General features: G+C 71.3%; 56 protein-coding genes, 3 tRNA genes and 2 pseudogenes. 23 read left to right on the top strand and 38 right to left on the bottom strand.

Annotation, left to right across the window (positions count from 1 at the left end):
- Positions 1 to 147: 147 nt before the first annotated feature.
- Positions 148 to 327, bottom strand: coding sequence for a hypothetical protein (locus ACTOQ2_RS20985; protein ID WP_355394884.1), 180 nt, complete (start codon positions 325 to 327; stop codon positions 148 to 150).
- Between the two features lie 388 nt (positions 328 to 715).
- On the opposite strand from ACTOQ2_RS20985, the gene ACTOQ2_RS20990 reads away from it, so the two are divergent.
- The gene (locus ACTOQ2_RS20990; protein WP_440101519.1) at positions 716 to 1285 is read left to right on the top strand and encodes a dihydrofolate reductase family protein; all 570 of its coding nucleotides are present in this window, start codon (positions 716 to 718) and stop codon (positions 1283 to 1285) included.
- Between the two features lie 249 nt (positions 1286 to 1534).
- On the opposite strand, the gene ACTOQ2_RS20995 is transcribed toward ACTOQ2_RS20990, so the two are convergent.
- From ACTOQ2_RS20995 to ACTOQ2_RS21015, 5 genes and pseudogenes are all read right to left on the bottom strand, one after another.
- Positions 1535 to 1747: a hypothetical protein gene (locus ACTOQ2_RS20995; protein ID WP_355394890.1), complete on the bottom strand. Its 213-nt coding sequence runs from the start codon at positions 1745 to 1747 to the stop codon at positions 1535 to 1537.
- Entirely contained in the window at positions 1744 to 2226 is a 483-nt protein-coding gene (locus ACTOQ2_RS21000) for a hypothetical protein (RefSeq protein WP_440101522.1), read from the bottom strand. The genes ACTOQ2_RS20995 and ACTOQ2_RS21000 overlap by 4 nt, the downstream gene beginning before the upstream one ends.
- Before the next feature lie 104 nt (positions 2227 to 2330).
- A pseudogene (locus tag ACTOQ2_RS21005) lies at positions 2331 to 2876 on the bottom strand (transposase); the annotation flags it as partial.
- Positions 2877 to 3867: pseudogene (locus ACTOQ2_RS21010) on the bottom strand (IS5 family transposase).
- A 122-nt stretch (positions 3868 to 3989) separates the two neighbouring features.
- Positions 3990 to 4568 (bottom strand): helix-turn-helix domain-containing protein, encoded by a 579-nt coding sequence (locus ACTOQ2_RS21015; RefSeq protein WP_440101524.1) that lies wholly within the window; start codon positions 4566 to 4568, stop codon positions 3990 to 3992.
- A gap of 58 nt (positions 4569 to 4626) precedes the next feature.
- On the opposite strand from ACTOQ2_RS21015, the gene ACTOQ2_RS21020 reads away from it, so the two are divergent.
- Both ACTOQ2_RS21020 and ACTOQ2_RS21025 read left to right on the top strand, forming a co-directional pair.
- Positions 4627 to 5490 carry an EamA family transporter gene (locus ACTOQ2_RS21020; protein WP_440101526.1) on the top strand — a complete coding sequence of 288 codons (864 nt, stop codon included), beginning with the start codon at positions 4627 to 4629 and terminating at the stop codon, positions 5488 to 5490.
- A gap of 59 nt (positions 5491 to 5549) precedes the next feature.
- Positions 5550 to 6488 (top strand): anti-sigma factor RsbA family regulatory protein, encoded by a 939-nt coding sequence (locus ACTOQ2_RS21025; RefSeq protein ID WP_440101528.1) that lies wholly within the window; start codon positions 5550 to 5552, stop codon positions 6486 to 6488.
- A 216-nt stretch (positions 6489 to 6704) separates the two neighbouring features.
- On the opposite strand, the gene ACTOQ2_RS21030 is transcribed toward ACTOQ2_RS21025, so the two are convergent.
- On the bottom strand, positions 6705 to 7301 hold the full coding sequence (locus ACTOQ2_RS21030) for a sigma-70 family RNA polymerase sigma factor (RefSeq protein WP_362693591.1): 597 nt from the start codon (positions 7299 to 7301) through the stop codon (positions 6705 to 6707).
- A 720-nt stretch (positions 7302 to 8021) separates the two neighbouring features.
- A complete protein-coding gene (locus tag ACTOQ2_RS21035; protein ID WP_440101531.1) occupies positions 8022 to 9041 on the bottom strand; it encodes an ABC transporter substrate-binding protein in 1020 nt (339 codons plus the stop codon).
- 101 nt (positions 9042 to 9142) lie between these two features.
- Between ACTOQ2_RS21035 and ACTOQ2_RS21040 the strand changes: the two genes are divergently transcribed.
- Genes ACTOQ2_RS21040 through ACTOQ2_RS21050 form a run of 3 tightly spaced genes read left to right on the top strand, consistent with a single transcriptional unit; the run spans position 9143 to position 12074 of the window.
- Positions 9143 to 10195 (top strand): FecCD family ABC transporter permease, encoded by a 1053-nt coding sequence (locus ACTOQ2_RS21040; RefSeq protein ID WP_440101533.1) that lies wholly within the window; start codon positions 9143 to 9145, stop codon positions 10193 to 10195.
- Complete coding sequence (locus tag ACTOQ2_RS21045) at positions 10192 to 11280, top strand: FecCD family ABC transporter permease (protein ID WP_440101535.1); 1089 nt, start codon at positions 10192 to 10194, stop codon at positions 11278 to 11280. Before ACTOQ2_RS21040 ends, ACTOQ2_RS21045 begins: the two co-directional genes overlap by 4 nt.
- The gene (locus ACTOQ2_RS21050) at positions 11277 to 12074 is read left to right on the top strand and encodes an ABC transporter ATP-binding protein (protein WP_440101537.1); all 798 of its coding nucleotides are present in this window, start codon (positions 11277 to 11279) and stop codon (positions 12072 to 12074) included. The genes ACTOQ2_RS21045 and ACTOQ2_RS21050 overlap by 4 nt, the downstream gene beginning before the upstream one ends.
- A gap of 135 nt (positions 12075 to 12209) precedes the next feature.
- On the opposite strand, the gene ftsY is transcribed toward ACTOQ2_RS21050, so the two are convergent.
- Together ftsY and smc are read right to left on the bottom strand one after the other, a co-directional pair.
- A complete protein-coding gene (ftsY, locus tag ACTOQ2_RS21055; protein ID WP_440101539.1) occupies positions 12210 to 13400 on the bottom strand; it encodes a signal recognition particle-docking protein FtsY in 1191 nt (396 codons plus the stop codon).
- A 228-nt stretch (positions 13401 to 13628) separates the two neighbouring features.
- Entirely contained in the window at positions 13629 to 17324 is a 3696-nt protein-coding gene (gene smc, locus ACTOQ2_RS21060) for a chromosome segregation protein SMC (RefSeq protein ID WP_440101541.1), read from the bottom strand.
- Positions 17325 to 17509: 185 nt separating this feature from the next.
- Between smc and ACTOQ2_RS21065 the strand changes: the two genes are divergently transcribed.
- Positions 17510 to 18313: an alpha/beta hydrolase-fold protein gene (locus ACTOQ2_RS21065; RefSeq protein WP_440069026.1), complete on the top strand. Its 804-nt coding sequence runs from the start codon at positions 17510 to 17512 to the stop codon at positions 18311 to 18313.
- A gap of 88 nt (positions 18314 to 18401) precedes the next feature.
- Here ACTOQ2_RS21065 and ACTOQ2_RS21070 read toward each other — a convergent pair whose 3' ends face one another.
- The 10 genes from ACTOQ2_RS21070 to ACTOQ2_RS21115 all read right to left on the bottom strand — a co-directional run bounded on the left by ACTOQ2_RS21070 (position 18402) and on the right by ACTOQ2_RS21115 (position 27054).
- Positions 18402 to 18596, bottom strand: coding sequence for a hypothetical protein (locus ACTOQ2_RS21070; protein ID WP_344748163.1), 195 nt, complete (start codon positions 18594 to 18596; stop codon positions 18402 to 18404).
- A 191-nt stretch (positions 18597 to 18787) separates the two neighbouring features.
- The gene (locus tag ACTOQ2_RS21075; protein WP_440101543.1) at positions 18788 to 19063 is read right to left on the bottom strand and encodes an acylphosphatase; all 276 of its coding nucleotides are present in this window, start codon (positions 19061 to 19063) and stop codon (positions 18788 to 18790) included.
- A complete protein-coding gene (mutM, locus tag ACTOQ2_RS21080; protein WP_440101545.1) occupies positions 19060 to 19926 on the bottom strand; it encodes a bifunctional DNA-formamidopyrimidine glycosylase/DNA-(apurinic or apyrimidinic site) lyase in 867 nt (288 codons plus the stop codon). Before mutM ends, ACTOQ2_RS21075 begins: the two co-directional genes overlap by 4 nt.
- Positions 19927 to 19966: 40 nt before the next feature.
- The gene (gene rnc, locus ACTOQ2_RS21085) at positions 19967 to 20650 is read right to left on the bottom strand and encodes a ribonuclease III (protein ID WP_440069341.1); all 684 of its coding nucleotides are present in this window, start codon (positions 20648 to 20650) and stop codon (positions 19967 to 19969) included.
- A 264-nt stretch (positions 20651 to 20914) separates the two neighbouring features.
- Positions 20915 to 21094 (bottom strand): 50S ribosomal protein L32, encoded by a 180-nt coding sequence (rpmF, locus tag ACTOQ2_RS21090; RefSeq protein ID WP_012894381.1) that lies wholly within the window; start codon positions 21092 to 21094, stop codon positions 20915 to 20917.
- A 1-nt stretch (position 21095) separates the two neighbouring features.
- Complete coding sequence (locus ACTOQ2_RS21095; protein ID WP_440101547.1) at positions 21096 to 21647, bottom strand: YceD family protein; 552 nt, start codon at positions 21645 to 21647, stop codon at positions 21096 to 21098.
- 66 nt (positions 21648 to 21713) lie between these two features.
- Positions 21714 to 22190 carry a pantetheine-phosphate adenylyltransferase gene (gene coaD, locus ACTOQ2_RS21100; protein ID WP_329085210.1) on the bottom strand — a complete coding sequence of 159 codons (477 nt, stop codon included), beginning with the start codon at positions 22188 to 22190 and terminating at the stop codon, positions 21714 to 21716.
- Positions 22191 to 22205: 15 nt separating this feature from the next.
- Positions 22206 to 22802: a 16S rRNA (guanine(966)-N(2))-methyltransferase RsmD gene (gene rsmD / locus ACTOQ2_RS21105; RefSeq protein ID WP_440101549.1), complete on the bottom strand. Its 597-nt coding sequence runs from the start codon at positions 22800 to 22802 to the stop codon at positions 22206 to 22208.
- A gap of 424 nt (positions 22803 to 23226) precedes the next feature.
- Complete coding sequence (recG, locus tag ACTOQ2_RS21110; protein WP_440101551.1) at positions 23227 to 25398, bottom strand: ATP-dependent DNA helicase RecG; 2172 nt, start codon at positions 25396 to 25398, stop codon at positions 23227 to 23229.
- A gap of 69 nt (positions 25399 to 25467) precedes the next feature.
- Positions 25468 to 27054, bottom strand: a complete 1587-nt coding sequence (locus tag ACTOQ2_RS21115) for a DAK2 domain-containing protein (RefSeq protein ID WP_440101553.1) — start codon at positions 27052 to 27054, stop codon at positions 25468 to 25470.
- 309 nt (positions 27055 to 27363) lie between these two features.
- On the opposite strand from ACTOQ2_RS21115, the gene rpmB reads away from it, so the two are divergent.
- On the top strand, positions 27364 to 27549 hold the full coding sequence (rpmB, locus tag ACTOQ2_RS21120) for a 50S ribosomal protein L28 (protein WP_012894387.1): 186 nt from the start codon (positions 27364 to 27366) through the stop codon (positions 27547 to 27549).
- A gap of 107 nt (positions 27550 to 27656) precedes the next feature.
- On the opposite strand, the gene thiD is transcribed toward rpmB, so the two are convergent.
- The 3 genes from thiD to ACTOQ2_RS21135 all read right to left on the bottom strand — a co-directional run bounded on the left by thiD (position 27657) and on the right by ACTOQ2_RS21135 (position 30723).
- Positions 27657 to 28466 carry a bifunctional hydroxymethylpyrimidine kinase/phosphomethylpyrimidine kinase gene (gene thiD / locus ACTOQ2_RS21125; protein ID WP_440101555.1) on the bottom strand — a complete coding sequence of 270 codons (810 nt, stop codon included), beginning with the start codon at positions 28464 to 28466 and terminating at the stop codon, positions 27657 to 27659.
- A 103-nt stretch (positions 28467 to 28569) separates the two neighbouring features.
- Positions 28570 to 29541: a hypothetical protein gene (locus ACTOQ2_RS21130; RefSeq protein ID WP_440101557.1), complete on the bottom strand. Its 972-nt coding sequence runs from the start codon at positions 29539 to 29541 to the stop codon at positions 28570 to 28572.
- 225 nt (positions 29542 to 29766) lie between these two features.
- Positions 29767 to 30723, bottom strand: coding sequence for a thiamine-phosphate kinase (locus ACTOQ2_RS21135; protein WP_440069040.1), 957 nt, complete (start codon positions 30721 to 30723; stop codon positions 29767 to 29769).
- 51 nt (positions 30724 to 30774) lie between these two features.
- Here ACTOQ2_RS21135 and ACTOQ2_RS21140 point away from each other — a divergent pair, with 51 nt between their 5' ends.
- Both ACTOQ2_RS21140 and ACTOQ2_RS21145 read left to right on the top strand, forming a co-directional pair.
- Positions 30775 to 31008, top strand: a complete 234-nt coding sequence (locus ACTOQ2_RS21140) for an Lrp/AsnC family transcriptional regulator (protein WP_344749082.1) — start codon at positions 30775 to 30777, stop codon at positions 31006 to 31008.
- 83 nt (positions 31009 to 31091) lie between these two features.
- A complete protein-coding gene (locus ACTOQ2_RS21145; RefSeq protein WP_440101559.1) occupies positions 31092 to 31538 on the top strand; it encodes a DUF3515 family protein in 447 nt (148 codons plus the stop codon).
- Here the strand turns inward: ACTOQ2_RS21145 and ACTOQ2_RS21150 are convergent.
- From ACTOQ2_RS21150 to ACTOQ2_RS21165, 4 genes are all read right to left on the bottom strand, one after another.
- A complete protein-coding gene (locus ACTOQ2_RS21150; RefSeq protein WP_440101561.1) occupies positions 31521 to 32630 on the bottom strand; it encodes a D-alanine--D-alanine ligase family protein in 1110 nt (369 codons plus the stop codon). The two genes, ACTOQ2_RS21145 and ACTOQ2_RS21150, sit on opposite strands and share 18 nt — an antisense overlap.
- 50 nt (positions 32631 to 32680) lie before the next feature.
- Positions 32681 to 33895 (bottom strand): trans-sulfuration enzyme family protein, encoded by a 1215-nt coding sequence (locus ACTOQ2_RS21155; RefSeq protein ID WP_440101562.1) that lies wholly within the window; start codon positions 33893 to 33895, stop codon positions 32681 to 32683.
- Between the two features lie 28 nt (positions 33896 to 33923).
- Complete coding sequence (locus tag ACTOQ2_RS21160) at positions 33924 to 34934, bottom strand: NAD(P)H-dependent glycerol-3-phosphate dehydrogenase (protein ID WP_440101564.1); 1011 nt, start codon at positions 34932 to 34934, stop codon at positions 33924 to 33926.
- Positions 34935 to 35211: 277 nt separating this feature from the next.
- Positions 35212 to 35934, bottom strand: coding sequence for a lysophospholipid acyltransferase family protein (locus ACTOQ2_RS21165; protein ID WP_440101566.1), 723 nt, complete (start codon positions 35932 to 35934; stop codon positions 35212 to 35214).
- 79 nt (positions 35935 to 36013) lie between these two features.
- On the opposite strand from ACTOQ2_RS21165, the gene cofC reads away from it, so the two are divergent.
- Complete coding sequence (gene cofC, locus ACTOQ2_RS21170) at positions 36014 to 36718, top strand: 2-phospho-L-lactate guanylyltransferase (protein WP_440101567.1); 705 nt, start codon at positions 36014 to 36016, stop codon at positions 36716 to 36718.
- A gap of 53 nt (positions 36719 to 36771) precedes the next feature.
- Entirely contained in the window at positions 36772 to 36975 is a 204-nt protein-coding gene (locus tag ACTOQ2_RS21175) for a hypothetical protein (protein ID WP_440101569.1), read from the top strand.
- 146 nt (positions 36976 to 37121) lie between these two features.
- On the opposite strand, the gene ACTOQ2_RS21180 is transcribed toward ACTOQ2_RS21175, so the two are convergent.
- The 4 genes from ACTOQ2_RS21180 to leuC form a co-directional block, all read right to left on the bottom strand.
- Positions 37122 to 37421, bottom strand: a complete 300-nt coding sequence (locus tag ACTOQ2_RS21180; RefSeq protein WP_329085236.1) for an HU family DNA-binding protein — start codon at positions 37419 to 37421, stop codon at positions 37122 to 37124.
- Positions 37422 to 37584: 163 nt separating this feature from the next.
- Positions 37585 to 37839: a hypothetical protein gene (locus ACTOQ2_RS21185; protein ID WP_440101570.1), complete on the bottom strand. Its 255-nt coding sequence runs from the start codon at positions 37837 to 37839 to the stop codon at positions 37585 to 37587.
- A complete protein-coding gene (leuD, locus tag ACTOQ2_RS21190; protein WP_440069056.1) occupies positions 37818 to 38405 on the bottom strand; it encodes a 3-isopropylmalate dehydratase small subunit in 588 nt (195 codons plus the stop codon). Before leuD ends, ACTOQ2_RS21185 begins: the two co-directional genes overlap by 22 nt.
- Positions 38406 to 38417: 12 nt before the next feature.
- Positions 38418 to 39794: a 3-isopropylmalate dehydratase large subunit gene (gene leuC / locus ACTOQ2_RS21195; RefSeq protein ID WP_440101572.1), complete on the bottom strand. Its 1377-nt coding sequence runs from the start codon at positions 39792 to 39794 to the stop codon at positions 38418 to 38420.
- A gap of 70 nt (positions 39795 to 39864) precedes the next feature.
- On the opposite strand from leuC, the gene ACTOQ2_RS21200 reads away from it, so the two are divergent.
- On the top strand, positions 39865 to 40581 hold the full coding sequence (locus ACTOQ2_RS21200) for an IclR family transcriptional regulator (RefSeq protein ID WP_350949369.1): 717 nt from the start codon (positions 39865 to 39867) through the stop codon (positions 40579 to 40581).
- Between the two features lie 242 nt (positions 40582 to 40823).
- Entirely contained in the window at positions 40824 to 42563 is a 1740-nt protein-coding gene (locus tag ACTOQ2_RS21205; RefSeq protein ID WP_440101575.1) for a hypothetical protein, read from the top strand.
- Positions 42564 to 42662: 99 nt separating this feature from the next.
- On the opposite strand, the gene ACTOQ2_RS21210 is transcribed toward ACTOQ2_RS21205, so the two are convergent.
- The 4 genes from ACTOQ2_RS21210 to ACTOQ2_RS21225 form a co-directional block, all read right to left on the bottom strand.
- The gene (locus ACTOQ2_RS21210; protein ID WP_440101577.1) at positions 42663 to 43175 is read right to left on the bottom strand and encodes a PaaI family thioesterase; all 513 of its coding nucleotides are present in this window, start codon (positions 43173 to 43175) and stop codon (positions 42663 to 42665) included.
- Between the two features lie 338 nt (positions 43176 to 43513).
- Positions 43514 to 43586, bottom strand: a tRNA-Glu gene (locus ACTOQ2_RS21215).
- Between the two features lie 13 nt (positions 43587 to 43599).
- Positions 43600 to 43675 (bottom strand) — tRNA-Glu (locus ACTOQ2_RS21220).
- A gap of 62 nt (positions 43676 to 43737) precedes the next feature.
- Positions 43738 to 43809: transfer RNA gene (locus ACTOQ2_RS21225), tRNA-Gln, on the bottom strand.
- Between the two features lie 175 nt (positions 43810 to 43984).
- Here ACTOQ2_RS21225 and ACTOQ2_RS21230 point away from each other — a divergent pair.
- On the top strand, positions 43985 to 45973 hold the full coding sequence (locus tag ACTOQ2_RS21230; protein ID WP_440101579.1) for a M3 family metallopeptidase: 1989 nt from the start codon (positions 43985 to 43987) through the stop codon (positions 45971 to 45973).
- A gap of 127 nt (positions 45974 to 46100) precedes the next feature.
- Positions 46101 to 47786, top strand: coding sequence for a carboxylesterase/lipase family protein (locus tag ACTOQ2_RS21235; RefSeq protein WP_440101581.1), 1686 nt, complete (start codon positions 46101 to 46103; stop codon positions 47784 to 47786).
- A 69-nt stretch (positions 47787 to 47855) separates the two neighbouring features.
- Here the strand turns inward: ACTOQ2_RS21235 and gltX are convergent, their stop codons facing one another.
- The gene (gene gltX, locus ACTOQ2_RS21240; RefSeq protein WP_440101807.1) at positions 47856 to 49187 is read right to left on the bottom strand and encodes a glutamate--tRNA ligase; all 1332 of its coding nucleotides are present in this window, start codon (positions 49185 to 49187) and stop codon (positions 47856 to 47858) included.
- Between the two features lie 28 nt (positions 49188 to 49215).
- Positions 49216 to 49992 carry a fumarylacetoacetate hydrolase family protein gene (locus tag ACTOQ2_RS21245; RefSeq protein WP_440101583.1) on the bottom strand — a complete coding sequence of 259 codons (777 nt, stop codon included), beginning with the start codon at positions 49990 to 49992 and terminating at the stop codon, positions 49216 to 49218.
- A 236-nt stretch (positions 49993 to 50228) separates the two neighbouring features.
- Here ACTOQ2_RS21245 and ACTOQ2_RS21250 point away from each other — a divergent pair, with 236 nt between their 5' ends.
- The 7 genes from ACTOQ2_RS21250 to ACTOQ2_RS21280 all read left to right on the top strand — a co-directional run bounded on the left by ACTOQ2_RS21250 (position 50229) and on the right by ACTOQ2_RS21280 (position 54121).
- A complete protein-coding gene (locus ACTOQ2_RS21250) occupies positions 50229 to 50723 on the top strand; it encodes an Asp23/Gls24 family envelope stress response protein (RefSeq protein WP_440069070.1) in 495 nt (164 codons plus the stop codon).
- The gene (locus ACTOQ2_RS21255) at positions 50720 to 51433 is read left to right on the top strand and encodes a hypothetical protein (protein ID WP_440101585.1); all 714 of its coding nucleotides are present in this window, start codon (positions 50720 to 50722) and stop codon (positions 51431 to 51433) included. The genes ACTOQ2_RS21250 and ACTOQ2_RS21255 overlap by 4 nt, the downstream gene beginning before the upstream one ends.
- Positions 51430 to 51618, top strand: a complete 189-nt coding sequence (locus ACTOQ2_RS21260; RefSeq protein ID WP_440069358.1) for a hypothetical protein — start codon at positions 51430 to 51432, stop codon at positions 51616 to 51618. Before ACTOQ2_RS21255 ends, ACTOQ2_RS21260 begins: the two co-directional genes overlap by 4 nt.
- Entirely contained in the window at positions 51615 to 52253 is a 639-nt protein-coding gene (locus ACTOQ2_RS21265) for an Asp23/Gls24 family envelope stress response protein (RefSeq protein WP_440101587.1), read from the top strand. Before ACTOQ2_RS21260 ends, ACTOQ2_RS21265 begins: the two co-directional genes overlap by 4 nt.
- Positions 52253 to 53035, top strand: a complete 783-nt coding sequence (locus ACTOQ2_RS21270) for a DUF6286 domain-containing protein (RefSeq protein ID WP_440101589.1) — start codon at positions 52253 to 52255, stop codon at positions 53033 to 53035. Before ACTOQ2_RS21265 ends, ACTOQ2_RS21270 begins: the two co-directional genes overlap by 1 nt.
- Before the next feature lie 5 nt (positions 53036 to 53040).
- Positions 53041 to 53628, top strand: coding sequence for a hypothetical protein (locus tag ACTOQ2_RS21275; RefSeq protein ID WP_440069077.1), 588 nt, complete (start codon positions 53041 to 53043; stop codon positions 53626 to 53628).
- 61 nt (positions 53629 to 53689) lie between these two features.
- Positions 53690 to 54121, top strand: coding sequence for an antibiotic biosynthesis monooxygenase family protein (locus ACTOQ2_RS21280; RefSeq protein WP_440101591.1), 432 nt, complete (start codon positions 53690 to 53692; stop codon positions 54119 to 54121).
- A gap of 35 nt (positions 54122 to 54156) precedes the next feature.
- Here the strand turns inward: ACTOQ2_RS21280 and ACTOQ2_RS21285 are convergent, their stop codons facing one another.
- Positions 54157 to 54753, bottom strand: coding sequence for an HD domain-containing protein (locus ACTOQ2_RS21285; RefSeq protein WP_440069079.1), 597 nt, complete (start codon positions 54751 to 54753; stop codon positions 54157 to 54159).
- Between the last annotated feature and the right edge of the window lie 176 nt (positions 54754 to 54929).

Genomic DNA, 54929 nt, shown 5'->3' on the forward strand with positions numbered 1-54929 from the left:
CGAACTGGGGAAAGTCAACAAACGACCGAAGTCCCTCACAGCCAAACGCGATCTCAGAGGTTAAACAACAAGCTAAGAGGGTGTTGCTGAACCTCGCCGTCGCTGTTGATCATGCGAGCGATGTGCCACCTGGTGACTCCGACGCGGCTATTCGGCTGAGGACGGCCGGTCCGAGTGCGGTCCCAAGTCGTGCCTGGTGAAGATGGCGATCAGCAGACCGACGGGCAGCCCAGCCTCGTGAAAGTGCTGGTCGAGATGAAGTTCATAGCGGTTGCGCCGACCAACGCGCTCACGTGTGAGAAAGCCCGCCTGCTGCAGGTCGGTCACGATGGCCTGAACCCTGCCTTCGGTGATGCTGGCTGTGTTGGGTTCTTCGGGAGGCGTTTGTCGCTGACTTCGGGAGGCGGTTGGGGGCCGATTCCTTGATCAATGTCGGTGAGTTTTGACGTCACTCCGGGCTGTCTGGGTGGCCGGGCGGTGGCTGTTTGGCGAGGATGTCGTGGGGGGGCAGTAGGTCTCGCAGGGCGCTTCGAGACCCGTTGCGAACCTGAACGCCCCGAGCGCCCGAATCGGTCGCGCGCTCGGTCTGCGGTCTGGTTCGCATCACGACGGTGTTGAGCAGGTGGGATCGGGCGCCGATGAGAAATGGCGCCGACAGTCGTCTAAGTAGACGTCCGGTGAAAACGCGCTGCGCGCATCAAGGGAGAGCAACGAGATGAGACCACTTCGATACTCGATCAACGTCACGCTCGACGGCTGCTGCCATCACGAGGCAGGGCTCCCCCCGGACGAGGAGTCGATGCGTTACTGGACCGCTGAGATGGAGCGAGCCGATGCCCTGCTATTCGGCCGGGTGACCTACGAGATGATGGAGTCGGCGTGGCGGAAGCCGGCCACGGACACGTGGCCTGACTGGATGGATGAGTGGCAGATCCCGTTCGCCGAGACCATCGACCGGGCGAAGAAGTACGTCGTGTCGAGCACGCTGAGCGCGGTCGATTGGAATGCCGATCTGGTGCGAGGCGACTTCGGGCAAGCGGTTCAGCGGCTCAAGCAGGAGTCAGGCGAGGGCCTGTGGGTGGGTGGCGTGACGCTCCCCCTGGCGTTGGCAGATCTGGGACTGATCGACGAGTACGAGTTCCTTGTGCAGCCGGTCCTTGCCGGACACGGACCGACGTTGCTCGCCGGTCTGCGCGAGCGCATCCAGCTCGAGCCCGTGGACCGCCGTGAGTTCCGGTCGGGGGCGGTCGCCCTGCGATACCGGCCCACGCGAGTTACGGCTTGACGTGATTTATCCTGGCACGTTGGCCGCTCCCTCGCGACGGAACGACGGCTCGGAGTCGCGTTGGCCGCGCTGGCCGTGCCCCCGAACGCGCGGACATATCGACGGGGGCATCGCCCCGAGGTGCCGGTAGCGGACAGGGCAAACGTTGCGAATCGCCGTATACAGCTCGACCTTGGTCGCCGATATGCGCATGGGGCCCCCAAACGGGAGAAGCACACCGACTCTCCCACCGCAAGAACCCCACTGCCGTCAAAACTCGGCGACATCACCCCTCACCACACGAAGCCGCCGTCCCTGCCCCAGCAACAAACGCCTCCGCAACTCACGTACATAGCCAGTGATGCCCAGCGTGACAGCGATGTCGCGGATCCGTGCCTCTGGAGCGCGAGCGATCGCGATCAGCACGCGGGCGTGGTGGGTGATGAACGTCCAGGTGCCGCAGCTGTCGTCGGTTGCGTTCACGGGGGTGCGGTCAGGCTTGGTAGCGGCGGGCGGCGGTGTCGGGGGCTGACATCCAGAACGGCAGCGATCTCGTCCCAGGTGGCGCCGGTCGCTCGGTCGGCGGCGACGGCGGCGGCCAGGACGGCGCGGGCCTGGGCGAGCAGGGGCAGGGCGGCGGCGGTGTAGCCGGCGATGGGCCCAAGCTTCCAGCCGGTCTGCTGAGTGGGCGGGGCGAGGTCTTCGGCATGCAGGTCCAGGGCAAGCTTCCCGGCTGCCCGTACGAGGCGTTCGGCCTGGTCGCGGATGTGACGGCGCTGCTTGCGGGTGTCGTCCTGGCGTTGGTGGCGCTGGGTAAGGGGGCGCCAGCGTCTGGCGCGCGTGCGGCCGAAAGCCCACCGGCAGGCGTCGGAGCAGTACTTGCGGGGCTGTCCTCCGCGGCGGTCCGCTGGAGGGGGCAGCGGCGCCTCGCAGTTCAGGCACTGCTCGGTTCGAGATCCCATGAGGACGCTCACCAAAGGGGTTCGTGGTCGCATGGCTGCGGATCAGGCTGTCTCGTTTGCTGGGTTGTGAGACAGGTTGGCCCGCACCGGCGCGGTCACGAAACCCTTCCCCAGGAGGTCCTGGCGCGGGAGCTGCGGGTGAGGCGGCGCGCCATCTGGATGATCGCCGACCAGGTGATCATGATTTCGCTGTGCTGCGGCAGCCGTTCATGGTCGCGGATATTGCGGCGGGCGCGTAGCACCCACGACAGGCTGCGCTCCACCACCCAGCGTTTGGCCAGCACGACAAAGCCCTGGGCGCCGCGCGGCTGGGAAACCACCTTGACGGTGAGGTCCAAGAAGGTGCGCGCCCACTCGATCAGCGATCCCGCGTAGGCGGAGTCGGCCCAGACCAGGGTGATCTCGGGATGGGTCAGGCGCAGCCGGAACAGCAGCTCGCGGGCGCAGTCCCGGTCGGGGGTGTCGGCCGGGGTGACCATCACCATCACCTGAAGCCCATCCGGATCGACCACAAGATGTCGCTTCCTCCCATTGATGCGTTTTGCCGGGTCAAAGCCGCGAGTGGCCTTGCTGACCGTTTCCGATCCCTTCACCGACTGCGAGTCGACGATGAGGGTGACCGCACTAGGGCCTGTTCTTGGTTCGGATCTTTAGGCGGGGTCAAGGCTTCGGATCCGTAAGATGGCGCCTCGCAGGTAGAGTCCGGCGAGGTAGCTTTCCGGCGTCTTATCGAAGCGGAAGGCCAGCCCCCGCCACTCCTTCATCCGGTTGATGCAGCGCTCGGCGGTGTTGCGTTCCTTGTACAGCGCCACATCGTGGCGGATGGGGCGGCCTCCGCGTGAGCCGCGCTTCTTGCGGTTGGCCGCCTGGTCCTTCTTCTCCGGGATGACCGCTCGGATACCGCGCCGACGCAGGTAGAGGCGGTTGGCGCGACAGGAGTAGGCCTTGTCCGCGGCCACCGCGCCGGGCCGGGTGCGGGGCCGGCCGAGCCGGAGGCGGACTTTGATGGCGACTAAAACGGCGATGAAACGAGGACTGTCGGCGGCTTGGCCGGGGGTGAGCAGGAACGACAGCGGACGGCAGTGCCAGTCGGCCGACAGGTGCACCTTGCTGGTCAGTCCACCCCGGGAGCGGCCCAGCTCGGCCGCTTTCAGCCGCACTTGGCGCCGTCGCCGCAGCCTCCGGCGTCCAGCGCGTTCGTCTTCCCCGTCCTCGCCCAGCTTTACGCTTTGGGCTGTTTGCCCCTTCACAGATCCCCTTTTCCTCCTCGGCCGCCTTCTCCAACTCCTGCAGCCGCGCCGGATCGAGAGCCATCCCCGCGGCGTGATGATGAGCGCGAGCCGTCGTGGAGTCCACGCTGACCAGGTCCAGGTCCGCCTGCCCGCGGGCGGCGGCCTCACCGATCATGGCCTCCATCAGGTTCTGCAAGACGCCCGCGACCGCCCACGAACGAAAACGGTCATAGACCGTCGACCATGAGCCGTACTCGGCAGGCAGGTCCCGCCACGGACCACCGACGCGGAAATGCCACATCACGGCGTTGAACTGCCACCGCAGATCCGGGATCGGCCCCCGCTCACCCAGCGGCAGATACGGCTCGACCAAGGCCCACTCATCATCGGTGAGGTCACCACGTGTCATACCCCCTCGCCTATCAGGGCCGGACGGCACCGCGCAGCACAACCTCACGATCTAAACCCAGAACAGGCCCTAAGACAGGGGGACGGTCGCGGGTCGCACGTCCGCTCAGAGGCCTCAGAGCCTCAGGAGCGGTCGGGCGTCTCCCGGGGTTCGGTCACGACCATCATGAACCGTAGCGGCGTGTCCCCCTCGTTGGCGTACCTGTGCGGCCGGTCTGCGCTGAACACGACCGCGTCGCCCGCCTCCACGATGTGGCTCTTGCCGTACACCGAGAGGGTGAGACGCCCCTCGAGGACGGTCAGCATCTCGCGCGTGCCCGGGGGGTGGGCGTCGCCGTCGTGGTGGTCGCCGGGGGCCAGCCGCCAGTCCCACAGCTCCAGGATGGCGGGCGCGTCGGTGCCGACCAGCAGCCGCGCGGTGCTGGACTTTCCGTGCGGGAAGGTGACGACGTCGGCACCGCTGACCACCCGCACCACGGGCGTGTCGGAGACCTCCACCATCCGCGCGACGGTCACCCCGAGCGCGTCGGCGATGCGGGTGAGCGTGCTGATGCTCGGGTTCGTCCTGCCCTGCTCGACCTGGACGAGCATGCCCCGGCTCACTCCCGAGCGCGCGGCGAGCTCGTCGAGGGTCATCTGCCGGTGCGCCCGCTGTGCCCGCACGTTGTTGGCGACCGCGGCGGTGATCGTCTCTGGATCCATGAGTTCAGTCTAGTGAACTCCTTTTGCACTCCATTGCACTTCATATATTGTCCTATCAGTGCAGTCTATTGAACCGAGGTGGAACGTGACGGCTGTGGTGCTGGCGACCGCCTGCGCGCTGGTGTACGGCACCGCGGACTTCCTCGGCGGTCTGGCCACCCGCCGTTCGCGGGTGCTCGCGGTGGTGGTCCTCTCCCAGGGCGCCGGGCTGGCCGTGATCGTCGCGCTGCTGCCGTTCCTGCCGGAGAGACCCACGCCCGCGGCCCTCGCCTGGGGCGCGGTCTCCGGGCTCTGCGGCACGGCGGGGGTCGTGCTGTTCTACCGGGCGCTGGCCACCGGCGTGATGTCGGTGGTCGCGCCGATCACCGCGACCGTCTCGGCGGCACTGCCCGTGCTGTTCGGGCTGGCCGTCGGGGAGCGCCCCGAGCCGGTCGCGCTGGGCGGGGTGGTCCTCGCGCTGCTGGCGGTCCTGCTGGTGAGCCGCGGCTCCTCGGACAGGAAGGCCACCCGGAGGTACGGCCCGATCCTGGTCTCGCTCGCCGCCGGCGCGGGTTTCGGCGGCTTCTTCGTGATCATCGCCCAGGCTCCGGTGGACGGCGGCATGTGGCCGCTGCTCGGAGCGCGCCTGACCTCGGTCGCCATAATCGCCCTGCTGGCCCTGTCCACCGGCCGGGCCCTGCGCCCCGGGCCCGGCACGCTGCGCGTCATCTTCGCGGCCGGGGCGCTCGACATGGCCGCCAATGTGCTTTTCGTGCTCGCCCAGCAGCGCGGCATGCTCAGCCTCGTCGCCGTCCTGGTCTCGCTCTATCCGGCGAGCACCCTGCTGCTCGCCCGCCACTTCCTGGGAGAACGGCTCAACACGGTGCAGGTGGTGGGAATCGGCTTCACTCTCGCCGCGGTCGCGCTGATCGCGTCCGGTTGACACGATGTCGCGAACTGACTCTGTTGTGTTGGGGCCGGACGCTTGTTACGGTCATCCCCGTGCAGCCCGATCGGGCGTTCCTCGACTCCGGCGGGCCGTTCGCGCACACGGCTGTCGCGTACGGTTCCGATTCCGGCTTCCTGCGACTCGTCCAGCCCCTGATCGCCGGCGCCCTCCGCGAGGGCCGGCGGATCCTGGTCGTCGCGGGCGAGCGCGGGCTCGACCTGATCGGTGACGCCTTCGGCGCGGACGCCCGCCTCATCGACCGCCGCCTCGCCGGGAAGTGGTACGCCCACCCGACGCGGACCCTCGCCGCCTTCCATGACTACATCCGGCAGCGGGAACGGCCGCTGGTCCTCGGGGAGCCGGTGTGGTCGGGCTGGACCGAGCGGCAGGCCCGCGAGTGGATCCGCTACGAGTCGGTGCTCAACGCCGCCTTCGCCGGAATCCCGGTCAGCCTGTGGTGCCTGTACGACGAGACGCTGGCGCTCGACCACGTCCTGCACACCCACCCCACGGAGCTGAGCGGCGCCGGCCTGCGGCGGAGCGACCGCTACGTCTCCCCGGAGCGGTTCGCGCTGCCGGGAGACGACCTCCCCCTCCCCAACCCGCCCCCGTCCGCGGTGGTCACCGACTTCACCCTGGAGGAGCTGGGACGGCTGCGCGCGCTCATCACCGACCACGCGCACCGGGTGGGCATGAGGCGCGACCTGGTCGCCTCACTCGTGCTGAGCGTCTCGGAGATGGCGGCCAACAGCGTGGAGCACGGGGCGGGACACGGCCGGGCGACCATGTGGGCGGCCGACGGCGAGATCGTGTGCGAGATCGCCGACTCCGGCGGCGGCGACCTGGACGTCCCGCTGCCCGGCTACCTCCCGCCCGAGCCCGGGTCGCCGCGCGGGTACGGGCTCTGGATCAGCCGCCAGCTCTGCGACCTGGTGCAGGTGCGCGGCGTGGACGGCGAGCTGAGGGTCAGACTCCACATGACGCTGGAGTGACCGTCTCCTCGCCGGGACGGGATGGCCGCCGCTCGCGCGCGTACGGCCCGCGTGAAGCCGTCCCCGTCGGCGAGGAGGCCCTCGGTGCGCGTACGCGTCCCCGTCGGCGGGGAGGCCCCGGATGCGCGTACGGCCCGCACCCGAGGCGGGCGCGGGCCGTACGCGAAGCCGGAAAGACGGGGAGAAACGGGGAAGGAGGCGGGAGAGGGGAGGGGGTCAGGCGGCCTGGACCTCCTCGGACACGCGGAGGCCACCCTCCTCGCGGGCGTAGTCCTCGAGCATGGTGCGGAGCTGGCGCCGGCCCCGGTGGAGGCGGGACATGACCGTGCCGATGGGGGTGCCCATCCGCTCGGCGATCTCCTTGTAGGCGAAGCCCTCGACGTCCGCCAGGTAGACGGCGACCCGGAAGTCCTCGGGCAGGGCGCGCAGGGCGTTCATGACCGCGCTGTCGGGCAGCTGCTCCAGCGCCTCGGTCTCGGCGGACTTGAGACCGCTGGACATGTGGGACTCGGCGGCGGCGAGCTGCCAGTCCTCGATCTCCTCGGTGGCCGAGAGCTTGGGCGAGCGCTGCTTCTTGCGGTAGTCGTTGATGAAGTTGTTGGTCAGGATGCGGTGCAGCCACGCCTTGAGGTTGGTGCCCTCACGGAACTGGTGGTACGAGGTGAAGGCCTTGGTGACGGTCTCCTGGACCAGGTCCTCGGCGTCGGCGGTGTTGCGGGTCAGACGCATCGCTGACGCGTAAAGCTGGCTGGTGACCGGCACGACGTCACGCTCGAACCAGTCCTGGCGCTGCTCTTCCGTCATCGTGATCATTGGACCCCCCTCGTGCTCTTCCCCCCACTACCGCCCGGCAAAGGTACGACGCACCCTTTCTGACGGCGTACTTGATGCTCGCAGGCACCTTGTAAGGGGGCCGTTAAAAGCTCTACGTGGTCAGGGGACTGATCTGTGGCTGTGCCAACGGCGGGTGCGACACGCTCTACAGCCGGACAAGTCTCAGTATCGTAACATCGTTCCCCAGATTCGGTAGAAGGTGTGTCCATCATCACATATGCCCAGGTAGGGGTATCTTTGGGGTTGGGAAAAACGTCGATCGCCACCTCCCCGAAACCCGTTGCCGGATGACCGAAGCCAGCCGCCGGGTCGGGGCCCGCGCCCCGAGAAACTCCGACACCCATCTCCACGTCTCCCCGCTTCCCACGTGTTGGGGACTTAATCTCTTTCTAAGAGACGGGCTGGCACCCCCTTGTGGTTCACCCGGACGCCATCGCCCGGCCTCCTTCCCCCACCGCCCGGTAGACGGCTCCCCGCAGCCTCCCCGCGACCTCCCCACGGGGTCTCGCGGGCCTTCCTACGGGTCTCCCCACGGCCCACCGGACGGCTGGAGCGGTTCGCCGGTCGCGGTCGTCCGGTCTTTCGACGGCGGGCCGCGACAAGCGACGCTTGCCGCGGCTCGCGGACCCGCCGGTGATCACGCGCCGTACGGAAGCGCGAGCAGAGGGTGCCGGGCGGATCGGACGGATCGGGCGGAGGTCAGGCGGCCCTAGCCGGGTCGACCTCGAAGAACTTCGCCAGGTCGTCGAGAATGGAGTGCGCTCCCTGGATGCCGACGGCGGTCATCCAGGTGGTGTCGTTGACGTCGTGCTTGACGCCCTTGAGCCTGCCCCACAGCGGGTTGGCCTCGAACTTCTCCTTGCCCGAGTCGACCGCCGGGTCCTCGTAGGACGAGACGAAGATGTGCTCGGCGTCCAGCTGGGAGATGTTCTCCTGGCTGATCGGGACCATGACGGTGTCGGTCACGGTCGGCTGGTCCTCGGGGCGCGGGAAACCGACGTCCTTCAGCACCAGGCCCGAGTAGGAGTTCTCCACGTACAGGCGGACGGTCGGCTCGCCCGCGAAACGGGCGACGGAGACGGTGGGCAGCTCGCCGTCCTTGGCCTTGATGGACTTGCCGATCTTGGCGGCGCGGTCCTGGTACTCCTTGAGCTTTTGCTCGGCGAGGTCCTCCTTGCCCAGGGCCTCGCCCACGAGCTTGAGGTTGTCCTTCCAGATGGCCCCGGTGGTCTCGCTGAAGACCGTCGGCGCGATCTGCGACAGCTTGTCGTACAGCGCCTCGTGGCGGATCTTGGCGGAGACGATCAGGTCGGGCTTGAGCGCGACGATCCGCTCCAGGCTCGGCTGCTCCAGGGTCCCGACCGACGTGGCCTCCTCGGCGTGGCCGAGGACCGGGGTCAGATACTCGGGAAGCTTGTCCTTCAGCGTCCGGTAACTGGTGAAGCCCACGACGTCGGTCTCCAGGGTCAGCACCGCGTCGACGAAGCTCTGGTCGAGGGCCACGACCCGCTTGGGCTGGGCCGGGATCTCGGTCTCTCCCATGACGTGCTTCACCGTCCGGGGGAACGCCGCAGCGTCGCTCACCGCGGGAGCCGCGGACGCGCCCGCGGTGCCGGAGGTCTCCCCGGCGGTACCGGAGGTGCTCGAACCGCAGGCGGCGAGGCCGCCGGACAGCACCACTCCCGCCACCCCGAGGGCCAGGGCGCGCAACGCTCTCATCTTCATGAATCCTTCCATCAAATTAAGGACAACCTTATTTAGCTTAGCTATACCTAAGCTGACATACTTGCCCCGGGTCCAGTGAGAAAAGAGGAGGTCAGGTGATCAACGCGGTGGTCGTCTCGCGGCCCGCCCCCGGCGCGGGTCTCAGAAAGACCCACCGGCGCCGCCTTTTCGTCCTGGCCGGATTGCTCGCCGTCCTCGTGGTGGCGATCGCGCTGAGCCTCGCGTTCGGCGCCAGACCGGTCCCTCCCGGCGACGTCTGGCACGCGCTCACCGACCCCACCGGCACCGAGAACGACATCGTCGTCCGATCGCTGCGGATCCCCAGGACCGCCATCGGCGTCATGGCCGGGATCGCCCTCGGCGTCGCGGGCGCCCTCATGCAGGGCCACACCCGCAACCCGCTGGCCGACCCGGGCCTGCTCGGCGTCACCCAGGGGGCGGCGTTCGCGATGGTCCTCAGCATCATTGTCCTGGGCGTCACCACCCCGTACGGCTACATCTGGTTCGGTCTCACCGGGGCCCTCCTCGCCAGCGCGGGGGTGTTCGCCCTCGGCATGGCCGGCGGCAGGGGCGGCCCCACCCCGGTGACCCTGGCCCTCGCGGGCACCGCGGTCAGCGCGTTCCTGTACGGACTCACCTCGGCGCTGGTCCTCCTGGACGAGCAGGCCATGGACGTCTTCCGCTTCTGGCAGTCGGGCTCCATCGCGGCCAGGGGCGCGGACGTGGCCTGGCAGGTGCTCCCCTTCATCGCCGTCGGCCTGGTCCTGGCCCTGGTCAACGCGCCCGGCCTGAACGCTCTCTCCCTCGGCGAGGACGTCGCCCGCGCGCTCGGCCAGAACATCACCCTGACCCGCACCGTCGGCATCGCCGCCATCACCCTGCTCAGCGGCGCCTCCGTGGCGGCCTGCGGCGCGCTGGCCTTCATCGGCCTGGTCGTGCCGCACCTGACCCGGCCGCTCTCGGGCCCCGACCACCGCTGGCTGCTGCCGTACTCGGGCCTGGCGGGCGCCGCCGCCCTGCTCCTCGCCGACGTCATCGGCCGCGTGGTGGCCTTCCCCGGTGAGCTGGAGGTGGGCGTGGTCCTCGCCCTCGTCGGGGCGCCGTTCTTCATCATTCTGGTACGACGCAGGAAGCCGGTGCGGCTGTGACCACCTCCACCGCGCCCTCGTCAAGGTCGTCCGCAGAAAGGCGGGCGCTGCGCGTCGGCCCCGCCTCCTGGCCGCTCCGGCCCCGCTCCGCCGTCGCGGCGCTGGTCCTGCTGGTCACCACGGCGCTGTTCATGGCGCTCAACATGCGGCTCGGCGACATCCCGATGAGCGTCCTCGACGTCCTGCGCGCGGTCACCGGCGACGGGCCCGACCATTTCGTGATCATGGAGCTCCGGCTCCCCCGCGCGCTGACCGGCGCCCTCGTCGGCGCGGCGCTCGCCCTGGCCGGGGCGATCACCCAGGCCGTCGCCCGCAACCCGCTGGCCAGCCCCGACATCCTGGGCGTCACCACCGGCGCCAGCGTGACCGTGGTCGCGGTCATCGTGGCGGCGGGAAACACCTGGGGCGGCACCAGCGGCGCCCTCGCCGAGGTGGGCGTCCCCCTCGTGGCCCTGCTGGGCGGCCTGGCCGGCGCGCTCGCCGTCTACCTGCTGGCCTGGCGCAACGGCCTGGACGGCTACCGGCTGGTCCTGGTCGGCATCGGTGTCTCGGCCGTCTGCACCAACCTCAAGTACTGGCTGCTGACCGTCGGCGACGTCAACGACAGCAGCCGGGCCCTGGTCTGGATCAGCGGCTCGCTGCACGGCCGGGGCTGGGAGCACGTGGTTCCGGTCGCGCTCGCGCTCGCCGTCCTCGTCCCGGCGACACTGCTCGGCACCCGCTCGCTGGGCGTGCTGCGCTTCGGCGACGACACCGTGACCGGCCTGGGCGTACGGATGAACCTCGCCAGGGGTGTGCTCATCCTCGCGGCCGTGCTGCTCGCGGCGACGGCGACCGCCTCGGCCGGGCCGATCACGTTCGTCGCCCTGGCCGCCCCGCAGATCGCGCTGCGCCTGGCGGGAGTGGCGCAGCCGCCGCTGGTCGTCTCGGCCCTCACGGGCGCGGCCCTCACCACCGGCGCCGACCTGGTCTCCCGGACCGCGTTCACCCCGATCGAGCTGCCGGTGGGCGTGGTCACCGCGGTCCTCGGCGCCCCGTACCTGATCTATCTCCTCATCCGCGTACGCAGAGAGGCCCGCCAGTGAGACTGCAAGCCGTCGACGTCAGCCTGGGGTACGGGGACCGCGTGGTCGTCGACGGTCTCGACCTCGGGATCGAGGCAGGGACGGTGACCACGATCATCGGGCCGAACGGGTGCGGCAAGTCCACGCTGCTGCGCGCCCTGGGGCGGCTGCTCAAGCCGTCGGGCGGCGAGGTGCTGCTCGACGGCAAGCGCATCGACAGGATGCCCTCCAAGGAGGTCGCCAGGGTCCTGGGCGTGCTGCCGCAGGCCCCGTCGGCACCCGAGGGCCTGACCGTCGCCGACCTGGTCGCCAGGGGACGGCACCCGCACCAGACCTGGTACCGCCAGTGGTCCTCCGACGACGAGTCCGCGGTCGGCGAGGCCCTGGCCATGACCGGCCTGCTCGACCTGGGCGACCGTCCGCTGGACGAGCTGTCCGGCGGGCAACGGCAGCGGGCGTGGATCTCCATGGCCCTCGCCCAGGGCACCGACCTGCTACTCCTCGACGAGCCGACGACCTTCCTCGACCTGGCCCACCAGATCGAGGTGCTGGAGCTGGTGCGCAGGCTCCACGGGGAGCTGAACCGCACCGTGGTGATGGTCCTGCACGACCTCAACCTCGCCGCCCGCTACACCGACCGTCTGGTGGCCATGCGGGACGGCAAGGTCGTCGCCGCGGGTCCTCCGGCCGAGGTGCTCACCGAGGCCCTGCTGGCGGAGGTCTTCGAGCTGGACGCGAAGGTCATCGAGGACCCGGTGGCCGGTACCCCGCTGGTCATCCCCATCGGCACCCTGTCCCAGCAGCCCTCGCGCTGACCCGTCCCACATCCGTCCGGAGGCGTCCGCCGGGGCGGGACCCATCCGTACCGCCCGCGAGCCCGCGCGTCCGCCCGCGCCGCCCCGAGCCGATGACGACGGCGGGGCGAGCGGGACGGAGCGGGCGGTGCGGACTCAGTCTCCGAGGAGCGCGTCCACGAAGACCTCGGGGTCGAACGGCGCCAGGTCGTCGGGTCCCTCACCGAGACCCACCAGCTTGACCGGGACGCCCAGCTCGCGCTGGACGGAGATGATGATGCCGCCCTTGGCGGTGCCGTCGAGCTTGGTCAGGGCGATACCGGTGATGTTGACGACCTCGGCGAACACCTGGGCCTGGCGCATCCCGTTCTGGCCGGTGGTGGCGTCGAGGACGAGCAGGACCTCGTCGACCGTGGCCTTCTTCTCGATGACACGCTTGACCTTGCCGAGCTCGTCCATCAGACCGGTCTTGGTGTGCAGCCGCCCCGCGGTGTCGACGATCACCACGTCGGCCTTCTCGCTGATGCCCTCGGCCACGGCGTCGAAGGCCACCGAGGCGGGGTCGCCGCCCTCGGGGCCGCGTACGACCGCGGCCCCGACACGGTCTCCCCAGGTCTGCAGCTGGTCGGCGGCGGCGGCGCGGAAGGTGTCGGCGGCGCCCAGCACGACCTTGCCGCCGTCACCGATGAGGACGCGTGCCAGCTTGCCTGTGGTGGTGGTCTTGCCGGTGCCGTTGACGCCGACCACGAGGACCACCGCGGGACGCTCGCCGTGCGGCGTGACGTGCAGCGTACGGTCCATGTCGACGCCGATCTGGACGAGCAGCTGCTCCCTGAGCAGGGCGCGCGCCTCCTCGGGCGTCCGGCTGCCCAGCACCTTCACCCGGGTGCGCAGCTCCTCGACCATCGCCCTGGTCGGCGTGACGCCGACGTCGGCGGTGATCAGGGTCTCCTCGATCTCGTCCCAGGCGTCGTCGTCCAGACGGTCGCGGGAGAGCAGCTCCAGGAGCCCCTTGCCCAGCGTGCTCTGTGACCGGGCCAGGCGGGCGCGGAGCCGCACCATCCGTCCGGCGGACGGCGGCGGAACCTCGATCACCGGGGCGACGACGGTGACCTCCGCCGGCTCCACCGGCTTGGCCGGCGGCGGCACGGTGGTCGTCGACGCGTCGTCGTCGACGACCGTGCCCCGGCCCGGGGCCTGCGCCTCCTTGGGGATCGACGGCGCCTGTGGCGGTTCGACCCGCGGCGGCGCGGTCTTGCCCCCCGACCTGAACAGCAGGAGCATGCCGCCCGCCGTCAACAGGGCGATGACGACGATGATCGCGATTATGCCGAGATAGGCTTCCACAAGAGCACAGTTTTCCAGACGCCCCGGGATGCTCCGACACCCCGGTGCTCCGGACCGGCTCGCGGTCTTTCACCAGCGGGCACCATTCGGCCTCGCGAAGCGGCGCCCCCCGAAGAACCGCCCCTTCGCGAACCCGCGAACTCCCGCTCCCCCGAAGATCCGCCTCCCCCGGAAAGCGTCACGGATACCGAACCCCCGAGGCCCCCGGCCCCCGGCCCCCTCGACGGCTCAGACGGACTCGTGTTCCCTCAGGCGTTGGCTGATGACCTGGGTGACGCCGTCCCCGCGCATCGACACGCCGTACAGCGCGTCGGCGATCTCCATGGTGCGCTTCTGGTGGGTGATGATGATGATCTGCGAGGTCTGCCGGAGCTCCTCGAAGAGGGTGAGCAGGCGCTGGGTGTTGGTGTCGTCCAGCGCGGCCTCGACCTCGTCCATCACGTAGAACGGCGAGGGGCGAGCCTTGAAGATGGACACGAGGAACGCCACCGCGGTCAGCGACCGCTCGCCGCCCGACAGCAGCGACAGGCGCTTGACCTTCTTGCCCGGCGGCCGGGCCTCGACCTCGACGCCGGTGGTCAGCATGTTCTCCGGGTCGGTGAGCAGCAGCCTGCCCTCGCCGCCGGGGAACACCCGCGTGAAGATCGTCTCGAACTCGCGGGCCACGTCCGCGAAGGCGGCGCCGAAGACCTGCTCGACCCGGTCGTCGACCTCCTTGACCACCAGCAGCAGGTCACGACGGGTCTTCTTGAGGTCCTCCAGCTGCGAGGTGAGGAACGAGTGCCGCTCCTCGAGCGCCGCGAACTCCTCGAGCGCGAGCGGGTTGACCTTGCCGAGCTGGGCCATCTGGCGGTCGGCCGCCCTGGCCCGCTTGAGCTGCTCGTCACGGTCGTAGGGGACGGGGTCTCCGTCGGCCGTCGGGATCGGCTCGCCGGGGCCGTACTCGGCGATGAGGGTGTCGGCCTCGACGCCGTACTCCTCCACCGCCCGGCCCTCCAGCTGCTCCAGCCGGAGCCGCTGCTCGGTACGGGCCACCTCGCTGCCGTGCGCCCGGTTGACCAGCTTGTCCAGCTCGCCGGAGAGTTCCCGGACACGGATCCTGACGGCCTTGAGAGAGGCGTCGATCTGCCCGCGCGCCCGATCGGCCTCGTCGCGCTCGCCGGCGGCGGCCCCCAGGGAGGTCTCCAGCGCGCGCAGCGCCCGCTCGGCGCCCTGGACGACCGCCTGGGCCGTCCGGGCCTGCCTGCGCCGCCACTCGCGGCGCTCGGCCGCCCTGGAACGCTCCTCGCGCTCACGCTCGGCGGCGCGCGTCAGCTCGTCGGCCCGGCCCTCGATGCCCCTGACCCGCTCCTCCGCCGTCCGCACGGCGAGGCGGACCTCCATCTCGTCCTGCCTGGCCGTCGCGCAGATCTCGGCGAGCTCGTCGCGGAGATCGGTGGTGGGCTCGGTCTCCAGCTCCTCGGAGCCGACGGCCGCGGCGAGCCGCTCCTCCAGCTCGGCGAGACCGGCCGCGTCACGGTCGCGCGCCTCCTCGGCGGCCCGTACGCCCCTGGCCAGGCGCTCGCACTCGTCGCGGGCCGCCTTGGCGGCGGCGCCCAGCCGGGCGAGCCGCTTGGCCACCGCGGCGACCTGCTGGTCGGCGTCACGCTGCCTCGCCCTGACCCGGTCCAGGGCGGCCTGTGCCGCGTTGACCCCGGCCTGCGCGTTCTGCACGCCCGTCTGGGCCTCGGCGACCCGCGCCTGGGCGGTCTCGACCGCGAGCTGCGCCTCCGCCTCGGCCTCGGCGGTCTCCTCCAGCTCCGTTCCCGCCAGCTCGGCGGCGACCCTGGCCTCGGCCAGGTCGGCGGCGGCCTCGTCGAGGGCGGCCCGCATCTGGAGCACGGAGGTGCCGCCCGCCGAGCCTCCCCCGGCGGTGTGGGTGCCCAGAAGGTCGCCGGACCGGGTGACGGCCCGCAGCGCGGGGCGCTGCTCGACCGCCTTCCTCGCGGTCGCGAGATCGTCCACGACCAGCACGTCCGCGAGCAGGTGGGTGGCGGCGGCCCGCAGCTCGGCGGAGACCGTGACCAGGTCGATCGCCCACTCGGCTCCGGCCAGCGGCACCGGGCCCGGCGAGCCCGCCGCGCCCGCGCCCGCCTCAGCCGAGGCGATGACGAGGGTGGCGTGGCCGCCGTCGTGGCCCCTGAGGAACTCGATCGCGTCGGCGGCGCTCTGCAGCGACTCCACGGCGACGGCCTCAGCCGCGGCCCCGAGCACGGCCGCGACGGCCACCTCGGCACCGGGCCGCACGGACAGCATCGTCGCCACCGGGCCGAGCACCCCGGCCAGGTCGGCGGCGAGCAGCGCGGCGGCGCCGTCGGCGCCACCGGCCAGGCCCATCTCCAGCGCCTCGAACCTGGCCTCGAGAGCGGCCACCTGGCGCTGCGCCTGCTGGTCGGTCTTGCGGGCGGCGGCCAGGGCGGCCCGAGCGGCGCCGAGCGCGGAGTTCGGGCCCGCGACGGCCGCCTTGGCCTCCTCGACCCTGGCCCTGGCCAGCTCGACGGACTCCCGGGCCTGCTCGACCGTCTCCAGGGCGATCTCCAGCTCCTCGGCGAGGGCGGGGTCGGCGGACGGCTCGGCACGTTCCTGGCCGTCGTGCTCGGCCTGGGCCTCCTCGGCGCGCTGCTCGGCCTCCTCCAGCGAACGCCGCAGCCTGCCGATCTCCTCCTCGGCGGCCCCCGCCCGGCTGCGCGCGGCGCCGACCTGGCCCCTCAGCCTGGCCAGGCCCTCGCGCCGGTCCGCGGCGGCCCTCGCCTCCGCGGCCAGCCTCCGCTCCTCGGCGGCGAGCGCGGCCTCGGTCTCGGCGCGCCGGGCCACCGCTCCGGCGAGCGACTCCCGCTCCCCTTCGAGCAGCTCGGCCAGGACCCGCTCCTGCTCGCGGACCTCCTCGGCCTCGCGCTCGAAGTCCTCGGGGTCGCGCCCGCGCCGCTCCACGGCGGTGTCGGTGGCGTTCCGGTGCCGCTCGGCGGCGAGCCCGGCCAGGCCCCTGAGGCGCTCGCGGAGTGAGGAGAGGCGGAAGAACGCCTCCTGGGCGGCGGCCAGGCGCGGCTGGGCCTCGGCCTCGGCGGCCTCCAGCTCGGACTCGGCGACCTGGCCCTGCTCCAGCTCGGCCTCCACCGCGGCGCGGCGGGTGAGGACGGCGGCCTCGTCGGCCATCTCCCGCTCCAGGGTGGTCCGCAGGGTGAGCACGTCGTCGGCGAGCAGCCGGAGCCTGGCGTCGCGCAGGTCGGCCTGGATGACGGCGGCCTTGCGGGCGATCTCGGCCTGGCGGCCCAGCGGTTTGAGCTGGCGGCGCAGCTCGGTGGTGAGGTCCTGGACCCGGGTCATGTTGGCCTGCATGGCGTCGAGCTTCCGCAGCGCCTTCTCCTTGCGCTTGCGGTGCTTCAGGACGCCCGCGGCCTCCTCGATGAACGCCCTGCGCTCCTCGGGCCCCGCGTGCAGCACCTGGTCGAGCTGGCCCTGCCCGACGATGACGTGCATCTCGCGGCCGATGCCGGAGTCGGACAGCAGCTCCTGGATGTCGAGCAGGCGGCAGGTGTCGCCGTTGATGGCGTACTCGCTCTGGCCCGCCCGGAACATCAGGCGGCTGATCGTCACCTCGGTGTATTCGATCGGGAGCATGCCGTCGGTGTTGTCGATGGTCAGCGTGACCTCGGCGCGTCCCAGCGGGGCCCGCGAGGAGGTGCCGGCGAAGATGACGTCCTCCATCTTGCCGCCGCGCAGCGACTTGGCGCTGTGCTCGCCCATCACCCAGGCCAGGGCGTCGACCACGTTGGACTTGCCGGAGCCGTTGGGGCCGACGACGGCGGTGATGCCCGGTTCGAACCGGAGAGTGGTGGCGGAGGCGAAGGATTTGAACCCGCGCAGGGTAAGGGTCTTGAGATACAACGAAACCCCCCATTCGCGGCGCGGCCGCGCCGGCCGGCGTGTCACACGCCGTGTCCCGGGCGCCGATGAACGCGTCTTGCCTTGTCAGCCCACGGTCAGCCCACGGTCAGCCCACGGCTTCGGTCACGCGGGAAGACTACCGTTCTTCACCCGCGCCCGCCCGCGCACCGCCTATGGTGCCCTGCATGGACGCGGAACGCGGTGGGGGCGAGGCTCCATCACACCCATCGGGCGGCAGGGGTCACCTCAGGCGGCGCGCCTTCCTCGTGGGCGGCGGGCTGGCCGCGCTCGGCCTCGGTGGCGCCGCCTTGGCGGCCGGGCCGGAGGGCTTCCGTGACGCGTACGCCCAGATCGTCTGCGGCGCGGTCCCCGAGCCTCCGGTGACCTCGCCTGGAACGCTCCAGCGGAGCCGGGTCGACCGGCGGCGCGTGATCGTCGGGATGCCGCCGGGGGCGGGTGACGGGCTCCCCGTGGTGATCATGCTTCACGGCGCGGCCGGTGACGCGCGCACGCCGTTCGACGTCTACGCGATCGACCGCTACCTGGCCGCGGGCGGCGGGCGCTTCGCGGTGGCCTCCATCGACGACTGGCCCTCCGCCGACATCCCGGGCACGCTGCTGCCGTACCTGAACACGAACGGGATGGACACCGCGAAGATCGGGCTGATGGGCTGGTCCGCCGGGGGCGCCGGGGCACTGAGACTGGCCGCGGAGCTGGGCCCCGAGCAGGTGGGGGCGGTCGTCGCGGCGTCGCCCACGGTGAGCGCGGCTCAGGCGCCGCTGCGCGAGCTCGTGGACATCCCGGTCTGGCTGGGGTGCGGCGAGCGGGACGCATGGGCCAGGCAGACCCAGACCATGCTGAAGGGCCTGAAGGCCCTGGGCGCCACGGCCGAAGGAGGGATTACCGAAGGGTGCCAGGACACGGCCTACCGCCGCAGGGTGTTACCCGAGCAGCTGGCCTTCCTGGCACGACATATAGGACGCACGTGACGGCTGCGACAGCTGTGACGTGCGTATCGATATGACAAGGGACGCCCCTACGAGGCGTCCCTGGACAGTGTGTTCCGCCCCGGCCCCGTTAGGTGAGGGCCGGCTCGCGATCCTGCAGACGGTTGAACTCCTCGTCGCGGGTGCCGGCCGCGAGTTCGTCGTTCTGGGCCTGGAGCCGGGTGAGCTCTCCCTCGAGATCACGGATGCGCTGCTGGAGGCGACGCATTTCCGAGACCATACGAGGGTCGGGACCGCCGACGTGGCCGAGTAGAGCCTTCGCCATAGTAAAGGGTCCTCCACGCTGAGTGACCAGACTGGTTCGCGCACTTCTTTACCGCGGGAGGGGTGCGCGTGGTTCTTTATCAAGAGTCGCACCGGTGAGGGAGACGGTCAAGTTGAACGCTCCGGATGGATGCACCAGTAGGCACTCTCGACGGTCAACTATACCTTATTTTGGGCGGTTTGGGGAAGTGGTCAGCGCTCGACAAAACCCTGGAGGCCGTCTTTGGTCTCGCTCCAGCGTTCGACGACCCCCTCGACCCGTCCGGGTGTGCTCCCGCCCCTAAGCAGGTCGAGCAGCGTCGCGCACGACTTCTCGGGGCCCTGCGCGACCACCTCCACCCGGCCGTCGCCGGTGTTGCGCGCCCAGCCGGTCAGGCCGAGTTCGAGCGCCCTGGCACGCGTCCACCAGCGGAAACCCACGCCCTGCACGTGTCCCCTGACCCAGGCCGTCAGCCGTACGTCCGTCATGCCACGTCCCCTCTCGGCCTGGGCTGGCAGCGGGGGCAACTGTAGGAGGAACGGTTCATGAACGACTCGCGGACGATCGGGGTGCCGCACCGGGGGCAGGGCTCGTCGCGCCGACCGTAAACCGCGAGGGAACGGTCGAAGTAACCGCTCTCGCCATTGACATTCACGTAAAGACTGTCGAAGGATGTGCCGCCCTCGGACAGGGCGGCGGACATCACCTCCCGGGCCGCGGCCAGCAGCTCGGCCACCTTCGGCCGGGTCAGCGTCGCGGTGGGGCGGGAGCCGTGCAGCCCAGCCCGCCAGAGGGCCTCGTCGGCGTAGATGTTGCCGACGCCGCTGATCAGCGACTGGTCCAGGAGCGCCCGCTTGACCTCGGTCTGGCGGGCGCGCAGCCGGTGGGCGAAGCCGTCGTCGTCGAAGTTCTTCTCGAACGGGTCGGCGGCGATGTGCGCGATCGGCTCGGGCACCGCGCGGCCACCGGCCTGCGTCATGCCGGTCACCAGCACGTGGCCGAAGGTCCGCTGGTCGACGAAGCGCAGCTCGGGACCGCCGTCGGTGAAGCCGATCCGGACCCGCAGGTGCCTCTCCGGCGCCGAGTCCGGCTCCACGACCAGCAGCTGGCCGCTCATCCCGAGGTGCGCCAGGATCGCGTCGGAGCCGCCCAGGGGCAGCCAGAGGTATTTGCCCCTGCGCTCGGCGGGACCGACCGTGCGGCCCTCCATGCGGGCGGAGAACTCCACGGCGCCGGGGACGTGCCGCCTGATCGCCCTCGGGTGGAGCACCTCGGCTCGGGCGACGACCCGGCCGGAGACCCACCGCTCCAGGCCGCGGCGTACCACCTCGACCTCCGGCAGCTCGGGCATGCGTCCCTCCTCGAACGACTCGGGCGACTCGGCCGACCGGTCAGCCGGCCTCGCGCCTCTCGCGGTTGTCGCGGATGCGGTTCCAGGCGGCCTCGGCGGCCTGCTGCTCGGCTTCCTTCTTCGAGCGTCCGGATCCCGAGCCGTAGGCCTCGCCGCCGACGCGGACGACCGCGGTGAAGGACTTGGCGTGGTCGGGGCCGCTCTCCTCGACATGGTATTCGGGCACGCCGAGCGACTCGGACGCGGTGAGCTCCTGCAGGGAGGTCTTCCAGTCGAGCCCGGCGCCGAGCGAGGCGGATCGGGTGATGAGCGGGTCGAAGAGCAGGTGGACGACGCGGAACGCCTCGTCCAGGCCCCTGTTCACGTAGACCGCTCCGATGAGCGCCTCGAGGGTGTCGGCGAGGATCGAGGACTTGTCGCGACCCCCCGTACCCTCCTCGCCCCGGCCCAGCCGCAGGAAGCGGCCCAGGCCCAGCGAGCGGGCCACGTCGGCGAGGGCGCGCATGTTGACCACCGCGGCCCTGAGCTTGGCCAGCTGCCCCTCGGGCAGGTCCGGGTGGTTGCGGTAGAGGGTGTCGGTGACGACCAGGCCGAGCACCGAGTCGCCGAGGAACTCCAGGCGCTCGTTGGTCGGCAGGCCGCCGTTCTCGTACGCGTAGGAGCGGTGCGTCAGCGCCCGCTCCAGGATGGCGACGTCAAGGCGCACCAGAAGGAGGCGCTCCAGCTCTTCCTTGACGAACTCGACGGCGACAGGCTTGACGCTCGTACCCACGACTTCTCCTCGCACGTTCTCTCAGCGAATGCGCGATGGCGAAGGAAGGAACGAGAGATGCCCGAAGATGTGGTGGGCGCCGGGAGGGCACGCGTTCTACCGCGAACCCCGGCGTCCACCACAGCCGCGGGCGGACCGCCATCGCAGGGGGTGCAGACGGTGACGCCGACCGGGGCCAGTGGAGGACCCGGCCGGCATCCGTCGGTCAGAATGCGATCAGGCGGAGGGCTCGATCACCTGACGGCGGTTGTAAGTGCCGCAGGTCGGACACGCCACGTGCGGACGCTTCGGCGAGCGGCACTGGGGGCAGCTCACGAGCGAAACCGCGGCGGCCTTCCACTGCGACCTGCGGGAGCGAGTATTGCTCCGCGACATCTTGCGCTTGGGGACAGCCACGTCAGCTCTCCTGATCGTTGTTATGTTCCGGAATCAGACCTTGCAGCTTCGCCCAGCGGGCGTCGACAACCTCGTGGCCGTGGCCAGGCTCGGCATCGGCCAGCCTGACCCCGCACTCCACGCAGAGCCCGGTGCAGTCTTCGCTGCAGACCGGGCTCAACGGCAGTGTGAGCACCACCGCGTCGCGAAACACGGGCTCGAGGTCGAGAAGCTCACCGTCGAGAAGCGAGTCACTCTCGGCAGCATCCTCTGCCGAGTAGAAGAACAGCTCCTGGAAGTCCACCTCGGTTCGTGAGATGACCGGTTCCAGGCAGCGTGCGCACTCCCCCCGCAGCGGGGCTTGCGCAGTGCCCGTGACGAGCACACCCTCCATGACCGCCTCAAGCCGGATGTCCAGCTCGACGTCGGCGTCCTTGGGGACGCCGATCATGTCGACGCCGATGTCCGCCGGTGCCGGGAGAGCGAGATTCATCCTGCGCATCGACCCTGGTCGCCGCCCCAGGTCATGGGTCGAGATCACCCATGGGGCTCGGGGGTCAAGGTGCTGAGTCATTCCGCTCTCATTAGGCATGGCGCATCATCGCCGTCGTGCAAGGCCGAAATAAGAGAATAGCAGGGCCTAGCCCCTGAGCCGTTCGACCAGGAGTTCCTGCACAAGATCAGGTACCAGCCCGGCCACGTTCCCGCCGTACTTGACGATCTCCTTGATCCGGCTGGACGACAGGAAGGAGACCTCGGGGCCGGTGGCCATGAAGAGGGTCTCCACCCCGGACATCCGGTAGTTGAGCTGTGCCATCTGGAGCTCGTAGTCGAAGTCGCTGACCGCGCGCAGGCCCTTCACGATGGCGGGGATCTCCTGCTGCCTGCAGTAGTCGACCAGGAGGCCGTGGAACTTGTCCACGCGGACGTTCCCGTACTCCTTGGTGACCGTCTGGAGCGTCTGGATGCGCTCCTCCACCGTGAACAGGCTCTTCTTCTCGATATTGATCAGTACGGCCACGACGACCTCGTCGTACTGCCGGGAAGCCCGGCCGATGATGTCCAGATGACCGTTCGTGACGGGATCGAACGATCCCGGACAGACAACGCGACGCAAGGCGGACCCCCTGCTCTAAGGATTCCCGGCGGCGCGACCGTACCAAACGGACGCTTCGCCATAACGACGGACCCTCTCCTCTTCGTACCCCGGGGGCCAGACCAGATCCTTGCCCCTGCTCTCCCGCTCCACGGCGACCAGCGCGTCCTCGGCCAGCCAGCCCCGGTCGCGCAGCAGCCCGAGCACCGTCTCGACCTCCTCGGCGCCCAGCGCGTACGGCGGGTCGGCGAGGACGAGGTCGTACGGTTCCCCGGCGGTTCCGGTGTCCCCGGGGCCGCCGGGGCCTCTGGCGAGCAGCCGCTCCACCCGGTCGGCGGCGACCTCCGCCCCCGGAAGGCCCAGCGAGGCCACGTTCTGCCTGATCGTCCGGATCGCCCTGGCGTCCGACTCCACGAGAAGCGCGTGGCCGGCGCCCCGGGAGAGCGCCTCGAGCCCGAGCGCCCCGGAGCCCGCGTAGAGGTCGAGCACCCGGCACCCTTCCAGCGTGCCGATCAGCGACCCCACGGTGGAGAAGATCCCCTCCCTGGCCCGGTCGCTGGTGGGGCGTGTCCCCCGTCCCGGCGGCACGGCCAGCCGCCGTCCTCCTGCGCTTCCCGCGATGACTCGGCTCACCCGGCCATCCTCTCAGTGCCGTTTCAGTGCCGGTCCCGCCGCCGTCCGCGCTCCCGCCCCGAGGGCGCCGTGCGCAGCACCGGCGTGTCGCGACGCATCACATAACCGCAGGTCAAAAGGGTCCTGGTAGGTGATCTAGGTCAAGAGTGGGCAAGGAGTGGCGACGAAAGCGTAAGGGTCGTTCCGTCCGGTGCCGGTCCCTTGCATGATGATTCCTGCGGCCTCCAAGTGACCCAGGGGGAGGCCGACCGGCGTGATCGTGAGCCCTTCCGCACGCCGGTGCTCTCGGCACCTGACCCGGGAGTGGGCCCAAGCGGGGACGGCATTCGGGGGGAGGCCGTCCCCGCAGTTGGGCACCGGGACCGAGATCCCCGCCGGGCACCGCGGACAGACGTCTGGCCGGGCACTTCGCGACCTCGTTCCGTCAGGTCTTCTCCAGGTACTCGGCGCGCTCGTCCGCGAGAAGCCTGTCGATCTCCGCGCGGAGCACGGGATGCTTCGCCAGCTCGGGGTCGGCCTCCAGCATGGTCTCGGCGTCCAGGCGCGCGGCGTGGATGACGTCCTCGTCGCGAAGGAGCCTGAGCATCTTCAGTGACGATCTGCGCCCCGACTGGGCCACACCGAGCACATCACCCTCCCTGCGCTGCTCCAGGTCGACACGGGACAGCTCGAAGCCGTCCAGGGTGGCCGCCACGGCGTCGAGCCGCGCCCTCGCCGGCGTGCCCCCCGGGGAGTCGGTCACCAGCAGGCACAGCCCGGGCAGGCCGCCGCGCCCGACCCGGCCACGGAGCTGGTGGAGCTGGGAGACGCCGAACCGGTCGGCGTCCATGATGACCATGACCGAGGAGTTGGGGACGTCGACGCCGACCTCGATGACCGTGGTCGCCACCAGCACGTCGATCTCTCCCCGGGTGAAGGCCTTCATCACCGCCTCCTTCTCCTCCGGCGGGAGCTTGCCGTGGAGCACCTCCGTACGGAGCCCGTGCAGCGGCCCCTGCGCGAGCGTCTCGGCCACGTCGAGCACCGCCAGCGGCGGCCTGCGCTCGTCGTCGGCCTTCGACATGTCGCCCTCGTCGCCCTCCAGGTCACCGATGCGCGGGCACACGACGTAGGCCTGGCGGCCCAGCTCGATCTCCTCGCGCAGCCGCGTCCAGGCCCGGTCGAGGAAGTGCGGCTTCTCCGCGGCGGGGACCACGTGCGTGGTGATCGGGGCACGGCCCGAGGGCAGCTGGGAGAGCGTGGAGACCGTGAGGTCGCCGAAGACCGTCATGGCGACGGTGCGGGGGATGGGCGTGGCGGTCATGACGAGCACGTGCGGACGGCCGCCCCCGGCCTTCTCGCGGAGCGCGTCGCGCTGCTCGACGCCGAACCGGTGCTGCTCGTCGACCACGACCAGGCCGAGGTCGGCGAACTGGACGCGTTCCTGCAGGACCGCGTGGGTGCCGACGACGATGCCCGCCGCGCCCGAGGCCGCGTCGAGCATGGCCGAGCGGCGGGCCGCGGCGCCCAGCGAGCCGGTCAGCAGGGCGACCGCGGTGCCGCCGAACATGCCGCCGGCGGCCAGGTCCCCGAGCATGGCCGAGATCGACCGGTGGTGCTGCTGGGCGAGCACCTCGGTGGGGGCCAGCAGCACTGCCTGTCCCCCGGCGTCGACCACCTGGAGCATCGCCCGCAGCGCGACGACGGTCTTGCCCGCGCCGACCTCGCCCTGGAGCAGCCGGTGCATGGGGTGGGGCAGCGCCAGGTCCGCCGAGATCTCCTCGCCCACGTCGCGCTGGCCCTCGGTGAGCTCGAACGGCAGCCGCCCGTCGAAGTCGGCGAGCAGCCCGCCGGAGATCGCGGGCCGGGGCGTGGCGGGCCAGGAGGCCGCGGCCATCCGGCGCTGCAGCAGCACCGCCTGGAGCAGGAACGCCTCGTCGAACCTGAGCCGCTTGCGCGCCCTGGCCACGTCGGCGTGGTCGCGCGGGCGGTGGATCGCCAGCAGCGCCTCCGACAGGCCGGGAAGCCGGTGGCGGGCGCGCAGCTCCGCGGGGAGGGAGTCGTCGAGCTCGCCCATCGTGTCGAGGACGACGCCCAGCGCCCTGCGGATGGCCCAGGGCGTCACGTCCTTGCCCGCCGGGTAGATCGGCACGAGCGCGGCGGCGAACTCCTCGGCGCCCGTCTCGCTCTCCTCGATCATCTCGAACTCGGGGTGGGAGAGCTGCCACTTGCGTTTCTCGCCCTGGCCGAAGGCGCCGACCTTCCCGGCGAACATGCCGCGCCTGCCCGGCTTCAGCCGCGTCTCCGCGATGTGGGACGTCTTCCCGAAGAACGACAGGTAGATCTTGCTGCCCCGGGCGTCGACGACCTCGACCTCCAGCCAGGTGCCGCCCTTGTTGCGCATCGGCCTGCGCATCGCCCTGGTGACCTCGCCCACCACGGTGACGTGGTCGTCGACCCGCAGGTCGTCGAGATCGGTCAGCTCGCCCCGCTCGGCGTAGCGCCGCGGGTAGTGCCGCAGCAGGTCGCCGACGGTGCGCAGGTCGAGAACGCTCTCCAGCAGCTTGGCCGTCTTGGGGTCAAGCGCCTTCGCCAGCGGCTCGTCGAAGCTCGTCACCCCCGTTTTCTACCGTGCCCGGGCGACAGATTTCACCAGCCACGGCGTACCCGGCCGTCCGGCACCGGCTCACTCCACGCCGATCAGCAGCGGGTAGCCGCCCTGCCCGCCCTCGTACGTGACCACCTCGACGTCCGGCCTGGTCCCGGCCAGATGGTCCTGTACGGCGCGTGCGAGCCCCTCGGGGGCGTCGGCGCCCTCCAGGAGGGTCACCAGCTCGCTGCTGGAGGAGACCATGCGGCGTACGACCTCCAGCGCGGTCGCCGCCAGGTCCGTGCCGATCAGCGCGGCGTCACCGTCGACCACCCCCAGGACGTCGCCGGGGGCGGTCAGGCCCGCGCTCGTCATGACCTCGCGGTCGGCCACCCACACGTGCCCGTGGCGGGTGTGCGCGGCGGCCTCGGTCATGGCGACCACGTCGTCGTCGAAGCGGCGCAGCGGGTCGTGGACGGCCAGCGCCGACAGGCCCTGCACCGAGGCCCTGGTCGGGAGGACGCCGACCACCAGGCCCTCCTCTCTCGCGATCTCCGCGGCGGCGGCCGCGACCTCGCGCGTGTCGCTGTCGTTGGGCAGGACCACGACCTCGGACCCGGCCTCGCGGATGGCGGCGAGCACCGCCGCCAGCGGAGGGCTGGAGCCGGGCTCGCGCCGGACGACCACGGCTCCCGCCTCCTCGAACACCGCCGCCAGCGCGGGCCCCGCGGCCACGGCCACCACGCCCCTCCCCCGCGCGACCGGATGGGTCCTGCCCGAGGCGACCAGGTACGTCACCTTGATCCGGTGGGGGCGGCCCCGCCTCATCGCCGCCTCGATCGCCGCGCCCGCGTCGTCCACGTGGACGTGGACGTTCCACAGGCCGTCCCCGCCCACGACCACCAGCGAGTCGCCGAGCGCGTCGAGCTCCTCCCGCAGCGCGGCGACCTCTTCCTCGCCGGCGTCCAGCAGGTACATGACCTCGTAGCCGGGCCCCTCTCCGCCCTCCCGGGCTTCCCGGGGGGTCTCCGGGACGATCCGGTGTGCCGGGGCGGGGATGTCCACCCGGCCGGTGTAGGAGTCGGTGACGACGGCGGCGAGGCTCTCCAGGATGATCGTCAGGCCCGCCCCGCCCGCGTCGACCACCCCGCCGCGGGCCAGCACGTCGAGCTGCCCCGTGGTGCGGCGGAGCGCGGAGCGCGCCTCCCCCGCCGCCCTCCTCGCGACCGAGGCGAGATCCTCCCGCCCGTCGCGGACCGCCGCGGCCACGGCCGCCAGGACGCTCAGGATCGTGCCCTCGACCGGCCTGGACACCGCGGCGCGGGCCAGCTCGGCGGCCCTGACCAGGCCTCGTCCGAGGTCGGCGCCGCGCCCCTCGGCCTCCCTGAGCACCTCGGCGAGGCCGCGCAGCGCCTGGCTGACGATCACCCCCGAGTTGCCGCGGGCGCCGAGCAGCGCCCCCTGCGCGAACGCCCGCCAGGTGGCCTCGGCCCCGGCGTCGTCGGGCAGCCCGTCGAGCGCCTCGGCGGCGGAGAGCATGGTCAGGTGCAGGTTGGTGCCGGTGTCGCCGTCGGGCACGGGAAAGACGTTGAGCGCGTCGATCTCCTCGCGCGCCCTTCCGAGCGTCTCGGCGGCCAGCCGCGACCATCTGCGCACCGCGAGCGGGTCGAGAACCTGCAGCATTCCTGCCCTCCTGCTCCCCGGCTCCTGCTCGTGCCCGCCGGACGCCCTCACCGGGCTCGGGCGTCTCCCGGTCCGCTCTCGGCTCCGCTGCCCCGCCCGGCTCTCCGGCGGGACCCGCCGTGGCGTGTCCCGGAATGCGCTACGGTTGCCTCCGGAGATTATCCCCGTTCGACCGTTCACGGCGGCTCGCGTTCGCGTGCAGGGCCGGACATCGGATATCCTCGTGTGGCCAGCCGGTCGTCCCGGCGTGCCCGATGACCGCCGCCAGTGCGGCGGATCGAGCCTCTCGACTGATATAAGGAGCGAACCGTGGCTTCCGTCTGCGACGTTTGCGCTAAGAAGCCGACCTTCGGCAACAACGTCTCCCACTCGCACCGCCGCACCCGCCGCCGCTGGAACCCGAACATCCAGCCCGTGCGCGCAGTGGTGAACGGCACGCCGAAGCGGCTGAACGTGTGCACCTCCTGCATCAAGGCCGGCAAGGTCACCCGCTAGCCAGACCTTCGCGAAGCCCGCCGTCCCACGCGATGGGGCGGCGGGCTTCGTCGTTCCCGGCAGGTCTCCGCCCCGCTCAGGAGACCGTCCCGCTCAGAAGACGCGGCTCAGGAGACGCGCAGGCGCCAGGCGTGGTCGACGGGGCCGATGCCCGCCCCCAGGGGGAAGCCGTGCGCGATCGCGCCGGTGACGTACGCCTTCGCCTTCTCCACGGCGGACGGGACGTCCTCGCCGAGGGCCAGGTAGGAGGCGATCGCGGAGGCCAGGGTGCAGCCCGTGCCGTGGGTGTGCCGGTTGTCGTGGCGCTCCGCGGTGAAACGGAACTCGCGCGTGCCGTCGGTCAGCAGGTCGACCGGCGCACCCGGCAGGTGACCCCCCTTGACGAGCGCCCACGCGGGCCCGAGCTCCAGGATCGCGTCCGCGGCCCGGCGCAGGTCGGGCTCGTCCTCGACCTTCACCCCGGTGAGCTGCAGGACCTCCCACAGGTTGGGGGTGACCACCGTGGCGGTGGGCAGCAGGCGCGTCTTCACCGTCTCCACCGCCTCGGGGGCGAGGAGCGCGTCGCCGTGCTTGGAGACCCCGACGGGATCGACCACGACGGGCACGTCCAGCCCCGCCAGGACCTCGGCCACCGTCTCCACCAGTACCGGTGAGGCGAGCATGCCGGTCTTGACCGCCTGGGCCCCGATGTCACCGAGCACCGAGTCGAGCTGGGCCCGTACCGCCTCCGGGGGAAGCTCCCAGTAGCCCTGCACGCCGACCGAGTTCTGGGCGGTCACCGCGGCGATCACACTCATGCCGTGCACGCCGAGGGCGAGCATGGTCTTCAGGTCGGCCTGGACTCCCGCACCGCCTCCGGAGTCGGAGCCGGCGACGGTCAGCACGCGAGGGGGGGTCAAAACGGTCATGTTCCCCATCCAACCAGCTCCGCTCCGGCCCGCCACGCGCTCCCCCGGCTTCCCGCCGTTCCCGGACGCCGGGTCTCCCGCCCCGCTCCCGTGGGCCGAAACGGCCACCGGGTCAGGCGACGGCGCACTCTCCCTGGTCGCTGTGGCAGCTCTGCGGGATCTCCGCGTCACCGCTCGCGGTGAAGGTGACGACGAGCTCCTCGTCGACCCCCAGACCCTCCGGTGACTCGATCAGCAGGCTGTCGCCGACCTGTTCCCAGTCGGCTCCGCGCACCGAGGTGACCTCCCCGCTGACCGGCACGCTCACCTTGAGCCGCTCGACGCTCTCGTTCGCGGCGACCACGAGCTCGACGGTGTAGGTGCGCGATCTCTCCCTCACGATGTCCGCGCCGACCGTGATCGCGGCGCCCCCGGCGAGCGGGGCCGCGCTGGAGGCCGTCTCGCTGGGCACGGGGTCGGGCCCGGCGCTGCTCGGGGACTGCTCGGGAGCCGGCGTACGGTCACCGGCGACGAGGGGCTGGGGGGTGTCGGGGGTGGAACTGGGCTCGGGCTCGTCGGCGGACTCCTCGGAAGGCGACGAGTCGTCGGTGTCGGCCGGCGCGCGGGTGGCCTTCCGCGTCGGTGTGGGCCGGGGGGTGGAGGTGCCCTCGCCTCCGCCACGGGTGGAGGTGCGGTCGGGGGCCGGGGTGGACCTCGTCCTCCCGTCGCCCGGCCGCGGCGTCTCGTCGCCCGGCTCCGAGGGCTCGTCGTCCGGCGCCGGCTCCTGCGAGGGCTCCTCCGCCGCGGGCTCGTCGGCGGTGTCGGTCTCCGGCACCGGCTGGTTCGACGCCGCAGTGACGCAACCGGCGGGCGGGCAGTCGGCGGGGCTCCCGGAGCCGGCCAGTGCCCGGACGCCGACCACGGTCCCGCCGAGCACCACGGCCACCGCGGCGACGATCAGCACCGTCTTCCTGATCCGCCCGCCGGGCCGCTCCTCGTCCTCGGGCCACGGGTCGAACCGGGTGGACTCCTTGGACGAGTCGGACAGCTCGGACTCCGAGCTCCATCCCGACCCCAGGAAACCCGTCCGGGTCTCGGTGGTCACCGACTCCTCGGGACGGAGCCGGCGCCCGATCGGCTCGTCCTCCCGACCTGGTTCCCGAGCGAACTCCGGCTCGCGTTTACCCCGGTTCGGGAAAGCCTCTTCCCCGGTTCCACCGTGGCGGCCCATATGGCCCCTTTCTCGAAGGGAATCTCGACCGCCCATCTTCATACCAGTTAGGTAAACGTTTGTCGCAATTTTCACAGATGTCGCAGGAAGTGGTAAGGATCACTCCCGGAAGTGGTCCCAGCCTCCACGGTCGAGTGAAAGGCCCTTGACCTGCACGCCTTCCCCCTCGACGACGTGACCCGCCACGCTCCAGCCCTCCGGGAGCCGTACGTGGGCCGGGAAGGTCGCGGCGAGCGCGTGGTCGTCGCCGCCCGAGAACACCCACTCCAGCGGATCGACGCCGAGCAGCCGGGCGGCCTCTCGCATCGCCGGCGGGAGGGTGAACGCCTCCGGGTCGAGGACGAGCGCGACCCCGGCCGCCGCGGCCACGTGGCCGAGATCCTGCAGCAGGCCGTCGCTCACGTCGAGCATGGCCGTCGCGCCGAGCCCGGCGGCCTCCGGGCCGCGCGCGTAGGGCGGGCACGGGCGGCGGTGGGCCTCGATCAGCTCCACCGGCCCGGACAGGCCCGCGCGGAGCAGCGCGAGCCCGGCGGCGGCGTGCCCGAGGCGACCCGCGACGGCGACCACGTCGCCCGGGCGGGCTCCCGACCGCGTGACGGGTGCCCGGCCGCCCAGGTCGCCCAGAGCGGTGACGGCGATCACGACGAGGTCGCTGCGGGTGATGTCACCGCCCGCCACGCTGGCTCCGACGAGGTCGCACTCGTCGCGGAAGCCGTCGGTGAGATCGTCCAGCCAGCCGGTGGTGGCGTCGGCGGGTATCCCGAGGCCGACCACGAGGCCGGTGGGGTCGGCCCCCATCGCCACGACGTCGGAGAGGTTCTGCGCCGCGGCCTTGCGGCCGATGTCGTAGCCACTGGACCAATCGCGCCGGAAGTGCCTACCCTCAATCAACAGGTCAGTCGTCACGACGACCCGCCCGTCGGGAGCGCTCACCACCGCGGCGTCGTCCCCGGGGCCGAGCAATACGGTCCTACCTTGTGGCAAACGTCCGGCAATACGTGCAACAACCCCGAATTCGCCGAGATCTCCGACTGTGATGACACACCTCCTGTTCATCACAGGGTACGGTGGCCCTTCGGCACTGATCCAATCGCCCGGGAGGTCGTTATGGTGCAGGCCTATATCCTCATCCAGACCGAGGTCGGCAAGGCCGCGAACGTGGCTTCGGCGATCTCCGGCATCTCGGGTGTCACGCAGGCCGAGGACGTCACGGGACCGTACGACGTGATCGTGCGCGCCGAGGCCCGCAACGTCGACGAGCTGGGGAAGCTCGTGGTGGCGCAGATCCAGGGCGTGGAAGGGATCACGCGTACGCTGACGTGCCCCATCGTCCACATCTAGCCCGCGTCCGAGCCCGCGTGTGAATTCGTGCCCGGACTCACACGCGGGTCCTCGAATCCGTATCCGATCGTCTGGAACGTGACATGTCACTGCGGTTCGCCCGCCGGGCGGGGTGCGCCTGCGCCCTGCTGATCCTGGTGGGGTGCGGCGGCGCCGTCCGGGTCGAGCCGCCGGTTCCCGAGGGGCCCGCCGCCGCCGCGTGCCGGGCGCTCGCCGAGCGGCTTCCGGGGAAACTCGACGGCGCGGACCGGACGGAGTCCACTCCCGCCTCCCCCTACGTCGCCGTGTGGGGGGAGGCTCGCATCGCCCTGCGCTGCGGGGTGCCGCGACCGGTGACGATGTCGCCGACCGACCAGGTGCCCGAGATCGACGGGGTGGCGTGGTACGCCGACCCGGCCAGGCCGACGCTGTTCACCGCGATCGGCAGGGAGGCTTACATCGAGGTGACGATCGCGCGGGAGCACATCCCGCAGAACGTGCTGGTCGCTCTCGCGGCCCCCATCAAGAGCGCCCTACCGCAGACCGGGTGAGCGTCCGAGCGCGAGCCGGATCAGCCGGTCGACCAGCTCGGCGTAGGGCACCCCGGTGGCGGCCCACAGCTGCGGCGCCACCGACATGGCGGTGAAGCCCGGCATGGTGTTGATCTCGTTGACGATCAGGCGTCCGTCGGGGGTGTAGAAGAAGTCGACCCGTGACAGGCCCTCGCAGCCCAGCGCCTCGAAGGCGCGGACGGCCATCGCCCGCAGCTCCTCGGCCGTCTCCTGGGGGATGTCGGCGGGCACGGACAGGGACATGTCGCTTCCGATGTACTTGGCCTCGAAGTCGAAGAACTCGTGGTCGCCGTGGACCAGCACCTCGCCGGGCAGGCTGGCCCTGGGCGCCTCGTCGCCCGGCGACTCCAGCACCGCGCACTCGATCTCGCGGCCCGTGACGGCGGCCTCGACCAGCACCTTGGGGTCGTGCTCGCGGGCGAACTCGATGGCCCGCTCCAGCTCCTCCAGGGTGGCGGCCTTGGAGATGCCCTGGCTGGACCCGGCGCGCGCGGGCTTGACGAAGACCGGCCAGCCGAGCTCCTGGACCTCCTTGAGGACCCGGCCGCGGTCGGTCCGCCAGTCGCGGTCGCGGATCACGACGTACGGGCCGACGGGCAGGCCGGCGGCGGCGAGGACCAGCTTCATGTACGCCTTGTCCATGCCGACCGAGCTGGCCAGCACCCCGGAGCCGACGTAGCGGACCCCGGCCATCTCCAGCAGTCCCTGGATCGTGCCGTCCTCGGCGAAGGGGCCGTGCATCACGGGGAAGACGACGTCGACCTGGCCGAGCTCGACGGGGATGCTGCCGGGGTCGTACGCCACCAGCGAGCCGCCGCCGGAGGCCAGCGCCAGCGACGCGCCCGCCGCGTCGACGGCGGGCAGCTCACCGCTCTCGATCTCGTAGCGCTGCTCCCCGGAGGCGAGCACCCACCGGCCGTCCGTGGCGATCCCGATGGGGACCACCTCGTACTTGGATCTGTCGATGGCCCCCAGCACGCTTCCCGCCCCGAGAATGGAGACGGCGTGCTCGGAATTGCGACCGCCGAAGACGACGGCGACCCTCGGTAGAGGTTCGTGCTGCTCACTCATGATGACCGAATGTACCCCCTGTTAGGGGGCAATCCGCCTGTTAGACGCGCCTACCTACCCGATGCGGGTAGTGAGTCGAGGGCCTGGGTGACGTCCATGATGAGATCCTCGGCGTCCTCCAGCCCGATGGAGAACCTGACCGCCGCCGCGTCGGTCCCCGGTTCCTCACCGGGCCGCCGGTGGACGGCCGAGGCCACGTGCGCGGCCTTGGTGCGGGTTCCTCCGGCGGAGGTGGCGATCGAGACGAGCTTGAGCGCGTCGGCCAGGGCCACTCCCGCGTCGTAGCCGCCGCGCGGGGTGATCGTCACGCAGGCGCCGTATCTCGTGCCCTCGGGACCGGAGTCGAACAGGTGCCTGGCGAGCTGGTGACCGGGGTGTCCCGGCAGCCCCGGGTAGTCGACCCGGCGTACGGCGGGGTGCTTGGCCACGGCGGCGGCGAAGACCATCGCGGTGGAGCACATCCGGCGGACCCGCAGCGGCAGGGTCTCCAGCCCCCGGCGGAGCAGGAACGCGTCGTCGGGAGACAGGGTGCCCCCGGTGTCGATCCTGACCTCGCGCAACTGGGCGATCAGGTCGGGGCGGCCGACCGCCACGCCCCCGGCGCAGTCGTCGTGACCGCCGAGATACTTGGTCGCGGAGTGGATCACCAGGTCGGCGCCGTGTTCGAGGGGGCGGCACACGATCGGGGTGGCGAAGGTCGAGTCGACCACCAGCAGCGCCCCCGCGGCGCGGGCGATCCGGTAGAGGCCCCGGATGTCGGAGACGGCCATGGTGGGGTTGGACAGCGTCTCCGCGTAGATGATCTTCGTGTTGGGTTTGATCGCCGCCTGCACCCTGGCCAGCTCGCCGTAGCCGACGAAGTCGGCGCCGACCCCGAACCTGGCCAGCACGTTCGTGATCAGCGAGTGGGTCCCGCCGTACAGCGGGGTGGGGGCCACGATGTGCGCGCCCGCGCGCAGGAACGTCATCAGGACGGCGTTGACGGCGGCCATCCCCGAGGCGAACGCCTGCCCCGCCACGTCCTCGGGCGCCGCGGCGCCCTCCAGGGAGGCCACCGCCGCGGCGAAGGCGGCGGTGGTGGGGTTGTCGATCCGGCCGTAGGCGTGGCCGGAGCTCTTCTCGTCGAACACCTCGGCGTACTCGGCGGAGTCGCCGAAGCCCCACGCGGAACTGCGCCACACGGGAAGGCCGAGAGGGGGCCGCCGGGGCGTCTCGGGAGCGGGCAGGTGCACCGACCGGGTGTTCTCGCCCTTGCGCCTACGCATCCGTCTGTTCATCGACCACGCTGTCCGTTCACAGGCCGTACCGTTCCGGCTTGGGAGTCCGCGACATCAGGAGCACCCCGGCCTCGCTGGGGGGCATCGCGTCGTGGACGACGGCCACCACCACCTCGGTGATCGGCATCTCCACGTCGTGCTTTCTGGCCAGTTCGAGCACCGACTCGCAGGATTTGACCCCCTCGGCGGTCTGTTTCGTGGCGGCGATGACCTCGTCCAGCGTCATACCTCGCCCGAGATTCTCCCCGAAAGTACGGTTCCGCGACAATGGGGACACACAGGTCGCCACAAGATCGCCCATGCCCGCGAGGCCCGCGAAGGTGTGCGGGTCGGCGCCGAGCACCGTACCCAGCCGGGAGATCTCCGCCAGCCCGCGCGTCATCAGCATCGCCCCGACGTTGTCGCCGAGCCCCATCCCCGCCGAGATGCCGACCGCCAGGGCGATCACGTTCTTGACGGCCCCGCCGAGCTCGACCCCGATGACGTCGGGGTTGGTGTACGGGCGGAACCAGGGCGGCAGGTAGCAGGCCGCCTGGAGGCGCTCCATCGCCCGCTCGTCCGTGCAGGCGACCACGGTGGCGGCCGGCTGGCCCCTGACGATCTCGCCGGCCAGGTTGGGGCCGGAAACCACCGCGACCCGTTCCTGGGGCACCTCGGCAACCTCGCAGATCACCTCGCTCATCCGCTTGGTGGTGCCCAGCTCGATGCCCTTCATCAGGCTGACCAGCACCGCGTCGGGCGGCAGGTGCGGCTTCCAGCGGGTCAGGTTCTCCCTCAGGGTCTGGGAGGGCACCGCGAGCACCACGAAGTCGGCGCCTTCGAGGGCCTCGGCGGGGTCGGTGGTGGCGCGCAGCGTCTCGGGCAGCACCGCGCCCGGCAGGTAGTCGGGGTTCTCGTGCCGCCGGTCGATCGCCTCGACGATCTCCGGCTTGCGTCCCCACAGCGTCGTTTTGGTGCCCGCCCCGGCGAGGATCATGCCGAAGGTCGTCCCCCACGAGCCCGTGCCGAACACGGCCGCCTTGGTCATCGGTTCTCCTCGGGCGTGGGGACCCCCGCCTCCGGGCGGGGGAGGGAACGCGGCGCGGTGCCGCGTCCGGCCACGGCGACGGTAGGGCCACCGCGGGTGTGGTCGGCGCCGTCCTCGCCGCCTGGCCGGCGGAGAGGCGGGACGCCTGTGGAACTGGTGTGGAACCTCAAGGAATTTCTCCTGGCGGGCGACCGGCGGTGAATCGGGAACTCTCACGGGCGACCGTGGGAAGCCCCTCCCTTCGGGGAGGGGAGGATGTCAACACCGTACGCCGAAGTCAGTTGTCGGACGGTCGCCTGAACGGCGTCTCGGGTGCCTTCTCCCCGCGGATCTCGGCCAGCTGGGCCGTGATGGCCGCCATGATGTCGGCGGTCGCCTCGCGCAGGACCTCGGCGGAGGCCGGCTGTCCCTCGTGGCCCGCGTACTTCGACAGGTCGACCGGCGGTCCCGTCTGCACGCGGAAGGTCTTGCGCGGCAGCAGGCGGGGCCTCCTGGCGCCGTACGGCAGGATCTCCTGGGCTCCCCAGTGGGCGACGGGGATCACCGTCGCGCCGGTGGCCAGCGCGAGCCTGGCCGCGCCGGTCTTGCCCTCCATCGGCCAGAAGTCCGGGTCGCGGGTGCAGGTGCCCTCCGGGTAGAACATCACGCACGCCCCGGCGGAGAGCCGCCGCCGCGACTCCTCCAGCGAGCGCGCCGCGTCGGCGCTTCCCCGGTAGACCGGGATGGCCTGCAGCGCCCTCACCAGGGGGCCGACCAGCGGCACCGAGAAGAGACCCGACTTGGCGAGGATCACCGGCCAGCGACCGTGGTTGTAGAGGAAGTGCGCGACGAGGATGGGGTCCAGCCACGACAGGTGGTTGGTCACCATGATGATCCCGCCCGTCCTGGGCAGGCGGTCGCTGCGACGCCAGTCCTTCTTGACCAGGAGCCACGAGATCGGCTTGACGATCGTGACGGCGAAGGCCACCCAGAATCGCGAAGGCCATCCGGGGCGTCTCATGAGCTCCTCCATATGAGCGGGATGCGCCCCAAGTCTCCCGGTTGGCTCCCGGGGATGTCGAGGCGGGATGCTTAAGGCTATGTCTGCTTCGGAGAGCTCGGGCTGGACCCTCGTCGTCCCGGTCAAGACGCTGGTCGCCGCCAAGACCCGTCTGTCGGCCGCGGCGGGCCCGCACCGGGCCGCGCTGGCCGTGGCGATCGCCTGCGACACCGTCGAGGCGGCGCTGAGCTGCGCGCTCGTCGCGCGGGTGATCGTGGTGACGGGCGACCCCGTGGCCGCGAAGGCGCTCGGCGAGGTCGGCGCGCACGTGGTCGGCGACCCGGAGGAGGGGCTGAACGCCGCCCTGCGGCACGGCGCTCTCGAGGCGGTGCGGCTGGCGCCCGGCGACCCCGTCGGCGCCCTCCAGGCCGACCTCCCCGCCCTCCGCCCCGCGGAGCTGGCCCGCGTGCTGGCCGCCGCCGCGGAGTTCGGCCAGATGTTCCTGCCCGACGCCGCCGAGATCGGCACGACCTTCTACGGCGTACGGCCGGGGGTGCCGTTCACGCCGGGGTTCGGCGGCGAGTCGCGGGACCGGCACCTGCGGCGCGGCGCCAAGGAGCTCTGCGTGGACGGAGTGGAGTCGGTCCGCCACGACGTGGACACCCCGGACGACCTGCGCCTGGCGCTGACCCTCGGCGTCGGCCCCCGCACGCTGGCGATGGCGAGAAAGATCTCGGCGTCGGGCCCGGACGGAGGGCGGGACCCGGAGGACGGGGACGGCGTGCGGGAGACGGACCGCGAATGAGACGAGGGCGGCGGGCGCGGGACGGGCGCCCGGGCGGGAGTTAGGCTGGGCGGGTGCAGGCGACGGTACGGAACTTCGACCCGGCGACCCGGTCGGGGTCGGTCTTCCTGGACGACGGGACAGAGATCCCGTTCGGGGCGGCGGCGTTCGACGCGGGGCCGCTGCGGCTGCTCAGGTCCGGCCAGCGGGTCAACCTCGTCATGGACGGCGACGACGTCACCTACGTCACCCTCTCGACCTTCCCCGTTCCCGGGTAACCGGGTAAGACGCCCCGTTCCCGGACAGGCGGCGCCGGGCACGCCCCGGGGAGTTCCTCGGGTGAGCGGCCTCGCCGGGCGAGGACGCCGGGAAAGCCGGACGCCCGGCCTCCCGTCGTGGGAGTCCGGGCGCCTGTGCCCGAGGCCTACCGCTTCTTGGACGCCTTCTTGCCGCCGGTGTTGACGAGTTCCTTGAAGTCGGAGCCCGGCCGGAACTTCGGCCCCCAGCTCTCGGCGACGCGAATCTCGGCCCCCGTCGAGGGGTTGCGGGCGGTGCGGGCCGGCTTGTGCACCATCTCGAAAGCACCGAACCCCGTGATCGAGACCTTGTCGCCATTCGCGACGGCGGTCTGGATGGCGTCGAGCACCGCGTTCACGGCCTCGGTGGCCGTCTTCTTGTCGCCCACCCGATCCGCGATGGCGTCGACGAGTTCCTTTTTGTTCATAAGGTTGCTCCCCCTGCTTACCGATGTCCGGGAGTGGGTCACGAGGCAGAAAACCCGTCTCACCCGATTTGTCGCGGCGAGGGGTCTCATCACAGATCTCTCATCAACGATCACGATGAGAAACCCCTTGCCCGCTTGAAATTAGGGGACGGAGCCGTATGACTCAATCACCTTCCGCAATGTTTCCAGTGCTTGGCGTATCTGAAACCACGACATCAATGCTGAGAAGGAACAAATCAAGACGCCCGGCGGCGTGTTCGAGGTCGCGTTTGGCCAAATCGCAGATGGCCACAAGGCGCCGCGCGAGACGTTTTTTCTCCTCGTCGGGCACGGGCAGGGACCGGACGCGGCGGTGCGCCTCGCGCAACCGCCACGCCAGCTCGTGTTCTGAACTCGTCAGACGGTCGTCGGCAGCCATGGCTGCCGACCATTCTCGTATGCCCCTATGGCGTCGGCGTTGCGCAGGGTCAGCCCGATGTCGTCCAGGCCCTCCGTGAGCCGCCAGCGCGTGTAGTCGTCGATCTCGAACGCGGCGACCTCGCCGCCCCAGCGGACCTGGCGTTCTCCCAGGTCGACGGTGATCTCCAGCGTGGGATCCGCCTCCACCGCGGACTGCAGGGCCTCGACGATCTCGCCCGGCAGGACGACCGGGAGCAGACCCATCTTGGTGGAGTTATTACGGAAGATATCCCCGAAGCGGGCCGCGATCACGACGCGGAAACCGTACTGCTGCAGCGCCCAGACCGCGTGCTCGCGGGAGGAGCCGGTGCCGAAGTCGGGCCCGGCGAGCAGGATCGTGGCGCCCTCGTGGGCGGGGTTGTTCAGCACGAAGCCGGGGTCCTCGCGCCAGGCGGAGAACAGCCCCTTCTCGAAACCGGTCCGGCTGACCTGCTTGAGCCAGACGGCGGGGATGATCTGGTCGGTGTCGACGTTGCTGCGGCGCAGCGGCACGGCCCGGCCGGTGTGGGTGACGAACGCTTCCATCTCGAGGACTCCTTACAGGTCGGCGGGCGCGGTGAGTTTGCCGGTGACGGCGGTCGCGGCGGCGACCTGCGGGGACACGAGGTGCGTACGGCCGCCCTTGCCCTGGCGTCCCTCGAAGTTGCGGTTGGAGGTCGAGGCGCTGCGCTCGCCGGGGGCGAGTGTGTCGGGGTTCATGCCCAGGCACATGGAACAGCCGGCCTCGCGCCATTCGGCGCCCGCCTCCTTGAAGACCTCGTGCAGCCCCTCCTGCTCGGCCTGGAGCTTGACCAGCATCGAGCCGGGCACGATCAGCGTGCGCGTGACGACCTGGCGCCCGCGCAGCACGTCGGCCACGGCGCGCAGGTCCTCCAGACGCCCGTTGGTGCAGGAGCCCACGAAGACCGTGTCGACCTGGACCTCGCGGAGCGGGGTGCCCGCGGTCAGGCCCATGTACTCCAGGGCGCGGGCGGCGGCGGCCGGGTCGTCGGTGTCCTCGGGGCGCGGCACGGACGTCCCCAGCGGGGCGCCCTGGCCAGGGTTGGTGCCCCAGGTGACGAACGGGGTCAGCGTCGCGGCGTCGATCTCCACGACGGTGTCGAAGACGGCGTCCTCGTCGGTCACCAGCGACTTCCAGTACGCGACCGCGGCGTCCCAGTCGGCGCCGGACGGCGCGTGGGGGCGGCCCTTGAGGTACTCGAAAGTGGTCTCGTCCGGAGCGATCATGCCCGCGCGGGCGCCCGCCTCGATGGACATGTTGCAGACGGTCATCCGGCCCTCCATGGAGAGCTTGCGGATGGCCTCGCCGCGGTACTCGACGATGTATCCCTGGCCGCCGCCGGTACCGATCTTGGCGATGATCGCCAGGATCAGGTCCTTGGCCGTGACGCCGGGCGGCAGCTCGCCGGAGACCTCGATGGCCATCGTCTTCGGCCGGTAGGCGGGCAGCGTCTGGGTGGCCAGCACGTGCTCGACCTCGGAGGTGCCGATACCGAACGCGATGCCGCCGAAGGCACCGTGGGTGGAGGTGTGAGAATCACCACACACGATCGTCATGCCGGGCTGGGTGAGGCCGAACTGCGGGCCGATGATGTGGACCACGCCCTGGCCCGCGTCGCCCATCGGATAGAGCCGGACGCCGAACTCCGCGCAGTTCTTGCGCAGCGTCTCGACCTGCACCCGCGACACCGGGTCGTCGATGGGACCGCGTACGGTCGGGACGTTGTGGTCCTCGGTGGCGATGGTGAGCTCGGGCCGCCGGATGGGGCGATTGGCCAGGCGCAGGCCGTCGAACGCCTGCGGGCTCGTGACCTCGTGGATGAGGTGCAGGTCGATGTAGAGCAGGTCGGGTTCTCCTTCGGCACGTCGCACGACGTGCTGCTCCCATACCTTCTCCGCGAGCGTGCGGCCCATGTCGCCTCCTTGCGATCGGCTGTCCCACTCCCACTTGCTTTCTCATATGTCGAGACGGCAGTATCGGTGTATGGACAACTCTAGCGGAGTCGGCGTACTCGACAAGGCCGTCCTCGTGCTCAATGCCCTCGAAGCAGGCCCGGCGTCCCTCGCACAGCTCGTTCAGGCCACCGGCCTGGCACGGCCCACGGCCCATCGGCTGGCCGTCGCGCTGGAGCATCACCGGATCGTCTCCCGCGACACACAGGGCCGGTTCGTGCTGGGCCCACGCCTGTCCGAGTTGTCCACGGCCGCCGGCGAGGACCGGCTGCTGGCCGTCGCCTCCCCGATCCTCACCCAGCTCAGGGACCTGACCGGGGAAAGCGCGCAACTTTACCGTCGCCAGGGTGACGAGCGGGTCTGCGTGGCCGCCGCCGAGCGCGCCAGCGGGCTGCGCGACACCGTGCCGGTCGGCTCGGCACTGCCGATGCTCGCCGGTTCCGCGGCGCAGATCCTGCTCGCCTGGGAGGAGCCCGACCGCCTGCACCGGGGCCTGCGCGGGGCCAAGTTCACCGCGGCCACGCTGGCGAGCGTGCGGCGCAGGGGCTGGGCGCACAGCGTCGGCGAGCGCGAGCAGGGCGTGGCCAGCGTCTCGGCGCCGATCAGGGGCGCGGGTGGCAAGGTGGTCGCCGCGGTGTCGGTCTCCGGCCCGATCGAGCGCCTGACCCGCACCCCCGGCCGCCTCCACGCCGCCCCCGTGGTCACCGCCGCCGAGCGGATCACCGAATCGATGCGCCGCGCCAACTGAGGACCGGCCGGGACCGGCAGGGGCCGGTTGGCGGCCGGCTGACGGCGAGCGGCCACGTCGCGGCGAGCGGCCCGCAGCGCCGGAGGACCACCCGGCCGGTGACGAGCGGGCCGCCGGGCCGGACGGCGGTGCCGGACCTCGGCGGCCGGATCACCTGGCCGAAGGGCCGCGCCGGTTGACATCGGCCGACCTGAGGGCGATATGAGGAGGCGAGCACCCCTGCGGCCCCCTAGGCTGGGAAGGTGACAGATCGCATCGAGGCAGCCGCGGCTGAACTGCGTCCCCTGCTCCAAAACTTCATCCTCTGGGCGCGTGAGAACGCGCCCGGCAGCGATTCCAACCTGGTCGGCTCTGTCGCACTGTGGCACCGCCTGATCGCCTCCGACGACGTCGGCCGGTGGAAGCAGTCCGACCTGCGCACGGTGCTCCTCGACCGGATGCCACAGGTCGTCGAGGACCCTGACGCCGCCGCCGACGGCATGGTGCCCGCGATCCGCGCCTACCTGACCTTCCTGTCGGAGTCCGACCGCCTGGCCAAGGGCTCCGCCTCGCTGGACGATCTGCTCGCCGAGCTCGACCGCCTCGAGGACGACTTCGTCGACGCCATGGAGGATCTCGTCGTCGAGGACGACGATGACGAGGAGTACGACGAGGAGGAGTCCGAGGGGCTCGGCGACTTCGAGCCGTTCGCCGACGAGCTCTCCGAGCTGCCGACGATCCGGCTCCGCCCGGACAGCGAGCTGGCCGCGGCCACCCGCGGGACGACCCTGATCGCCAAGGCCCGCGACCTCGCGGTCTGGGTCGGGTCCGAGCGCCGGGTGGGCGAGACGAGCCTGCTGGACGACGCCGAGATCGTCGAGGCCCTGGCGGTCCTGGGGCTTCCGGTCCCCGAGAAGGACGGCGCGTCGCTGGCCGACTCCGTCCCCGCCCTCTGGAACATCTGGAACCTCGCGATCGACCTCGACTTCCTCCAGCCCGAGGGGGAGGACACCGTCAGCGTCGACGCCGACACCGCGGAGTGGCCCTTCGAGGAGGACGACGACGCCCTCGACGCGTGGATGGCGGGCCTGCACTCCATCGACTACGGCGACCCCGAGCTGGAGGACGAGGAGGCCACGATCGCCCTGTCCGGGCTGACCAGGGCGCTGCTGGTCCGGGTGCTGCTGGCGACGGGTTCGAAGCCGCTGGCCGAGCTCCGCACCGAGCTGGCCGAGGCCGCCGCCGAGTACGACGACCTGGGCGCCGAGGCCTGGGCCGCCGCCACCGCGCAGTACGGCGACCCGCTCAACCCCGTGCTCGACTGGCTGGCCGGATACGGCATGGTCGAGGTCGAGCACGACCAGGTGCGGCTGACGCCGCTCGGCATGGAGGGCGTGGTCCACCTCGTGGACGACGCCGACATCGAGCTGGACGCCCGGCCCGCCATCGACGCGATGACGGCCCTCGACCTGCTCTCCTTCGGCGCCGAGCTTCCCGAGGAGGAGGCGGACGCCGAGTTCGCGGCCTGGATGGAGCTGCGCGCCCCTGAGCAGGCCGCCAGGGACCTGCTGGAGGCCGCCGCCGAGGACGACGCGGACGCGCTGATCCGGGTCCAGGCGGCCAGCATGGTCGGCTCGCTCGGCGACGTGGCCGTGCCCGCGTGGCGGGAGGCCCTCGACGAGCCGTCCCTGCGCCCGTACGCGGCCACCCACCTGGCCCAGCTGGGCGTCGAGGACGCTCCCACGCCCACCCAGGCCGACACCCACTGGCTGATCCTCGACATGCTGACCATCTCCGCCGGCCTCGGCCGCCCGGAGTTCGTCAGCAGCCTCGACGACATCGGCAACGTGCCGAACCTGGTCAGCCTGCTCGAGGTGATCTGGAAGGTGCCGCACCCGCACCTTGAGGAGCTACTGGAGGCGATCGGCAAGGCCCACCCCGACAAGCAGGTGGGCAAGGCCGCCAAGCGGGCCCTGTTCAAGGCCCGTTCGGGGCAGAACTAGCCGTCCGGCCCCGCTCCGGAGCCCGGGCGACCGGCTCCGGGGCGGGCCCCGGCTCCTGCCGGGAAACCGCCGGAGGCGGCTGGAAGCGGCCAGGACGGATCAGCCCAGCGGGAAGACGGCGCAGGTCGTGGTGGCGTGGGCGTACAGCTTGCCGTTGCCCTCACCCACGATCCGCGCCTCCGAGGTGGCGACGGTCCGGCCGACGTGCAGGGTCCTGGCCTCGCAGCGCAGCGGCCCGGTGTTCGCGTAGACCGGCCGGACCATGTTCACCCCGAGCTGGACGGTCGTGTACGCCTTACCGGGCGGCAGCTCTGTCATGATCGCGCACCCGAGGGCCGAGTCGAGCAGGGTGGCGAGATAGCCGCCGTGCACGCTTCCCAGCGGGTTGTAGAGGTGCTCGCCGGTCTCCCCCACGAAGACCGCCAGGCCGCGCTCGACGTGGGTTATCCGGAAACCGAGCGTGCCCGCGATCGGCGGCGGCGGGACGCGGCCGTCGACCAGCCGTTCCAGGAACTCCAGGCCCGACAGTTCCGCCAGTTCGGCGGGGAACGCCGGTGGCGTCCACGAATGGGTCCGCGAGATCGTCGGCTGGGTCTGAGGGGTCGTCGACATGGGCTCCACTATCGCGAGGGGTCGTACCCGGGTACGGATCACGTACCCTGCACGGTATTTGATCGCCTGCCCGCCGGGGAGGGCGATCCGTACTCCGGGGCCCGCCCGGGCAGGAAGCCCGGTCCCTGGTCAAGAAACCTCCCGGGCGGAGATCGCGGTCCCCGCCCGGAGTCCGCCCAGGCGGGGAGCGCGGTCCTCGCTCCGGGATCCGCCCAGGTGGGGAGCGCGGAAACGCGGGGGCGGAAACAGGAGGAGGGACCCGGAACGGGGGCGCGGGAATTTCACGGAATCCGGAAATGCGAAAACCCCGGAAGCGGTTGCTTCCGGGGTTCGCGATGTAGCCCCGACCGGATTCGAACCGGCGCTACCGCCTTGAGAGGGCGGCGTCCTAGGCCACTAGACGACGGAGCCTTGCGAGAGACAGTGGTAGTCCCGACCGGATTCGAACCGGCGCTACCGCCTTGAGAGGGCGGCGTCCTGGGCCACTAGACGACGGGACCCTACACACTGTCATCAGATTCGGAGGGGACCGAATCTGCGGCATCTCCCTGAGAAGATGCAGCTGGGGTACCAGGACTCGAACCTAGAACAACTGAACCAGAATCAGCCGTGTTGCCAATTACACCATACCCCACCGCGCTGGACCCCCTTGCGGGACTCGCTGGCGACTCCGAAAGAATAGCCCAGGTTGGGGGTCAAGACCAAAACGATTGCCGGCGGCCGAATCGCGGTATCCCCGGGCTGCCGCCACGAAGGTCCACTGTGTAACGCTGCTGGAGAGATCCAGCCGCATGTGAGGAGTTCCCACCTTGACCGACAACCCGTTCTTCACCCCCAGCGAGCTGCCCTACGGGCTACCGCCGTTCGCCCTGGTCAGGGAGGAGCACTACCTCCCGGCCTTCGAGCGCGGCATGGCCGACCAGCTGCGTGAGGTGCGGGAGATCATCGACAACCCGGAGCCCGCGACGTTCGCCAACACGATCGAGGCCCTGGAGCGCTCGGGGCGGATCCTCAAGCGGACCGTGACCGTCTTCTCCAGTGTCTCCGCCTCCGACGCGACCGACGGCATCCGGGAGATCGAGACCCAGGTCTCCCCCGAACTGACCCAGCACGCCGACGCCATCCTCCTGGACCGCTCCCTGTACGCCCGGATCAAGCAGGTGACCACCGACGACGCCGACGAGGCGTGGCTGCTGGAGAAGTACCGCGTCGACTTCGTCAGGGCCGGGGCCGACCTGTCCGAGACCGACCAGGAACGCCTCAGGGAGCTCAACGAGGAGCTGACCAGGCTCGCCACGACCTTCTCCCAGAACCTGCTGACGGCCTCCACCGCCTCCGCGCTGGTCGTCGAGGACGTCAGGCTGCTGGACGGGCTCCCCGAGAGCACGATCAAGGCGATCGAGAAGGACGGCTCGTACGTCCTGGCGCTGTTCAACCACACCAACCAGCCCGCCCTGGCGGAGCTGACCGACAGGGAGACCCGCAGGAGGCTGTACGAGCTGTCCACGGGCCGGGCTCCGGAGAACTTCGAGCTGGCGGCCAGGATGGCGACGCTCCGCGCCGAGCGGGCGGCGCTGCTCGGCTACCCCAGCCACGCCGCCTACTCCGTCGCCGACCAGACGGCCAAGACCACCGACGCCGTCGAGGAGATGCTCGGCAAGCTGGTGGGCCCGGCGGTGGCCAACGCCCGCAGGGAGGCCGAGGCGCTGAGCGAGCAGGCCGGTTTCCCCATCGAGCCGTGGGACTGGTCCTTCTACGCGGAACAGGTGCGCAAGGCCCGGTACGACTTCGACGGCGCCGACCTGCGCCCGTACTTCGAACTGGACCGGGTGCTGCGCGACGGGGTCTTCCACGCGGCGGGCGAGCTGTACGGGATCACCTTCTCCGAGCGGGACGACCTGGCCGGGTACCACCCGGACGTGCGGGTCTTCGAGGTGTTCGACGCCGACGGCTCGCCGCTCGGGCTGTTCCTGTTCGACGCGTACGCCCGGCCCACCAAGCGCGGCGGCGCCTGGATGAACAACCTGGTCGACCAGTCGCACCTGTTCGACGAGCGGCCCGTGGTGATGAACAACCTCAACATCACCAAGCCCGCCGAGGGGCCGACGCTGCTCACGTTCGACGAGGTCAACACCGCTTTCCACGAGTTCGGCCACGCCCTGCACGGCCTGTTCTCCGACGTGCGTTTCCCCCGGGTCTCCGGGACGGCGGTGCCTCGCGACTTCGTGGAGTACCCCTCCCAGGTCAACGAGATGTGGGCCACCTGGCCGTCGATCCTCGCCAACTTCGCCAGGCACCACGAGACCGGCGAGCCCGTGCCCGCGGAGCTCCTGGAGAAGATGAGGGCCGCCGAGAAGTTCAACCAGGGCTTCAGCACCGTCGAGTACCTCGCGGCGGCACTGCTCGACTGGTCCTGGCACAAGCTGGCGGCGGGCGAGACCATCGAGACCGCCGCGGACGCCGAGGCGTTCGAGAACGCCGCCCTGGAGCGCGCGGGGATCGCCTTCGACCTGGTCCGCCCCCGCTACCGGACCAACTACTTCGCGCACATCTTCTTCAGCGGGGTGGGCGGCTACAGCGCCGGCTACTACTCGTACATCTGGAGCGAGGTGCTCGACGCCGAGAGCGTTGACTGGTTCGAGGAGAACGGCGGCCTCGGGCGCGAGAACGGCGACCACTTCCGCTCCACCCTGCTGTCGGTGGGCGGCTCGCGGGACGTGATGGACGCCTTCCGCGACTTCCGCGGGCGCGACCCGCGCATCGAGCCCCTGCTGAAGCGCCGCGGCCTGCTGGCCTAGCTCCTCTGCACCCCCTGTGCCCCCGCCCGCGTGGCCCTTCGTCCATCGCCGGGGTGCGGGAAACCACACCCCGGCGAGGGGCGCAGAGCCAGTGCGCGCGACGCGCCCGGCGGGCATCGTAAAGGTCATGAAACCACCACGGAACAGGATCAGTGCCGCACTCGTCGCCGGTCTGGCGGGAGCCCTGTTGCTCGGAGCCACCGACCCGGCCGCGGCCGAGCGTGAAGCGCACGACACGCGAGAAGTCGCGGCCTCCCTCGGCGGGGGTCCGACGGTCCGTACCGACGCCGGGTGGGTGCGGGGCGCGGAGGCCGGCGGTCAGCGGCTCTTCCAGGGCATCCCGTACGCCGCGCCACCGGTCGGGGAGCTGCGCTGGCGGTCGCCGGGGGCCGTCACCCCGTGGCAGGGGGTGCGCGACGCCACCGCGCCCGGCAGCCGGTGCGCGCAGCGCGCCGACGACTGGGGGCTCCCGGCGAGCGAGGCGGAGGACTGCCTCTACCTCAACGTGACCGCGCCCTCGCGGCCCGCGCGGAGCGGCGGGAACCGTCTCAAGCCGGTCGTGGTGTGGCTGCACGGCGGGGGCCTGACGAGGGGCGCGGGCAGCGACTACGACGCCCGCAGGCTGGCCGGGCGGGGCGACGTCGTGGTGGTCACGGTCAACTACCGGCTGGGGATCTTCGGGTTCTTCGGCCATCCCGGGCTGGAGAACTCCGGGTCCTTTGGGATCGAGGACCAGCAGGCGGCCCTGCGCTGGGTGCGGCGCAACGCGGCGGCGTTCGGCGGCGACCCGCGCAACGTCACCCTGGCCGGCGAGTCCGCGGGGTCGCACTCGGTGTGCGCGCAGCTCACCTCCCCCTCGGCGGCGGGGCTGTTCCACCGGGCGATCGCCCAGAGCAGCCCGTGCCAGGCGGGGAGCTTCGAGGGCACCCCGCTGACGCCGGTCCTGAAGGTGCCCCTGTGGCTGCCCAAGGCCTCCTACGAGGGCTACGGGCAGTATGTGGCCGCTCTGCTGGGGTGCGCCGACCCGGGGACCGCGCTCGCCTGCCTGCGGGGCAAGCCGGTGGCCGACCTGCTCGCCCGGGACCCCCTTCCGCTGCCGGGGTACGGCAACGCGGTGCTGCCCGAGGATCCGGCGAAGGTGCTCCAGGAGGGCCGCTTCCACCGGGTGCCGGTGCTGACGGGCATCACCCGGGACGAGGGCACCGTGTTCGCTCCGGCGCTCTCCGAGGAGCCGCTGACGGCGGAGGACTACGAGCTCAAGGTCAGCGCCGACTTCGGCGCCGCGGGGCCCGAGGTCCTGGCCCGGTACCCGGTGGGCACCCACGACGGCCCGCCCCTCCAGGCGCTGGCGGCCATCATGAGCGACCTGGACTGGGCCTGGCAGGCGCGCGACACCGACCTGCTGCTCGCCCGGCACGTGCCGACCTACTCCTACGAGTTCACCGACCGTACGGCGCCCCCGCTCTTCCCGCTGGACCACGGGGTCAGGCCGCTCGCCGCGCACGGCTCCGAGCTGTCGTTCCTGTTCGGGGTCGGCTGGGAGTCCGCCCCGCTCACCCCCGCGCAGCGGCGGCTCGGGGACACCATGATCGACTACTGGTCGAGGTTCGCCGCCACCGGCGACCCGAACCGGCCGGGCCTGCCCGCCTGGAAGCGCGTGCGCCCCGCCGACGGCACGCCGTACGTACAGGAGCTGTCCCCGGGACGGGGCGGTGTCAGGCCCTTCGACCGCGCCTCGGCCCACAACCTCGCCTTCTGGGACGAGCTGGCCGGGCGAGGGACGGAGACCGGGCAGGGCACGAAGACCGAATAGGGCACGGAGACCCGGCCGGCCCGGAAACCGGATGGGGCCCGGGAACCGGGCCCCATCCGCGCGGTCCGGTCAGGCCTGGAGCTTCGCGAGGGCGGCGCGGAGGCGCTCGACGGAGCGCTCGCGGCCGAGGACCTCGATCGACTCGAACAGCGGCAGGCCCACGGTCCGGCCGGTGACGGCCACCCGCACGGGGGCCTGGGCCTTGCCGAGCTTGAGACCGTGTTCCAGGCCGACCTCCTCCAGGGCGGTCTTCAGCGAATCGGGGTCCATGTCGACCGTCTCCAGGCGGGCGAGATAGCCGGTGAGGATCTCCACGGCGGAGTTCTTCATCGCCTTGTCCCACGACGCCTGGTCGAAGACGGGCTCGTCCAGGAAGAGGAAGTCGACGTTCGCCGTGATCTCGGACAGGACCGCGATGCGGGTCTGGGCGAGCTCGGCGACCTTGGCGAAGGTCGCGCGGTCCCAGCCGGGCTCCAGCCACGGCTCGCAGCGGGCGGCGAACTCCTCCAGGGGCAGCGCCCGGATGTACTCGCCGTTGAACGCGCGGAGCTTCTTCTCGTCGAAGAACGCCGGGGAGGGGTTGACGTCCTCCAGCTTGAACAGCGGCACCATCTCCGGCCAGGGCATGATCTCCCGGTCGTCGCCGGGCCCCCAGCCGAGCAGCATCAGGTAGTTGACCATCGCCTCGGCCAGGTAGCCCTCCTCACGGTAGGACTCCAGGGCGACCTTGTCGCGGCGCTTGGACAGCTTCTGGCGCTTCTCGTTGACGATCACCGGCACGTGCGCCCAGGTGGGCGGGGCGACGCCGAGCGCCTCCCAGAGCAACTGCTGCTTGGGCGTGTTGGACAGGTGCTCCTCGGCCCGCACCACGTGGCTGATCCGCATCTCGACGTCGTCGACGACGTTGGCCAGCACGAACAGCGGGGAGCCGTCGCCGCGCGCGACGACGAAGTCCTCCATCGCGTTGTTGGGGAACTCGACGGTGCCGCGGACCAGGTCCTGGACCACGGTGACGCCCTCGTCCGGGGTGCGGAAGCGGACCGCGCCCTCGGTCAGGCCCCGGTCGCGGCAGAAGCCGTCGTAGCCCTGGTGCTCGGAGCCGGTGCGCGCCTTCACGTCGTCGCGCGTGCACGTACAGTAGTAGGCCCGGCCCTTGGCGACGAGCCCGGCCACGGCCTCGCGGTGCTGCTTCTCGTACGAAGACTGGAAGTAGGGGCCCTCGAAGGCCGGGCTGTCCTCGTTGACGCCGATCCAGGCGAGCGCCGAGATGATGCCCTCGGTCCATTCCGGCCGGTTGCGCGCGGCGTCGGTGTCCTCGATGCGCAGCACGAACCTTCCGCCGGTCTGCTCGGCCAGGGCCCAGTTGAACAGCGCGGAGCGGGCGCCGCCGACATGGAACATGCCGGTCGGCGAGGGAGCGAAACGAACCCTAATCACGGGAGACCACCCGGTTGCTGAGAGTGCCGATTCCTTCGACGAAAACGCTGACCTCGTCGCCGACGCTGAGCGGGCCGACCCCTTCGGGAGTCCCGGTGAGGATGACGTCACCGGGGATCAGGGTCATGACCGCGCTCACGTGGGCGATCAGCGCGGGGATGTCGTACATGAGCTTGGAGGTGCGCGAGTTCTGCTTGATCTCGCCGTTCACCGTCGTGACGATGCCGACGTCGCTCGGGTCGAGCTCGGTCTGGATCCACGGGCCGAGCGGGCAGAAGGTGTCGAAGCCCTTGGCCCGGGTGAACTGGACGTCCTTCTTCTGCAGGTCCCGCGCCGTGACGTCGTTGGCGCAGGTGTAGCCGAAGATGACCTCGTGCGCCCGCTCGCGGGGCACCTCGCGGCAGAGCCTGCCGATCACCACGGCCAGCTCCCCCTCGTAGTCGACCCGCTGGGAGAGCGTCGTCGGGTAGGCGATGGCCTCACCCGAGCCGATCACCGAGGTCGACGGCTTGAGGAAGACCAGCGGCTCGTCGGGGACCTCGCCACCCATCTCCCGGGCGTGGTCGGCGTAGTTCCTGCCTATCGCGACGACCTTGCTGGGCAGCATGGGCGCGACCAGCCTGACCTGGGAGAGCGAGTATCGCTCGCCGGTGAACTGGATCGGCCCGAACGGGTGACCGGAGATCCCGGAGATGAACTCCTCCCCTGGGCCGCCCTCGACCACCCCGAACCCGACACCTTCTCCTGTGGAGAACCTCGCTATACGCACACGACAAGGCTAGTCGCGCTCAGGGTCCCGCCGGACCGCGCCCGTGGCTCCTCGCTCCGCCGCCCGGAAACCTTGCACCATATGCACCTAAAAATACCTACAAATCCGATTTTATCGATAGTGCCATGTTTGCTCCAAGAAAAGCTATGTCCTGATTTATGTCCATATGAGGGGTATGACCGCCTCAGAGGCATCGGGGAGGCCAGAAGGCCTTCCCAACGGGGGAAGGAACGGACGTGACTGAAGCCAGCACGGTGAACAGGCCCAAGGGCGACGAGGCCACGGTGCCGCGGGCACGCACCGACAGCCCCGGGTCCCAGAGCGGCCTGGTCACCTCCAAGGGGACCACCACCATCGACAGCGGGGTCGTATCGAAGATCGCGGGACTCGCGGCCAGGGAGATCCCCGGCGTGCACAACATGGGCACGGGCACGGCGCGCGCCCTGGGCGCGGTACGCGGCATGGTGGGCGCCGACAAGAGTGCCACCCAGGGGGTCTCGGTCGAGGTGGGCGAGCGGCAGGCCGCCGCCGACCTGGAAGTGGTCGTCGACTACGGGATCGCCATCCCCGACCTGGCCGCCGCCGTACGCCGCAACGTGATCACGGCGGTCGAGCGCATGACCGGGCTCGAGGTCACCGAGGTCAACATCAAGGTCTCCGACGTCCACATGCCCGGCCAGGACAAGGACGGCTCGGAGGATTCGTCCGAGTCGGAGCCCCGCGTCCAGTGAAGGGCCCGGCAGGCGGTGCGGCGGGACCGGGCCGCGAGCCCAGGGACCCGGCCCGCGAGGCCGCGACGCCTCCGACGCCGGCGGATCCCGGCCGCGGGACATCCGCGCCCGAGAGACAGGGAAAGCCCGGCGCCGAGACGACCACGCCCGCGCGCGGATCGGGGGAACCCGCCAGGACCGCCGCTCCGACACCGGCGACGGCCATACCCGCGCACCGGCCGAACGATCCGTCGCGCAGGCCGGCCGCCGTACCCCGGCAGAAGGCCGCGCCGGAGGGTCAGGCCCGCAGACCGGCCGGCCAGAGCCGGGAGGCAGGTCGTGGCCGGGAGGCCGGGGAGACGGCGAGGCCGGCGCGCGAGCCCGGAGCCCCGGCACGGGCGGCGCCGGGTCCCGCACGCGAGACGGCCGTCGTCACCCGCGAACCCGAGGACGCGGTCCTCGGGACGACCGACCTCGCGCACAGGATCGCCGACACCGTACGGCGCTGCCCCGACGTCGTGGACCTGTCGGGCGGGCCGTTCGGGACCGTGGCGAGCTACCTGCCCGGCGAGCGGCTGGCCGGTGTCGCGCTGCGCGAGAACGAGGTGGAGGTCTCGGTCGTCGTCAGGCTGGGGCGCCCGCTACCGGAGATCGCCGACGAAGTGCGAGCGGCGGTCGTCCCGATGGTGGGCGACCGGCCGGTGAACGTCCATATCGGAGGTTTGAGATGAGTAATTTCCCAGTGTGGTCCGTAGTCGGCACGATCGTCGGTGTCCTTCTGGGCTTCGCGGCGGCCTTCGGCGGCCTCGGCGCGTTCCTGCTGGTGCTCGTACTGGGCGCCGTCGGATTCCTCATCGGCCGCTTCGCGGAGACCGGAGAGGTCGACCTGTCCCGGCTGGCGGCGAAACGGCGATGAACACTCCCGTCGAGCACCGTCCCGCGTCCTCCGGGACGGCCGCGGATCCGGATCCCCCTGCCTCTCGGCAGGGGGGCTCCGTCCCCGCGGAAACCGGCGGGCCCGCGCGGCCCGCCGTTCCCGCCCAGCCGTCACGGCAGGCCGTACCGGCCGAACGACGCGGCAGGACCGACATACCCGACCGGGTGGTGTCGCGCATCGCGGCCCGCGCGGCCGGAGAGGTGGCACGGGTACGGGAGGTCGTCGAGCGGAGACCGCTGTTGTCCTGGCGCGGCGGCACCCACGCCACCCTCGACGGTGAGCTCACGACGCTCCGGCTGGACGTGACGGTCGAGTATCCGGCCCCGATCCGCGAGGTGGCCGAGGAGGTCAGAAGCCACGTCACCGAACGGGTCATGGCCCTCACCGGCATGGACGTCGGCCACATCGACGTCCTCGTCACCGACGTGGTCCCCGCCCGTGACGATCACGGCGATCGTGGAATCTCGCGGACCGGGGACGCCGTACCGGCCGGAGGAGGTCGGGCGGAGAACCCGGCGGGCGGCGTCGGCACCCCGGACCGGACCGCGGCGCCCGTCGGCGATCCCGCCGACGACCCCACCGAGGACATCGGCCCGCTACGTGAGGAGCGATGATGGCCAGGCAGGTACCCGACCCGGCGGAGCCGGTCCCCGGAGCGGAACCGACCGGCGAGATGACGACCACACCCCGCGCGGAGACGGCGGAACCGGCCGTACCGCCGGCGTACGGCACGACGGAACCGGCCGTGCCGCCGGCGTACGGCACGACGCAACCGGCCATGCCACCGGCGTACGGCACAACCGAGCCTTCACCGCCGCCGATATACGGCACGGTGGCGAAGGACGCATCCGCGGACCGCGCGGCGATCAGGGCGTTCCGCCCGCGCCGGGTGGTTCCCGCGGTCCTCACGGCCATCCTGATGACCCTGCTCGGCCTCCTCGTCGCGCTGGAGGTCATCTCCGCGCTGCTGGGCCGCCCGCTCCGCCTGGTGCCGTACGACCGGATCCTGTCCTGGGCGACGTCGACGCCGTGGAACGACCCGCGGGTGATGACGGGCGCGGGCCTGGTCGGGTTGCTGGGCCTGCTGCTGGTGCTGCTCGCGCTCATTCCGGGCCGGCCCACGCTGATCCCGGTGAGGACCGGGGACAGGGACCTGGCCATCGGCATGCAGCGGCGGGGCTTCACCCGGTCGCTGGCCCACGCGGCCGAGCAGGTGCGGGGAATCGAGCACGCCCGGGTACGGCTGCGGGGAAAGGCCGTGCACGTCGCGGCCGACAGCGGCATGCGGGACACCCGCGGGCTGGCCGACGCCGTACGGGAGGCCGTGAACCTTCGGATCACCGCGCTCTCCCCCGTCTGGAAGTATCCCGTCCGCGTGCATCTGCGAGAGAAGTGAGCGCCATGGACGACAAGACCGCCCGGGGCAACCGGCTGGGGTTGCTGATCGTGGGACTGACACTGATGATCCTCAGCGCCCTGGCGATCGCACGCGGCGCGGGAGCCTTCCCGCAGGCCGTGGCGCCCGCCGGCAGCCCGCTCGTGGACGGCTCGGTACGCCAGCCGTTCGCCACCTACGACCCGTGGCTGTGGTGGGTGATCGCGGCGGCGGGCATCGTGCTGGCGTTGTTCGGCCTGCGCTGGCTGCTGGCCCAGGGACGTCGCGGCAGGCTGGGCGGCATGCGCCTCGAGGGCGGCCCCGCCGGGGTCACCGAGGTCGACACGGGCAGCGTCACCGACGCGGCGGCCGCCGAGGCGGGCACGCACCCCGCGATCATCAACGCCACCGCCGACATGGTCGGGACGAACGCGCACCCGGCCGTGCGGATGAAGGTGGTGGTCGCCGAGGACGCGCCGATGAGCGCGGTCCGCGAGCAGCTGGGCGGGGTGGTCATCCCGCACATGCGCCAGGCTCTGGAGACCGAGCGCATGCCCGCCGTCGCCCGGGTGAGCCTGGAGGACGCGCCACGCCGCCCGAGGACCGTCGCCTGACCCGCACCACGGAGCGCCGATCATAGAGTGATCAGGAAAACCAACGCTTCGAGGAGACGATGTGCCTTCGGTCGTGAAGATAAACGCGCTGACGGTGTCCGGGGAGATGCGCGAGGAGCTGGAACGCCGCTTCTCCAGCCGGGCGGGGATCGTCGAGTCCGCGGACGGGTTCGAGTGGTTCGAGCTGCTCCGCCCCGTGGACGGCACCGACCGGTACCTGGTCTACACCCGCTGGCGTTCCGAGGAGGACTTCAGGCGCTGGACCGAGAGCCAGGCCTTCCAGCGGGGCCACGCCCAGGCCGCCGCCGAGGCCGGCCAGGGACGGGAACACGCCGACGCCCACAGCGCGGCCCAGGGCCACGGGCACGGCCAGGGGCAGGGCGGCCCGGCCCAGGGGCAGGGGCACGGCCACGGGCAGGGGCCCGCCGCCACCGGGGCCGAGTTGTGGTCCTTTGAGGTCGTCCAGAGCACCGGTCCCGCACCGGGAGCCTGAGCGGCGGCGAGAGCCGGGCTCCCCGCGGGGAGCCCTCAGCGGTCCAGCGGGTTGGCGGCGATGCGCTCGGCGACCCCCGAACGGACGAACTGCCCGGCCAGGCTGTCCGGCTTGCGGGCGGCCTGGTCGACGAAGCACGCGGTGAACTCCGGGCCGATCCCCAGCCGGGGGTGGCGTTCCAGCACCTCGGCGCGGAGCTCCGCCGGGAAGTCCTCCGGCCGCCGCCCGGAGATGTCGAGCCCGGTGGACAGTTCGAGCAGGTACCCCTCGGGGTCCTGTCCGGGGTCGACCTTGTCCCACATGTGGCGTACGACGATCTCCGACGCGCGCACGCGGCGCTCGACGGGCCACCCGGCCCCGGCGGCGAAGACCCACGCGACGTGGCCGCCCGCCTCCTCGAACGGCACGGTGTGGCTGTCGAACTCCTTGACCAGGCCGATGTCGTGCATCATCGACGCGACGTACAGCAGCTCGTCGTCGAAGGCGACGTCGTTCATCGCGCCGTAGGCCGCCGCGAAAAGGTAGGCCCGGACGGAGTGGTTGAGCAGGGCGGGCGAGCAGTAGGCGGTCGCCACCTCCAGCGCCCCTCGGGCGGCCGGTGTGTCGGGGATGACGATGTCGGCGAGTCTCATACCGCCCAGCCTGCCGAAACACGGCGACGTCCGCGAGTGGCAGGAGGGACATCGACCGACAAAATCGCGCCATGGGCGGACGGGCCGGGTGGGGCGGGCGGGTGACCTCTGTGAACCCCGGTGAACCCCGGTGAACGCTGTGAGGAAACTGGGAGACCCGCATCTAGTTGCTAACG

The organism is Streptosporangium sp. H16 (assembly GCF_051918855.1).
Taxonomy (GTDB): Bacteria; Actinomycetota; Actinomycetes; order Streptosporangiales; family Streptosporangiaceae; genus Streptosporangium.

Bases quoted from the DNA above. Each gene is read 5' to 3' on its own strand.
- ACTOQ2_RS20990 (WP_440101519.1), top strand. From the start codon at position 716: ATGAGACCACTTCGATACTCGATCAACGTCACGCTCGACGGCTGCTGC.
- ACTOQ2_RS21000 (WP_440101522.1), bottom strand. From the start codon at position 2,226: ATGGGATCTCGAACCGAGCAGTGCCTGAACTGCGAGGCGCCGCTGCCC.
- ACTOQ2_RS21015 (WP_440101524.1), bottom strand. From the start codon at position 4,568: ATGGATCCAGAGACGATCACCGCCGCGGTCGCCAACAACGTGCGGGCA.
- ACTOQ2_RS21030 (WP_362693591.1), bottom strand. From the start codon at position 7,301: ATGATCACGATGACGGAAGAGCAGCGCCAGGACTGGTTCGAGCGTGAC.
- ACTOQ2_RS21035 (WP_440101531.1), bottom strand. From the start codon at position 9,041: ATGAGAGCGTTGCGCGCCCTGGCCCTCGGGGTGGCGGGAGTGGTGCTG.
- ACTOQ2_RS21065 (WP_440069026.1), top strand. From the start codon at position 17,510: ATGGACGCGGAACGCGGTGGGGGCGAGGCTCCATCACACCCATCGGGC.
- ACTOQ2_RS21070 (WP_344748163.1), bottom strand. From the start codon at position 18,596: ATGGCGAAGGCTCTACTCGGCCACGTCGGCGGTCCCGACCCTCGTATG.
- ACTOQ2_RS21075 (WP_440101543.1), bottom strand. From the start codon at position 19,063: ATGACGGACGTACGGCTGACGGCCTGGGTCAGGGGACACGTGCAGGGC.
- mutM (WP_440101545.1), bottom strand. From the start codon at position 19,926: ATGCCCGAGCTGCCGGAGGTCGAGGTGGTACGCCGCGGCCTGGAGCGG.
- ACTOQ2_RS21095 (WP_440101547.1), bottom strand. From the start codon at position 21,647: ATGACTCAGCACCTTGACCCCCGAGCCCCATGGGTGATCTCGACCCAT.
- ACTOQ2_RS21115 (WP_440101553.1), bottom strand. From the start codon at position 27,054: ATGCTGCAGGTTCTCGACCCGCTCGCGGTGCGCAGATGGTCGCGGCTG.
- thiD (WP_440101555.1), bottom strand. From the start codon at position 28,466: ATGGGGAACATGACCGTTTTGACCCCCCCTCGCGTGCTGACCGTCGCC.
- ACTOQ2_RS21135 (WP_440069040.1), bottom strand. From the start codon at position 30,723: ATGAACAGGAGGTGTGTCATCACAGTCGGAGATCTCGGCGAATTCGGG.
- ACTOQ2_RS21140 (WP_344749082.1), top strand. From the start codon at position 30,775: ATGGTGCAGGCCTATATCCTCATCCAGACCGAGGTCGGCAAGGCCGCG.
- ACTOQ2_RS21145 (WP_440101559.1), top strand. From the start codon at position 31,092: ATGTCACTGCGGTTCGCCCGCCGGGCGGGGTGCGCCTGCGCCCTGCTG.
- ACTOQ2_RS21150 (WP_440101561.1), bottom strand. From the start codon at position 32,630: ATGAGTGAGCAGCACGAACCTCTACCGAGGGTCGCCGTCGTCTTCGGC.
- ACTOQ2_RS21155 (WP_440101562.1), bottom strand. From the start codon at position 33,895: ATGCGTAGGCGCAAGGGCGAGAACACCCGGTCGGTGCACCTGCCCGCT.
- ACTOQ2_RS21160 (WP_440101564.1), bottom strand. From the start codon at position 34,934: ATGACCAAGGCGGCCGTGTTCGGCACGGGCTCGTGGGGGACGACCTTC.
- ACTOQ2_RS21165 (WP_440101566.1), bottom strand. From the start codon at position 35,934: ATGAGACGCCCCGGATGGCCTTCGCGATTCTGGGTGGCCTTCGCCGTC.
- cofC (WP_440101567.1), top strand. From the start codon at position 36,014: ATGTCTGCTTCGGAGAGCTCGGGCTGGACCCTCGTCGTCCCGGTCAAG.
- ACTOQ2_RS21180 (WP_329085236.1), bottom strand. From the start codon at position 37,421: ATGAACAAAAAGGAACTCGTCGACGCCATCGCGGATCGGGTGGGCGAC.
- ACTOQ2_RS21185 (WP_440101570.1), bottom strand. From the start codon at position 37,839: ATGGCTGCCGACGACCGTCTGACGAGTTCAGAACACGAGCTGGCGTGG.
- leuD (WP_440069056.1), bottom strand. From the start codon at position 38,405: ATGGAAGCGTTCGTCACCCACACCGGCCGGGCCGTGCCGCTGCGCCGC.
- leuC (WP_440101572.1), bottom strand. From the start codon at position 39,794: ATGGGCCGCACGCTCGCGGAGAAGGTATGGGAGCAGCACGTCGTGCGA.
- ACTOQ2_RS21200 (WP_350949369.1), top strand. From the start codon at position 39,865: ATGGACAACTCTAGCGGAGTCGGCGTACTCGACAAGGCCGTCCTCGTG.
- ACTOQ2_RS21210 (WP_440101577.1), bottom strand. From the start codon at position 43,175: ATGTCGACGACCCCTCAGACCCAGCCGACGATCTCGCGGACCCATTCG.
- ACTOQ2_RS21235 (WP_440101581.1), top strand. From the start codon at position 46,101: ATGAAACCACCACGGAACAGGATCAGTGCCGCACTCGTCGCCGGTCTG.
- gltX (WP_440101807.1), bottom strand. From the start codon at position 49,187: ATGTTCCATGTCGGCGGCGCCCGCTCCGCGCTGTTCAACTGGGCCCTG.
- ACTOQ2_RS21260 (WP_440069358.1), top strand. From the start codon at position 51,430: ATGAGTAATTTCCCAGTGTGGTCCGTAGTCGGCACGATCGTCGGTGTC.
- ACTOQ2_RS21265 (WP_440101587.1), top strand. From the start codon at position 51,615: ATGAACACTCCCGTCGAGCACCGTCCCGCGTCCTCCGGGACGGCCGCG.
- ACTOQ2_RS21270 (WP_440101589.1), top strand. From the start codon at position 52,253: ATGGCCAGGCAGGTACCCGACCCGGCGGAGCCGGTCCCCGGAGCGGAA.
- ACTOQ2_RS21275 (WP_440069077.1), top strand. From the start codon at position 53,041: ATGGACGACAAGACCGCCCGGGGCAACCGGCTGGGGTTGCTGATCGTG.
- ACTOQ2_RS21285 (WP_440069079.1), bottom strand. From the start codon at position 54,753: ATGAGACTCGCCGACATCGTCATCCCCGACACACCGGCCGCCCGAGGG.